The following is a 57,131-nucleotide window of genomic DNA, read 5'->3' on the forward strand; positions in this document are numbered from 1 at the left end:
TCGTCCTGACCCTGATCCGGCGGTCGCTGCAACGGGCCATCCGTGGCCCGGTGCAGCTCAATCGGCATCCATGCCGATTGCCCACCGGATCAGCGCCAGGACTCAGCCTGCACCTTGCGTCGCGTTCGCCGGTGTGGCGGCTATCGAGGCAGAAAAGCGCTGTTTTTTTTGGGGCTGCTGTGGCTTGGCTTTTTTCGAATCTGATCGCTGAGCTGAGCTGAGCTGAGCTGAGCTGATATTGATCTGAGATTATCAGTGAACATACCGGCCTCTTCGTCAGCAAACGGAACGCCGCCCGGCTGGCTCTCACGTGAATCGCGTTCAGGTGAGGTCAGACGGGCGGCGTTGTTTGTTGCGCTGAGGGTCAGGCTGCTACGAATTGCTCGGCGTAGTGGCAGGCCACCTGGCGGTTGTCGACGAGACGCAATGCGGGTTCGTCTGTTGAGCAACGCTCGGTTGCGTATGGGCAGCGCTTGTGGAAGGCACAGCCGCTTGGCGGATTGAGCGGGTTGGGCAGCTCACCGACGATCTTGATCTTCGGCTTGAGCGGGTCCGGGTGGATGGTCGGGGTCGCCGACAGCAACGCCTGGGTGTAAGGGTGCAGAGGACGGTTGTAGATTTCCTCTTTCGGGCCCATTTCCGCAGGCCGCCCCAGGTACATGACCAACACCGTATCGGCGACGTGACGCACCACCGACAGGTTGTGGGAAATGAACACGTAGGCGGTGTTGAATTCCTGCTGCAGGTCCATGAACAGGTTCAGCACCTGAGCCTGAATCGACACGTCCAGCGCCGATGTCGGCTCATCCGCCACCAGTACCTTTGGCTGCAGCATCATGGCCCGGGCCAGTGCGATACGCTGGCGCTGACCACCGGAGAACATGTGCGGGTAACGCTGATAGTGCTCGGGGCGCAAACCGACCTGGGCCATCATTGCCTGGACTTTTTCGCGACGCTCGGCAGCCGACAGTCTGGTATTGATCAACAGCGGCTCGCCCAACTGATCGCCGACCTTCTGGCGCGGGTTCAGCGAAGCGTAAGGGCTCTGGAACACCATCTGCACGTCCTTGCGCAATTGCTTGCGTTCGGCCTTGCTCGCTCCGGTGACTTCCTGGCCAGCGATCTTCAGCGAGCCGGATGACGGTTCTTCGATCAGTGTCAGCGCGCGGGCCAGTGTGGACTTGCCACAGCCGGACTCGCCAACCACTGCCAGGGTTTTACCGGCTTCCAGTTCAAACGACACCCCGTTAAGGGCGCGCACCAGTGCCGTGCCCTTGAACAGGCCGCGGGACACTTCGTAATGACGGGTAAGGTCGCGGGCGGTCAGTACAACACTCATTACGCCACCTCCTGATTCAATGGGTAGAAACAACGCGCCAGGCTATGGGCTTTCGGGTCCAGGGCGGGGCGTTCAGTCCGGCAGTTGTCACGCACGTACGGGCAGCGCGGCGAGAGCAGGCATCCTTGCGGGCGGTCGTAGCGGCCCGGCACCATGCCCGGCAGGGTCGCCAGACGCTCGGCGCCCATGCTGTGCTCGGGAATGGCAGCCAGCAGGGCTTCGCTGTAAGGGTGAGCCGGGACCTCGAACAGCCCCGGTACCTGACCGACTTCAACAGCCTGACCTGCATACATCACGCAAACCCGCTGCGCGGTTTCGGCAACAACGGCAAGGTCGTGAGTGATCAGCACCAGCGCCATGTCCTGCTCTTTCTGCAGGCTCAGCAGCAGCTCCATGATCTGCGCCTGAATGGTGACATCCAGTGCAGTGGTCGGCTCGTCGGCGATCAACAGTTTCGGTTCGCCGGCAATCGCCATGGCAATTGCCACGCGCTGGCTCATGCCGCCGGACAACTGGTGCGGGTAAGCGTTGAGGCGCGCAGCAGCCCCCGGGATTTCAACTTTTTCCAGCAGCTCCAGCGCACGCTGGCGCGCGGCCTTGCCCGACATGCCCAGATGCTGACGCAGGACCTCCTCGATCTGGAAGCCCACGGTGTAGCTGGGGTTGAGTGCGGTCATCGGGTCCTGAAACACCATCGCCAGGTCCTTGCCGATGATACGACGACGCTGACGGGCGTTGAGTTTGAGCAAGTCCTTGCCATCGAATTCCAGCGCGTCGGCGGTGATGATGCCGGGTGAATCGATCAACCCCATCAGCGCCATCATGGTCACGGATTTACCGGAGCCTGATTCGCCAACGATGGCCAGAACTTCGCCTTTGTCGACGCTCAGGGAAAGACCGTCGACGACGGGCACAGCCTTGGCATCGCCGAAGCGAACGTTGAGATTCTTGATTTGCAAAAGTGACATACGAATCTCCTCAGGCGGCATTCTTGAGTTTCGGGTCCAGCGCATCGCGCAGACCGTCGCCCATCAGGTTGATTGCCAGCACGCTGAGCAAAATGGTCAGACCAGGCAGGCTCACGACCCACCAGGCGCGTTCGATGTAGTCGCGGGCCGAGGCGAGCATGGTGCCCCACTCAGGCGTCGGCGGTTGTACGCCAAGACCCAGGAAGCCCAGTGCTGCAGCATCGAGAATCGCCGAGGAGAAACTCAGGGTCGCCTGAACAATCAGCGGCGCCATGCAGTTGGGTAGCACGGTGATGAACATCAGGCGTGGCAGTGTTGCGCCGGCCAGACGTGCAGCGGTCACGTAGTCACGGTTCAACTCGCCCATCACCGCAGCGCGGGTCAGACGAACATAGGACGGCAGCGACACGATCGCGATGGCGATCACGGTGTTGATCAGGCCAGGGCCGAGAATGGCGACGATGGCCACGGCCAGCAACAGCGACGGCAGGGCAAGCATGATGTCCATCAGGCGCATCACCGATGGGCCCAGAACACGCGGGAAGAAACCCGCCAGCAGGCCGAGCAGGATGCCGGGAATCAACGACATCACCACCGAGGCCAGGCCGATCAGCAGCGACAGGCGCGAGCCCTGGATCAGACGCGAGAGCAGATCGCGCCCCAATTCGTCGGTGCCGAGGATGAACTGCCATTGCCCGCCTTTGAGCCAGACCGGTGGGGTCAGCAGGAAGTCGCGGTATTGCTCGCTTGGATCATGCGGTGCAACCCATGGGGCGAACAGGGCGCAGAACACGATCAGGATCATGAACATCAGGCCGGCAACGGCGCCTTTGTTTTTCGAGAACGCTTGCCAGAATTCTTTGTACGGGGACGGGTAAAGCAGGCTTTGATCGACTGCTACCGCTGGAGTAGGTGTGCTCATATCGATGATCTCAGCGCTGGTGTCGGATGCGTGGGTTGGCAAAGCCGTAGAGGATGTCCACCACGAAGTTGACCAGGATCACCAGGCAGGCGATCAGCAGAATGCCGTTTTGCACGACCGGATAATCACGGGCACCGATGGCTTCGATCAGCCACTTGCCGATACCTGGCCAGGAGAAGATCGTTTCGGTCAGTACCGCACCGGCGAGCAACGTGCCGACCTGCAGACCGAAAACGGTCAACACAGGGATCAGCGCGTTGCGCAGGCCGTGAACAAACACCACGCGAGCAGGCGACAGACCCTTGGCCCGAGCCGTACGCACGTAGTCTTCACGCAGCACTTCAAGCATCGAGGAGCGCGTCATCCGGGCGATCACCGCCAACGGAATGGTGCCCAGCACGATGGCCGGAAGGATGAGGTGGTGCAGCGCATCCAGAAACGCACCGGGTTCATCGCTGAGCAACGTGTCGATCAGCATGAAGCCTGTCACCGGCGGGATGTCATACAGCAGGTCGATCCGCCCGGACACGGGCGTCCAGCCCAGCGATACCGAGAAGAACATGATGAGAATCAGGCCCCACCAGAAAATCGGCATCGAGTAGCCAGCCAGAGAAATCCCCATGACCCCATGGTCGAACAGGGACCCTCGTTTGAGTGCCGCGATGACCCCGGCGAGCAAGCCTAGAACGCCAGCGAAGATCAGCGCTGCCAGCGACAACTCCAGGGTTGCCGGGAACAGCGAGGTGAATTCGGTCCAGACGCTGGTACGGGTACGCAACGATTCACCGAGGTCGCCCTGGGCGAGTTTGCCGATGTAATCGATGTACTGCGCATACAGCGGTTTGTTCAAGCCAAGGCGTTCCATGGCCTGGGCGTGCATTTCCGGGTCGACCCGGCGCTCGCCCATCATGACTTCGACAGGGTCGCCAGGGATCAGGCGAATCAGGGCGAACGTCAGCAGGGTGATGCCGAAGAAGGTAGGGATCAGTAATCCCACCCGGCGGGCAATAAAACTAAACATCTCGTGGTGTACCTCATCAGCCGGTCAGGCATACCGCCCTTGCTCTTGTGGAGCGCGGGCGGTGGTTTTTTCTACTTCACCCCGGTCGTGGTGAAGTTGTTATTGGTCAGCGGGCTGATATGAAAGCCTTCGACATTTTTACGCATTGCAACGAAAAGCTTCGGGTAAGCCAGAGTGATCCATGGCTGCTCCTGATTGAACACTTGCTGAGCCTGCTTATAGAGGGCGGCACGTTCGGTCGGTTCGGTAATTTCCCGAGCCTTTGTGATCGCCTCTTCAAACGCCTTGTTGCACCAACGGGCATAGTTCTCGCCATTCTTCGCTGCATCGCAGCTCAGGTTGGGGGTCAGGAAGTTGTCCGGGTCGCCATTGTCGCCAGCCCATCCTGCAAAAACCATGTCATGTTCGCCGTTCTTGGCGCGTTTGAGCATTTCGCCCCATTCCATGATGCGAATGTCTATCTTGATGCCCACTTTGGCCAGGTCCGACTGGAGCATCTGTGCGCCCACCATCGGATTGGGGTTGGTCACCGCGCCACCATTGCGGGCAAACAGGGTGAACACCTGGCCGTCTGGAACGCCAGCGTCTTTGAGCAGGGCCCGGGCTTTTTCCGGATCGTACGCAGGGCTTCGGCTGTCGGTGTCGTAGCCAATCATGGTCGGTGGGTACGGACCCACGCCCTCGGTGGCCTTGCCCTCGCCAAACAGAGCCCTGATGTAGGACTTCTTGTCGAAAGCCAGGTTGATCGCTTGCCGCACTCGCGCGTCGCTCAGGTATCTGTGCGACGTGTTGATCGCGACATAGCTGGTCATCATGGCTTCCATCTCGTCGATCTTGAGATTGGGGTCAGCCTTGATGTTGGCAATATCGTCAGGTTTTGGATAAAGCGCAACCTGACATTCGTTCGCCTTGAGCTTTTGCAGGCGTGTGTTGTTGTCCAGCGTGATCGCAAAAATCAGCGTTTCACTGGGCACTTTGCCCTTCCAGTAATCCGGGTTGGCTTTATAGCGGACCTGAGCATCCTTGGCATAGCGGGTCAGGATGAACGGCCCTGTGCCAATCGGTTTGCTGTTGAATTCGGCGGTCTTTTTGCTCTTCAGCAACTGATCGGCGTACTCGGCCGAGTAGATCGAGGTGAACGGCATGGCCAGATCACGCAGGAATGGCGACTCTGGGCGAGCGAGGATGAATTTTACCGTATGGTCGTCGACTTTTTCGACGCTTTTAATAAGGTCTTGAAAACCCATGCTTTCGAAATAAGGGTAACCGACCAGCGAAAGTGAATGCCACGGATGCTTGGGGTCGAGCTGGCGCTGGAAGCTCCAGACCACGTCATCGGCATTCATGTCACGGGTAGGTTTGAAATAGTCGGTGGTCTGGAACTTGACCCCCTGGCGCAGCTTGAAGGTGTAAGTCAGGCCGTCCTCGCTGATGTCCCAGCTTTCGGCCAGGCCTGGCACGGTGTCGGTGGTGCCGGGCGTGAAGGCAACCAGACGTTCGAGAATGGTTTCTGCCGAGGCATCTGCCGTGACAGCGGTCGTGTACTGCACGATGTCGAAGCCTTCAGGGCTGGCCTCTGTGCAGACTACCAGCGGCTTGGCCGAGACAGTTGCAGCAGCGCTTAACAGCGCAATGGCGATCGAAGCGCGGAGCGATAGCAGTTTCAATGGAAGTCTCCTTTATGCAGTGCAAAGGGCCAACTGACGCAAGGTCAGCCGGCCCTTCAAGACCATTTACAGAATGTTGAACGGAATGGTGGTCACCAGACGGAACTCATTGATGTTGCCGTCAGCCTGATTTTCGCTGGCGCGGTGCGTGGTGTAGGTCGCGCGGATAGCGGTTGCCTTGAGCGGGCCGGACTGTACAGAGTACGACGTGCCGATGCCGTACTCGTAATGCGTTTCGCCGTCCATTGCCAGCACGTCGGTGTAGCCGGTGCCTTTGTAATGGGTACCGTCGATGTCCCAGCCGCGAGCCTGATAGATGTTGAATTTCAGGCCAGGCACGCCGTATTCGGCCATGTTCAGCACGTAAGCGATCTGCAGGGACTTCTCGTTCGGGCCGTTGAAGTCCGAGAGCAGGGAGTTGGCCAGGAAGATGGCGTTGGTGTCGTGCGCGTAGTCGAAGTACTCGTTACCGGCGACTTCCTGGTAGGCAATGCTCACGCTGTGGGCGTTGTGCGTACCGGTGAAGGACAGGCTGTAGGTATCGTTGTCGATAGCGCCCAGCTTGCTTTGACCGGCATCCTTGGTCTTGTAGTAGTTCAGGTTGCTGCTCAGTGCGAAGACTTTGCTGTCACCCATTTCATGGGTGAAACCGAAGTAGTACTGGTGCCAGAAGTCTTCCAGGTTCGACGCGTAGAAGCTGGTGGTCAGGCTTTCGAACGGCTTGTAGTCAGCACCGAACATGTCCAGACGATCTGCGGTCTGGCTGCGGTCGCCGTATTCGGAGCGGAACTTGTCCAGGCTCTGTTCCATACGTGGCGAGACGCGATCGAAGCTGCCGCCCTGCAGGGACAGGTTGTTGAACTCGTCGCTCTTGACTGCAAAACCCTGGAAGCTGGAAGGCAGTGCGCGGTTGCCGATGAACGCGATGACCGGCGTGTTGACCGACTGGCGACCCATGGTCAGCGTGGTGTTGGAAACACGGGCCTTGACGTTGCCCAGACCCATTTTGCTCCACTGGCCGACGGCGTCACCGTCGCTGTCTGCCAGCGTACGGTTCGAGCTGCCAGCGAAGTCACCGGTGTCACGGTCCAGCGCAATGGCGTTGTACAGGGCCAGTTCGGTGGAGAAGCCTACGACGCCCTGAGTGAAGCCCGAGGTGTAGTTGACGATGGTGCCCTGTTGCCAGTTGATACGGCGTGGGGTCTGCTTTCTGACGCCGTCTTCCGTGTAGGAGAACGTGCTGTCGCGACGGCGCAGTTCGTTGGCGTACCAGTTACGGGTGGTGCCCGTCAGGTGTTGATCTTCAATGAAGCCATTGGCTTCGGCCTGTGCATTCTTGCTGTTCAGCTCGGTTGGCACGAAGGCCTGGCTGGTAGGCTCTGCCTGAGCCATCAAGCCGAACGAGGAGAGGGACAACGCCAGTAATGCAGTGCTGGTTGTTTTCACGATCTACAGCTCCCTTGGTACTTTTATAAACGCCAGTTTTTTGAGTTCTGGCTTTAGTGATGCGGGGTCTTAAACCCGCTTTGCTATTTGTTTCGGGCGCAGGCGACACCGCTCGCCGCCAGTCGGGCGGCGAGCGATGCAGCTGTTTTTAAAGTTATTCGGCGACGCTGACGCCTGAGAAGTTGTTGCGGCCAAATGGACTTACATGGAAACCTTCAACTTCGGCGCGCAGCGGCTGATTGACCGTAGAGTGCGCGATCGGAGTAATCGGGACCTGTTCCTTGAGGTAGCGTTGCGCCTGTTTGTACAGGTCGGTCCGCTGCGCTCTATCAGTGGTGGCGATGGCAGCCTTGATCAACTGATCGTACTTTTCATCGCACCACATCGAGTAGTTGTTGCCACCAATGGCCGCGCAACTGTAGAGCGTGCCGAGCCAGTTATCCGGGTCACCGTTGTCACCGGTCCAGCCAATGAGCGAGATGTCATGTTCGCCATTCTTGGTGCGCTTGAGGTACTCGCCCCATTCATAACTGACAATCTTGACCTTGATGCCGACCTTCGCCCAGTCGGACTGAAGCATTTCGGCCATCAACTTGGCGTTGGGGTTGTAAGGACGCTGTACCGGCATGGCCCACAGGGTCAGTTCGGTGCCTTCTTTGATGCCGGCATCGCGCAGCATCTTGCTGGCTTTTTCCGGGTCGTAGGCAGCGTCCTTGATGGTGTCGTCGTAAGACCACTGGGTCGGCGGCATCGCGTTTACGGCCAGTTGACCTGCACCCTGGTAAACCGCGTTGATAATGGCCTTCTTGTTGACGGCCATGTCCAGCGCCTGACGCACTTGCAGATTGCCCAAGGGCTCATGCCGCACGTTGTAGGAGATGTAACCCAGGTTGAAGCCCGGACGCTCCATGACCTTCAACTGCTTGTCGGCCCGAAGTGCTTCCAGGTCGGCGGGGCGCGGATTGAGGGTGACCTGGCACTCGTTCTTGCGCAGCTTCTGCATACGCACCGAGGCGTCGGTGTTGATGGCGAAAATCAGCTGGTCGATCTTCACTCGCTCAGGTGCCCAGTATTCCTTGTTGCCGCGATAGCGGATCTGCGAGTCTTTCTGGTACCGCTGAAACACAAAAGGACCGGTGCCAATCGGCTGCTGATTGATGTCACGCACGTCGCCACTGGCCATCAACTGTTCAGCGTACTCGGCAGACAGAATCCCGGCGAAGTTCATCGCGATGTTCTGAACGAACGCAGCGTCTACTGTGTTCAGCGTGAAAACGACAGTCATGGGATCGGTCTTCTCGACCGACTTGATCTTCTTGTTCAGCCCCATCCCTGTGAAATAAGGGAATTCGGTCGGGTAAGCGACACGAAACGGATGATCAGTCTTGAGCATGCGGTTGAACGTGAACAACACGTCATCAGCGTTGAAGTCACGGGTGGGCTTGAAGGTTTTGCTGGTGTGGAATTTCACGCCTTCGCGAAGATGGAAGGTGTAGACCAGCCCGTCAGGCGAGACGTCCCAGGACGTGGCCAACCCCGGTACGACCGTGGTGTCGCCTTGCTTGAACTCGGTGAGGCGGTTGTAGATCGGCTCTGAGGCGTCGTTGTCAGTGGCCGATGTGTATTGGGCGCTGTCGAAGCCTGCCGGGCTTGCTTCAGAACAGAACACCAGGTTGCTCGCCGCATGGGCCAGCGGCGTCAATGCAAACAGCCCAAGGCTGAGGCATGACGCGATCGCGAGGTTTTTACGCATGATGATCCCTATCCTTCAAAGGACGAGCACTCAGGCTCGATAACTACCAGGCCTCGAGGCGATAACCTGAACAACACGCTCAACAGCACGCACGCAGTAAACCAGTTGATGGCTCACTGCCTGTTTCAGTGCCTCTCGACGGTAAGTCGGTAAAGGCATGCGGTAAATAGGCCCGAAGGCTGCAGAGCATGTAGGAAAAAGCCATTAACCAAGTAGGCAAGTGCTTCTAGTGGCACTTGCCCAACTAGTTGCCATGGTTTTCGACTCGGTTAAAGCAGGGACTGCGCTGTAAGTGCAGCGCAGTCCAGTGCGTTTACTTCACACTGACACCGTAGAAGGAGTTCAAGCCGAACGGGCTGATCCTGAAGTCCTGTACGCTGGTGCGCATGGGTTGATAGACGGTCGAGTGCGCGATAGGCGTCATCGGCACGGCGTCCTTGAGGAGGTGCTGAGCCTGCTTGTACAACTCAATGCGCTTGGCCTGATCAGGTGTTGCCTTGGCCTGCTTGATCACAGCGTCGTACGGCTTGTCACACCATTTGGAGAAGTTGTTGCCGCTGATGGCATCACAACCAAACAGGGTGCCGAGCCAGTTGTCCGGGTCACCGTTGTCGCCGCTCCAGCCGATCAGCATGGCGCCGTTTTCACCGGTTTTGGAGCGCTTGATGTACTCGCCCCACTCGTAGCTGACGATCTTGGCGTTGATACCGATTTTCTTCCAGTCAGACTGGAGCATTTCAGCCATCAACTTGGCGTTGGGGTTGTAAGGACGCTGCACCGGCATCGCCCAGAGGGTGATCTCGGTACCTTCCTTGATGCCGGCTTCCTTGAGCAGCGCGCGGGCTTTCTCAGGGTCGTACTTGGCATCCTTGATGGTGTCATCGTAGGACCACTGGGTTGGCGGCATGGCGTTGACCGCCAGCTGGCCTGCGCCCTGGTAGACCGAGTCGATGATCTGTTGCTTGTTGACGGCCATGTCCAGTGCCTGACGCACTTTCAGTTGTGCCATCGGGTTTGGACGGTCTTCACCCTTGATCTGGTCCATCACGTTATAAGCGATGTAACCCAGGTTGAAACCAGCCTGATGAGGCATCTGCAGGTTCTTGTCCGCCTTCAACGGCTCCAGGTCGGCCGGACGTGGGTAGGCCGTGATCTGGCATTCGTTTTTCTTGAGCTTCTGCATGCGCACCGATGCGTCGGTGGTGATTGCGAAGATCAGGTTGTCGATCTTTACGTCTTCAGGCTTCCAGTAGTCCTTGTTGCCGGTGAACCGGATGTTGGAATCTTTCTGGTAGCTCTTGAACACGAACGGGCCAGTGCCGATCGGCTTCTGGTTGATGTCGGCAGGACGGCCTTCCTTGAGCAGTTGCGCCGCGTACTCGGCCGACTGGATCGAGGCGAAGCTCATGGCCAGGTTCTGGATGAACGCAGCGTCAACAGTGTTCAACACGAACTTGACGGTGTAGTCGTCAACCTTCTCGACCTTGGCGATGTTCTTGTCCATGCCCATGTCGGTGAAATAAGGGAATTCGGTTGGCGCCGCTTTGCGGAACGGCATGTCGCTGTCGATCATGCGGTTGAACGTGAACAGCACGTCATCGGCATTGAAGTCGCGGGATGGCTTGAAGTACGGCGTGGTGTGGAACTTGACGCCCTTGCGCAGATGGAAGGTGTACGTCAGTACGTCTTCGGAAACGTCCCAGCTGGTTGCCAGACCTGGCTGGACGGCAGTGCCGCCGCGTTCGAACTGGGCCAGACGGTTGAACATGGTTTCTGCCGAAGCGTCGAAATCCGTGCCGGTAGTGTACTGGGCCGGGTCAAAACCCGCCGGGCTGCCCTCGGAGCAGAACACCAGGTTCGATGCAGCGTGGGCGAAGGGTGCACTGGCGAGCAGGGTGGCGCCGACTAGAAACGGAATGACCGCGTTTTTGAGCATGGTGGCCTCAGTTGTTGTCATTTTTTGATAAGAGGGACCGACCTCGTGAGCCGATCCATCCGATACTTATGCAGGGGCCATACCCAAAGCAAGACGTTGACGCCAAAGAAGCAACAAAGAGTGGCACGATCGTACAGGAATGTCGCGAAAGTGTAATTTTCTACACATTTGATCGTTTGCGCGACGTATTTTGAAACATTTAGCGCACTGTTTTGGCGCAACCAGATGTGAGAAATGCACCCGGTTGGCGCCTTAGTGTTACCTCAGTTGCTCAGACTGACACCGTAGAACGGCGTCAACCCGAATGGACTGATCTTGAAGTCCTGTACTTCCTTGCGCATTGGCTGGAACACTTTGGAGTTGGCAATCGGCGTGATCGGGACCTGCGCCTTGAGGATGTGCTGGGCTTGCTGGTAAAGCTTTATGCGCTCGTCGCGGTTGGTAGTGACCTTGGCCTGTTGCACCAGCTTGTCGTACGCGGGGTCACACCATTTGGCGTAGTTGCTGCCTTTGACCGCTGCACAACTGTAGAGCACGCCGAGCCAGTTATCCGGGTCACCGTTGTCGCCGGTCCAGCCGTAGATCATTGCATCGTGTTCGCCTGCCTTGGCACGCTTGATGTACTCGCCCCATTCATAGCTGACGATATTGGCCTTGATGCCGATCTTGTCCCAGTCAGCCTGAATCATCTGCGCCGACATGCGAGCGTTCGGGTTCGAGGCGCGTTGCACGGTCATGGCCCAAAGGTCGATCTTTGTGCCAGGCGCTACACCGGCTTCCTTGAGCAACTGCCTGGCTTTGGTCAGATCGTGGGGCGCGTCCTTGATGGTCGGGTCGTAGCTCCATTGGCCTGGCGGCATGGCGTTTTCAGCCAGTTGCCCGGCGCTCTGGTAGACAGCCTTGATGATGGCGGGCTTGTCGATGGCCATGTCCAGTGCTTGCCGTACCTTGAGTTGGTCCAGCGGAGCGTGCGTGACGTTGTAGGCCAGGAAGCCCAGGTTGAAGCCCGGCTGGCTGAGCACCTTGAGCTTCGGGTCTTTCTGCATGTCTTCGATGTCTTGTGGGCGAGGGTAGCCACTGACCTGGCACTCGCCCGCCTTGAGCTTCTGCAAACGCACCGCCGCATCGCTGGTGATCGAGAAGATCAGGTTGTCGATCTTCACATCTTCGGGCTTCCAGTATTCGGTGTTACCGACATAGCGAATCTGGGAGTCCTTCTGGTAACGCTTGAAGACGAACGGCCCGGTGCCGATCGGCTTCTGGTTCAGCTCCTGCGCCTTGCCTTCTTTCATCAATTGATCAGCGTATTCAGCTGACTGAATGGACGCAAAGCTCATGGCGAGGTTCTGGACGAACGCGGCATCAATGTTGTTCAGCGTGAACTTGACGGTTGTTGCGTCGACCTTGTCGATGCGCTTGATCGTCGTGTTGAGCCCCATGTCGGTGAAGTAAGGTGACTCCGAAGGGTAGGCCTTGCGGAATGGATGATTCGGGTCAAGCAAGCGATTGAAGGTGAACAGCACGTCGTCTGCGTTGAACGTACGGGTAGGCGTGAAATAGTCCGTGGTGTGGAACTTCACACCTTCGCGCAGATGGAAAGTGTAGGTCAGACCGTCCGGGGAAACGTCCCAGCTCGTCGCCAACCCAGGCTCCACTTCGGTGCCGCCACGCTTGAACTGGGTCAGGCGGTTGAACACGGTTTCGGCTGACGCATCGAAGTCGGTGCCGCTGGTGTACTGACTTGGATCGAACCCGGCCGGACTTGCTTCAGAACAATAGACCAGCGTGCTGGCAGCCTGTGCCAGGGGCGCGCAGGCCAGCAGTGCAGTACTCAGGAGCAGCGGTTTGAAGATCGTCTGTTTCATGTAGCCCTCGCGAAGTGCGGCAATGACCGTGCCTGAATATCGATGAAAGATAGACAACGGATAGTGCCGCACATGCGAGTGTCGGGACAAACTTCTTACTTGCCGGTGATTTTGTTCCACAGGTCGGACAGCGAGTTACTCTCCTGAAAAATCTTCAAGAAGCTCACGCTTTCACCCTCGAACTGACGTAACGCTTTTTGAGCCTCTTGCTGCAGGTGCGCATGACCCAGATCCAGATCACTTTTGACCGTCGCTCTCTTGACGGACCCGGGATTCAGGTTTGCCCATTCATCCACCAGCGAATCCTGCCAGATACTGCCCATGGGATGGGTCATGTATTGAGTTGCAACCTGGGCTGCGTTGCCAGCATTTTCCTTGCCTGCCCACTGGCTGGCGATGGCCTGGCCTACTTTGAGCACCGCTGTTCGCGCCAGAAGCGCCGCCAGATCATGCAGAGGATGCTCTGCATGATCCTTGGCCAGTTGTGAGTGGGATGGATCGGTCGAGCCACTGGTGTTCGGGTCATCGCCCAGGCCGGTCTGTACGTCGCCCACGCTGTTACCAAGAAAGGTGGTCAGGCCTTGCATCACAGTGCCAATCGCATGACTGGCGATTCTTCCCGGCGTACCGATGTACCAGTAGAACTTCTCGACCTGTTCGGCAAAAGGCAGGTTGGCCCATTCATCGCGGGTGGCCAGAAACGCTTCGTGAGCATCGTAGAGCTGCGGATCGGGATATTCGCTGAGCAGGATCTGAATGATCTGGTCGCGCTGATAACGCTTGCCGGCTTCGGTCGCTTCAAAGGGTCTCTGCTCGGCAGAGAACAGGATTTTGCCCAGGGGCGCAGCGAGGCTGGCAATGATATCGCTGCCACTGAACATGCCGGTGACCAAAGGCAGCCGATGTTTGCAGTCGGCTTCGGAGGTCCAGGGCAGTACCTTGGTATGGCCCAGCCTGATCAGGCTGAGCTCGACGAAATTGGAGTGAGCAAAAAAATCTTCAAGAATGTGCAGCGCCGATCCCAGTGCCCGCAGCCCGTCGGTGGATTCACGACCAGCCTGTACCGCGACATTCAGTTGTTGAGTCATGACGTCGACAGAGCGTTGAATGTAGCGCTTCATGGACGTATCGGAGTCGACTTCCAGTATCGGATCGCCCGGCAGAACCCATGGTTCAAAGTCAGCGTCGCGTTCCCTGGCATTGGCAGGTTGCGGGTTGATGGCCTTGGGATTGTCGATGTGCTCGGTGGCGCGGTAGACCCCGAGTCGTTTGGGGGTGACCTCAAAGCTCGGTCGGTCTGCCTTCATCAGGTCGATGAATTCATCCACGGCAAGCACGTCGACGATTTTGGTCAGTGCTTCGCGAGACAACATGTCCGGGAAGTTCTTGGGCATAGTGGTGGCGCGGACGATCTTGGGGTCGAGCAGCTGCGAGTAATCGCGCAGCCAGTTGCCAAAATAGATGGCGCGTCGCTCATGCTTCGAAAAACCGGCCTGTTCAAGGACGGCTTCGATCGAGCTGTGGGTGGCCTTGTGTTCGTCACCGTGACCGGCTTCGAAGGGTGCTGGCTTGGGTAGCGGTTCTGGCGTAATGACAGGATTCATCCGTGATTCCTTGATAAAGAGACGCGTAAAGGCTCGTCGAATGTTCGCTCGGCAGTACGCAGGAGTATGTGCGGTTGATACAGGGGCGATTTTACGGACGGGGAGTTTTCAGGGAATCAGGCATCCCGCCAAGGGCTGTAAGGCTCAGCCGAAGGTGGCGAGAAGATCGTCGTGCAGGGCGTGGGAAAGTGGCGGCAACGTCTGTTGCCGCCTGAACAATCAAGGGATGGCGACTTCGATCACGCCGTCAGCCGCAACGCTGACCTGGCTGGTGCCTGCTTCAACGTCAGGGGTAGGCATAGCGTCTTCACGCGACGACTTCATCATCATGACTGGCGCGCGCAAATAAGGCTGTGGATAGCCCGAGGTGTTGAGGTTCAGGTTGACCAGTTTGTAGCCGGTCCCGCCAAGCGCCTCGGTGACCAGTTGTGCACGGGCCTTGAATGCCGTCACTGCATCCTTGAGCAAGGTGTCTTCGCTGGTCTTGCGGGTCGATGGGGAAATCGAGAAATCCATCCCGCCCATCTTCAGATCGGTGAGCAATTCGCCGGTCAACTTCGACAGCACAGCAAAGTCGGGGCTTTCCAGGCGCAATTCAGCGCGTTCACGCCAACCGGTGATCTTCCCGCCCTTGTCGTCGTAGATCGGGTAGCTGTTGCGGTTGCCCTGACGGATCTTGACCTCTTTGACCTGGCGCGCCTGACCCAGCGCCTTGTTCATGGTCTCGGTGACCTGCGCTGCCAGCTTGGCCGGGTCGCTGTCCTGCGCTTCGGTGTACAGCGTGACGAGCATCAGGTCGCGCTGGACCTCTTGATTGACCTCGGCACGCAGTGAAATCTGGTTGTAGCGGGCTTCTTCAGCCATGGCCGGTAAACTGGACAGGGCAGCGGCAGCCAGCGCGAAAAGCGTGACAGCAGGACGAAGAGTGGACATGAGAACTCCTTGTTATGGAACGGCCTCCAACACGTGTCGGGCGGCACAAAGCTATCAGACTCTGGTCGCTGATTCTGGTTCCTGAGTCGCCTTGCGTCGGCGGCCTTTCTGGATATGCGGCGTGTTGACGCACTTTTCCAGTTTTGCCTCCTGCTTGGTTATACTCGTTTCGATCCGCCTGGAGCGCTCATCAGGAGAGCTCATGCTCGCCCCCGTTCAAATGCTTTCCGCCACACGCCAGAACCTGTGGCGTCTGACATTCATCCGTATACTGGTGCTGGCTGCTCAAGCGGGCTCGGTCGGGATCGCCTGGTTGTTCGACTTCCTGCCGCTGCCGTGGCTGCAGTTGTCGATCACGCTGGGGTGCTCGCTGATTCTGTGTCTGCTGACCGTCATCCGCCTGCGCACCTCGTTGCCGTTGACCGAGCTGGAATACGCCCTGCAACTGGCGCTAGACCTGCTGATTCACAGCGCCCTGCTGTATTACTCGGGCGGTTCGACCAACCCGTTCGTCTCCTACTATCTGGTGCCGCTGACGATTGCCGCCGCCACTCTGCCGTGGCGTTATTCGTTGATGCTGTCCGGCTTTGCCCTGGCGCTGTACACGTTTCTGATGGTGAAGTCCTACCCACTGGAAACTTACCCCATTGCCCGGGAAAACATGCAGGTCTATGGCATGTGGCTAAGCTTTGTACTGGCTGCCGGAGTCATCACGTTCTTTGCGGCGAAGATGGCCGAGGAGCTGCGTCGTCAGGAGCAACTGCGCGCGGTTCGTCGGGAAGAGGGCCTGCGTGATCAGCAGTTGCTCGCCGTCGCGACTCAGGCTGCAGGCGCTGCGCATGAATTGGGCACGCCGCTGGCAACCATGAGCGTATTGCTCAAGGAGATGCGTCAGGATCACAGCGATCCGGAATTGCAGGACGATCTGTCGGTTCTCCAGGAACAGGTCAAACAGTGCAAATTGACGCTGCAGCAACTGGTGCGTGCCGCAGAGGCCAATCGGCGCATGGCGGTGGAGTATCAGACCGCCAGCCGCTGGATGGATGAATCGCTCAATCGCTGGCACCTGATGCGACCCGAGGTGAGTTACCGGTTCACGCAGTTGGGCAAAGGTGAAGTGCCCATGCTGTCACCACCACCGGACCTGACTCAGGCGTTGCTCAACCTGCTTAATAATGCCGCCGATGCGTGTCCTGATGGCCTTGAAGTCAACCTGAACTGGGACAGTGCAGAAATCTGCATCAGTATCCGGGATCACGGTGCTGGCGTGCCGCTGGCCATCGCCGAGCAGATTGGCAAACCGTTTTTCACTACCAAGGGCAAAGGTTTCGGCCTGGGTCTGTTTCTGAGCAAGGCCAGTGTTACCCGTGCGGGTGGCTCGGTGAAGCTCTACAGTCATGAAGAGGGCGGCACGCTCACCGAGCTGCGCCTGCCCCGTGATACACGAGGAGAAGAAGCATGAGTGACGAAGACATCCAGGTCGACGGCGAAGAGCTGCCGCATCTGTTGCTGGTCGATGACGACGCCACGTTTACCCGCGTCATGGCACGCGCCATGAGCCGTCGTGGTTTTCGGGTGAGCACCGCAGGTTCGGCCGAAGAGGGTCTGGCGCTGGCGCAGCAGGATATTCCCGAGTACGCCGCGCTGGACCTCAAGATGGAGGGCGATTCCGGTCTGGTGCTGCTGCCCAAACTGCTGGAAATGGACCCGGAAATACGTGTGGTGATTCTCACCGGCTATTCGAGCATTGCCACTGCGGTAGAGGCGATCAAGCGTGGCGCCTGTAACTACCTGTGCAAACCGGCGGACGCTGACGACGTGCTGGCAGCGCTGTTGTCCGAGCATGCTGATCTCGACACGCTGGTCCCGGAAAACCCGATGTCGGTGGACCGCTTGCAGTGGGAGCACATCCAGCGTGTGCTGACCGAGCACGAAGGCAACATCTCGGCCACCGCGCGTGCGCTGGGCATGCATCGCAGAACCTTGCAGCGGAAATTGCAGAAGCGCCCTGTTCGTCGCTGATGAAGCTTTCTTCATCCTGAGCGTCCAGGCCGTTTTTTGCTTCATTGTGTTCAGGCATCGTACTTTTAGAGACAGCGAGCCTGAATAAAATGAATCGCAATGCTGAGTATTCTGCCGTCAACGACACCGTCAAAGGTGCGTTTTTCTCCCGGGTCTGGAAGCTGATAACGCCCTATTGGCGCAGTGAAGAAAAGACCATGGCCTGGGTGTTGCTGGTGTCGGTCATCGCCTTGTCGCTGTTCAGTGTACAAGTGTCAGTACTCTTCAACAGCTGGTACCGGGACTTTTACAACGCCTTGCAGAACAAGGACCTCGGTGCCTTTACCCATCTGATTCTGTACTTCAGTGGCATTGCTGCCATTGCCATCCTGGCCGCCGTTTATCGGCTCTATCTGACGCAACTGCTCACGATTCGCTGGCGGCGCTGGTTGACCGAGCAGCACTTCGCCCGCTGGCTGGCCCACAAGAATTACTACCACCTGGAGCAGGGCGGCTACACGGACAACCCTGACCAGCGCCTGTCCGAAGATCTCAATGAGTTCACCACCAGCACGCTGAGCCTTGGGTTGGGCCTTATGAGCTCCGTGGTCAGCCTGGTCTCGTTCTCGGTCATTCTGTGGGGAGTTTCCGGAAGCATCGAGCTGTTCGGTATCACGATCCCCGGTTACATGTTCTGGGCCGCCATGCTCTATGCGGTGGTGGGCAGCTTTCTGACCCACTGGATCGGGCGCCGTCTGATTCCGTTGAACAACCAGCAGGAGCGCTATGAAGCCGACATGCGTTTTGCGTTGGTACGTGTGCGCGAGAACGCTGAAAGCATCGCCTTGTCCGAGGGCGAGAAAAATGAAAACCAGCGCCTGAGCGGGCGCTTCTCGATGATCTGGAACAACGTACTGACCTCGATGAAGGTGCAGAAACGACTGACTTTCTTCACGTCGGGCTATTCGCAGATCGCGCTGATCTTTCCTTTTATAGTCGCAGCGCCACGCTATTTTGCTGGCAAGATCGAATTGGGTGATCTGATGCAGATCAACTCGGCGTTCGGCAACGTGCAGGAAAATTTCAGCTGGTTCATCAGCGCCTACGGCACCCTGGCATCGTGGCGGGCGACCTGCGATCGTCTGTTGAGCTTCCGTCAGGCGATGTCCGACCATGAGGCGCGGCCGTCCGTCATTGAAACAGTTCAGTCGGGAGATGCATTGGACCTGCATAATCTGGGGCTCACCCTGGCGGGCGGGCGACGGTTACTGCTGGGCGCCAACCTGCATATCGCCGCCGGTGAGAAAGTCATGCTCAGCGGGCGCTCGGGCAGCGGGAAGAGTTCGCTGCTCAGAGCGCTGGGTGGGCTGTGGCGGCAGGGCGAGGGTCGTATCCGTCTGCCGGTCGGGCAATCACTGTTTCTGCCTCAGCGCCCGTATCTACCGATTGGCACGTTGCGCGAGGCCATGAGTTATCCACAGCCTGCCGATCAATACCCGGCCGCGCGCTTTGCCGATGTGCTGGTCAAATGCCGCCTGGAACATTTGGTGCCGCGCCTGGACGAAAGCAATCACTGGCAACGTCTGCTTTCTCCCGGCGAGCAGCAACGCGTGGCCTTTGCCCGGGCGCTGTTACTGGCACCTCGCTGGCTCTATATGGATGAAGCAACGTCTGCGATGGACGAGGAAGACGAGACTGCGATGCATGAGGCGATCTTCACGGAGCTGCCTGATCTGACCTTGCTGAGCGTCGGTCATCGCAGCAGCCTCAAGCGTTTTCATGACCGTCACGTGCACGTTGTCGACTCGCAACTGATCGAAAGGCGCATGCCCGAGCCGGTTTGAACAAGGCTTTACAGGGGTAGGGTGCTTTTTCAGGATGTGATCATACAACCGCTGAGCTATGATTAGCGCTTGTTTAACTGTCCAGAGATTGACGTTGGATATGGAAAATCAAAGCGCTCCGCCCCGCGCCCGTAGAAAACACCGTAGCCTCGCGCAGGAGCTGGTGACTGAACTGTCCGAGCGAATTCGCAGCGGCCAGCTCAAGCGTGGCGATAAATTGCCCACCGAATCCGCGATCATGGAAGAGCAGGGCGTCAGCCGGACCGTCGTTCGCGAAGCCATTTCGCGCCTGCAGGCTTCCGGTCTGGTTGAAACTCGGCACGGTATCGGCACCTTCGTGCTGGACACGCCAAGCCCGAGCGGCTTCCGGATCGACCCTGCGACTATTGTCACCCTGCGTGACGTACTGGCGATTCTTGAGTTGCGGATCAGCCTGGAAGTCGAATCGGCTGGCCTTGCGGCCCAGCGTCGCTCGCCGGAGGAGCTGGCAGCCATGCGTGCGGCACTCGATGCCTTGAGTGAAAGCGCGGCACACGCCAGCGACGCAGTGGCTTCAGACTTCCAGTTTCATTTGCAGATTGCCCTGTCGACCGGTAACCGCTACTTCACCGACATCATGACGCACCTGGGCACCAGCATCATTCCGCGCACGCGCCTGAACTCGGCACGTCTGGCGCATGATGATCAGCAGCATTACATGGACCGGCTGAGCCGCGAGCACGAAGAAATCTACGAGGCCATCGCCCGTCAGGATTCGGATGCCGCCCGTGCTGCCATGCGGCTGCATTTGACCAACAGTCGTGAACGCCTGCGCCATGCGCATGAAGAGGCAGAGTCGCAGCGGGCCTGAAGCCTTTGATGCCGATCTGCTTCAGCGCCGTACGCACTCGACATTGAGTACATTAGCGTCTTCCTCCGCAGATGAAGACGCCAGACTGCTTGATTCAAGGTTCACAAGCGTAGCGCTCAGGCGGTTATCGTATAACCGTATCGACCGTTGATCTTCTTCAAAGCCCCCGGCCGTGCAGGCCATTACTGTCTTTTATCGTCTTCCCTGTGAAAAACCCGAAAATCTCTGTTGAGTGATTTTATTTTCAATTGTACGATGACTTACGACATCGGCACTGCCCCGGTGATCCATTCACAATTTATGTCCCACAGGGTGTTCGAATAATGAATCCACAAGAACTGAAGTCCATCCTCTCTTCCGGTCTGCTGTCTTTCCCGGTTACCGATTTCAATGCCCAGGGCGACTTCCATCGTGCTGGTTACATCAAGCGTCTTGAGTGGCTGGCCCCTTACGGCGCAAGCGCTCTGTTCGCAGCAGGCGGCACAGGTGAGTTCTTCTCCCTGGCAGCCAGCGAATATTCCGAAATTATCAAGACGGCCGTTGATACCTGCGAGACCAGCGTCCCTATCCTGGCTGGCGTAGGCGGTCCTACCCGTCAGGCCATCGAATACGCTCAAGAAGCCGAGCGTCTGGGTGCCAAAGGCCTGTTGCTGCTGCCGCATTACCTGACTGAAGCCAGCCAGGACGGTGTTGCTGCCCACGTTGAAGCCGTCTGCAAGTCGGTCAAGATCGGTGTGGTTGTCTACAACCGTAACGTCTGCCGCCTGACGCCAACTCTGCTGGAGCAACTGGCCGAGCGTTGCCCGAACCTGATCGGTTACAAGGACGGCCTGGGCGATATCGAACTGATGGTTTCGATCCGCCGTCGTCTGGGTGATCGCTTCTCGTACCTGGGTGGTCTGCCGACTGCTGAAGTCTACGCTGCTGCCTACAAGGCGCTGGGCGTACCGGTCTACTCGTCAGCGGTGTTCAACTTCGTACCGAAAATGGCGATGGATTTCTACCACGCCATTGCCCGTGACGATCACGAGGCTGTCGGCAAATACATCGATGACTTCTTCCTGCCTTACCTGGAAATTCGTAACCGTAAAGCCGGTTATGCGGTCAGCATCGTCAAGGCTGGCGCGAAAATCGCCGGTTACGACGCCGGTCCGGTTCGCGCTCCATTGACTGACCTGACCCCGGAAGAATGCGACATGCTCGCTGCGCTCATGGACAAGCAAGGCAAGCAGTAACACCCCCCTACCCAGAACCGCTGAGCGATCAGCGGTTTTGTCGTTGGAACGTACGACCCGTACAGGTAGAGATGTCGTCGCTGCGACACTTCTAAGGGGCCTGTAACGCTGCACCCAAAAACAGTTTTACCCGCGTAAAAAAATAACTAGTGGGAGTTTTATTGATGCAAAAGTCCAAGCCGACGCACGTCCGCTATTTGATCCTGCTGATGCTGTTTTTGGTCACCACTATCAACTATGCCGACCGCGCTACCATCGCAATTGCTGGTTCCAGCATCCAGAAAGACCTCGGCATCAGTGCCGTAACCCTGGGTTATATTTTCTCCGCATTTGGCTGGGCTTACGTGGCCGGGCAAATTCCTGGTGGCTGGCTGCTTGACCGTTTCGGGTCGAAGAAAGTCTATGCCGCAAGTATTTTCACGTGGTCACTGTTCACTTTGCTGCAAGGCTATGTGGGCGAGTTCGGTATCTCCACCGCCATTGTTGCGCTGTTCATGCTGCGCTTTCTGGTGGGTCTGGCCGAAGCACCTTCGTTTCCTGGCAACGCGCGCATTGTGGCTGCCTGGTTCCCTACCGCTGAACGCGGTACGGCCTCGGCTATCTTCAACTCCGCGCAATACTTTGCCACCGTGCTGTTCGCACCGCTGATGGGCTGGATCGTTTACACCTACGGCTGGCAGCATGTGTTTGTGGTGATGGGCGCCATCGGTATCGTGTTCTCCGCGATCTGGATGAAAGTCATCTACAGCCCGCGCAATCACCCGATGATCAATGAGGCAGAGTACGACCACATCGCCAGCAATGGTGGCCTGGTCGACCTGGATCAGGACAAGGTCAAAGGCAAGGACAAGGAAAAACCTGCCAGCAGCGGACCGAAGTGGGACTACATTCGTCAGTTGCTGACCAACCGCATGATGCTCGGTATCTACCTGAGCCAATACTGCATCAACGGCATCACCTACTTCTTCCTGACCTGGTTCCCGGTGTATCTGGTCCAGGAACGCGGCATGACCATTCTCAAGGCCGGTATCATCGCGTCCTTGCCAGCCATTTGCGGTTTTATCGGCGGTGTATTGGGCGGGGTGATCTCCGACTACCTGCTGCGCAAGGGCCACTCGCTGACCTTCGCTCGCAAGGCACCGATCATTGGCGGCCTGCTGCTGTCGACGTCCATCGTGACCTGCAACTACGTTGACATCGAATGGGTGGTCGTAGGCTTCATGGCCCTGGCGTTCTTCGGTAAAGGCGTGGGCGCGCTGGGCTGGGCAGTCATGTCCGACGTGTCGCCCAAGCAGATCGCCGGCCTGAGCGGTGGCTTGTTCAACACCTTCGGTAACATTGCATCGATCACCACTCCGATCGTGATTGGTTACATCATCAGCAGCACCGGCTCGTTCAAGTGGGCACTGGTGTTCGTGGGCGCCAACGCGCTGCTGGCGGTAATCAGTTACATTTTCATCGTGGGTGAAATCAAGCGTGTGGAATTGATAGAGCCGCCTGCCAAGGGGCCATTGCTGGACGACCAAGCCAGCGACCTTTCCGAAGCAAAATCCTGAGGAAACCGTGATGAACCTGATTCAACATGCCGACTCTCCGCGTTACATCCGGCTGCATCCGCTGGACAACGTGGTGGTCGTAGTCAACGACCAGGGTGTGCCAGCCGGAACCGAATTCGATAACGGTCTGGTCACTGTCGATAACGTACCGCAGAGCCACAAGGTCAGCACCGTTGACCTGGCTGCCGGTGAGGCCGTGATTCGTTACGGCCACACGATCGGTTATGCGTTGCAGCCGATACCACGTGGCAGTTGGGTCAGGGAAGACCAGTTGCGCATGCCGTCAGCGCCTGCGCTGGACAGCCTGCCGATGTCTGATGCCGTGCCGGAGAAGCAGGCGCCGCTGGAGGGTTACACCTTCGAAGGCTATCGCAATGCCGACGGCACGGTAGGCACTCGCAACATTCTGGGGATCACTACCACCGTGCAGTGCGTGACCGGCGTGCTCGACTTTGCCGTCAAGCGCATCCGCGACGAACTGCTGCCCAAATACCCGAATGTTGATGACGTGGTGGCCCTCACCCACAGCTACGGCTGCGGTGTGGCCATTACCGCCACCGACGCTTACATCCCGATCCGCACGGTGCGTAACCTGGCGCGCAACCCGAATCTGGGTGGCGAGGCGCTGGTGATCAGTCTGGGCTGCGAGAAGTTGCAGGCCGATCAGGTCATGCACGAAGGCGACAGCTCGGTCGACCTGAGCGAGCCTTGGTTGTACCGGCTTCAGGATTCAAGCCACGGCTTCAATGAAATGGTCGAGCAGATCATGGAACTGGCCGAGGTGCGCCTGAAGAAGCTCGACCTGCGTCGTCGTGAAACGGTTCCGGCATCCGAGCTGATCCTCGGCATGCAGTGTGGCGGCAGTGACGCGTTCTCCGGCATCACCGCCAACCCCGCGCTGGGCTTTGCCTCCGACCTGCTGTTGCGCGCAGGCGCTACGGTGATGTTCTCGGAAGTGACTGAAGTGCGCGATGCCATCTACTTGCTGACCTCGCGTGCGCAGGACCAGGACGTGGCGAAGGCGCTGGTGCGTGAAATGGACTGGTACGACCGTTACCTGGCCAAGGGCGAGGCAGATCGCAGCGCCAACACCACGCCGGGCAACAAGAAGGGCGGGTTGTCGAACATTGTCGAGAAGTCCCTCGGGTCCATCGTCAAGTCTGGCAACAGCGCCATCAATGGCGTACTCGGCCCAGGTGAGCGTGTCAGCAGAAAAGGCCTGATCTTCTGCGCCACACCTGCCAGCGATTTTGTCTGTGGGACGTTGCAACTGGCCGCCGGCATGAACCTGCACGTGTTCACGACCGGTCGCGGTACACCGTACGGCCTGGCCATGTCACCGGTGGTGAAGGTGTCGACGCGGACCGAACTCGCTCAGCGCTGGCCTGACCTGATAGACATCGACGCGGGGCGCATTGCGACCGGACGCGCCACCATCGAAGACCTGGGTTGGGAGCTGTTCCACTTCTATCTGGACGTGGCCAGCGGCAAGAAAAAGACCTGGACCGAGCACTACCGTCTTCACAACGACATCACCCTGTTCAACCCGGCGCCTATCACCTGATATCGCCATGTCATCTGTGTCGTAGCGGTCAGGTGGTACTCGACCTGTCCGCGACGACACTGCCTTTCTCGCTTTGCCCTACTGTCGAGACCTTTGCGTAATCACGGCGCGCCCGCGTCCTGCTCACGATGCCGTTCATTGCCCTCGGCGGCCAAAACGTTTGATTTCCCTGATTCTCTGAACTTTAAGCGGCTCTGACGCCTCTTTAGAGTATGGGCAGCCGGTCTGGTTGCCTTCGTTGAATGTGCAGGAGATTTCAAATGCCTTGGATATCGGAAAACCACTTATGGCTGTTTACGGCCCTTACTGCTCTGGTCGTGATTTCGGATATATGGGCGATCATGCGGGTGCGCAAAAGCGTGACTGACTCCAACAACAAGTTGATGTGGTTCATTGTGATTGTCGCTGTCCCTGTTCTGGGCGTTCTTGCGCTGATAGTGGCGGGACCGCGCCATGTCGACACGCCTGCCAAGCCGGACCAGCAAAGCACCAAATACTGACGCCCGCTTCACAGGCTCTTGCAAGCGCCTCGATCAGGCGCTCATCTCAAGAGTACTTCGCCGAATGGTGAGGGTAGTCGACCAGTCGCGCGCCAATGACCATTTCGCTGATCCAGTTTGTCAGCATCGAGCTATAGACGCTTTGGCTGATATCACTGCTCAGCGCATGGTCGGCGCCGTCAACCAGGCGATAGGTCAATGAGTGGGCCTGCTCGAACGCGCTGCGATAGCTCATCACCGTGGCATGTGGCACATAGTCGTCCTGCTCTGACTCGATCAGCAGCACATCCCCCTTGAATTCCTTGCACGCGCCCAGCGCCCGGTTATCCGCCGCGGTCACGGCCGAACGTCGGTAGTGTGCAAGCTTGTCGCGGTCCAGTTCCTGTTTGGGCATCTCCCAATCGGCGTCCCAGTAAAGGGCTGGCACCCGCAACGCCATCCATTTGATCGGGCGCATCGAACTCAGAATCGTCGCCAGATACCCTCCGTAGCTGGTGCCGATGACGGCTATCGCTTCCGGGTCTACAGACGGGTGGCTGACCAGACGGTCATAGGCGGCCAACAGATCGGCCAGGCTCTGTTCCCTCGACACCTTGCCACGCAGCCCTTCAGTGCGCTCATGACCGCGCATATCGAACGTCAGGCACACGCAGCCCAGGCCAGTGATGTTCTTGGCACGGGCCAGATCGCGGCGCTGGCTGCCGCCCCAGCCATGCACGAAGAGAATGCCGGGAAATTTCTCACACGGCGTGACGATGGTTCCGGAGATGGATTCGTCGTTGACCTGTATCTCGATGGTTTCACTGCTGACGCTCATGAGGTCCGACCTGTATGAATTTGGTGATAAAGCCCACTTGAGGGTCATCGCCCTCGTACAACACCTGAGCGCCGGCAGGGAGCGACGTCTTGCCATAGACTTCATGGGTCGTGACTTCGACCTGTTGCAGTTCAGGGTTAGCAGCAAAGCGCAGCAACGCTTCGATTTCCGCCGGGCTGGCCCCGCCAATACGCCACGATTGTTCAAGTACGCCGGAGCAGCGCTGGCCGCGTGAGTTGGTGCCCTGTGCAATGTCGTAGTTGCGCCTGGACGCGATGAAGCCGGGAAAGCAGGCAAACGCGGCCTTTTCGTAGGCAAGCGCCTGCTGCACGGCTTGTCGCACCGCATCGTCCAGATCCAGCTGCAGCAATGCCTCGTACTCGCCGCGGACCAGGTGCAGGTGTGAGCCGCCGTAAACGGTCTCGCCCTGGTTATCCGTGGTCAGGCTCTGAGTGCCGTAATAGCTGGCGAGCGTGCCTGCTACCCGTACTTGCCCGACACTGTAGGTGACCACGTCCTGCAGGTTCTCTTCCAGCACCAGACCATATTCGTTGACCTCATCAATGTCCTGCAGCGATACGGCCTCTTGCAGGGCTTCGAGCGAGCTGACCACCACCTGACCGCGACCCGCTGTCGCCAGTACCGGTTTTACCCGCACGGGGCCGTCGGCGAGCATCCGCTCCCCGGCCTGCAAGGCATCTGCCTTGTTGAAGGCAGTAAACCCTGCCAATACGGCGTCGGCTGCCTGACGATGAAAGTCCTCCGACCAGCCGGGCGTTCTGGACGTGGCATCGTCGGGGAGGGCATGAGACAACGCTTTGGTGGCCATGAAGGGCTCGGCAATCAGCCCGCCGAACAGATCATCTTCGGATTGGATATCAAGCTGGCGCGGATGGTCTTTGCCAACCAGTGTGTCGGATGGCACGTAGTAAATGCCCGGGCCTTGATGAATGGCACTGTCGTGCAGCCCGGCGAACTCGGCGCCAAGCAGCGTGGCCAGCTTTTCTGCCAATGCTTGATGGGTCACCACCTCGTGAGTGGCGAGGGTCTTGTGAGTGGGCAGCAGAACAACATAAGTCTTGCGTGTTCTTGTCCCGGTCATGGGCAAGCTCCTTTATGTGGCTTTTTTCAACGCAGTGATCAACTCCTCTTTGCTCATGGTCGAGCGTCCGGCGATCTTCAGCCCACGCGCACGCTGCATCAGGTCCACCTTGGTCTGCGATTCCAGCGACTGATCGTTGCGGGGCTTGCCTTGTCTCGTCGCCAAAGCCTTGTCGGCCGAGTCTTTGCGCGCGGCTGATTTGTCGGAAGCCGGGGTTTTGGTTCCGGAACCTCCCTTGCGTTCACCGCCACCGGATTGCTTGTTCACGGTTGCCCAGGCGCGTGCTTCTGCCTGGCCTTTGGAAACGCCTTTTTCTTCATAGCCTTGCTCGATGTGCTCGGCCTTGCGCTTTTGCTTGTCGGTGTATTTGTCTTTGTTGGGGGTAGGCATGAGGGATCTCCCGTCGATGATGAAGCCGACCTGGCGGCGCTGCAGCCGCGCAGTGCATGCGGCTCAAGCCAATCGCAGCAACGCCGATAGCGTGATGAACCGGTCATGAGATGTGGAAACACATCCGCGCGGCGGAGTTCATCAAGAAGGATGAGTGGCGCAGTGGCAAAAACTCGAAACTCTGCAATTCTTCTGCAATGGATGAATGTTTATATGCTCGTCACACCGACCCTAAAGGAGAACGCTCATGTCGATCATTACCAAGTGGGCCATGCAGGCCGTTGTACTGTTTTTGCTGGCCTGGGCGGCAATCGTGACGGCTAACTGGAGCCATGACATTGTCAGTGGCACAGGCAATGACCGTCTCGCCGAGTTGAATACGGGCGCGCTGAACAGCTCGACCGTTCTGGAAACCAGAGATGTAACGACAAAAGCACCGCAGCAGTAACCGCGCAGCTGCGCAAACATCGCCTGATGCCGGACGATGAAGTTACTTTTTTACAGGCAAAAAAATGGCCCACAACGGGGTGGGCCAAATGGGATTCATCAAAGGAGTGGTTGTAATTTACCCAGCCTGACGTGAAGAAGATGTGAAATGGATGTCACGGAAATGAGAATTGATTTCGGATTGTTGTAAAGAATTTCGGGGCCGTCCACCACTCACAAAAACGCCGTTGTCAGAGCAACGGCGTTGGTTGTGTCAGCGTGGCGACAGACGAATGGCTCAGTTGGCCATCGCGCTGGCGGTTCTTTCCGGGGCGGCGTGAAGTGTCGACAGCGGAAGCGAGTGGGGTGCATCGATTCGGGATTTCATGCGATCGGCGAATTCTTTGGCTTCCTGCCAGTTCCGGCATGTGACCGGATAATCGTCCAGCTTCACGACCCAATGGGCCCCATAAACACCTTCTTCTATTCGGATAAGCATCGTTGGCATCTCCTGTGAGCAAGGATGAATCTGTGCCGGTCATCGGCGCAAAAGCAGACCGACAAAATCCTGCGCCGAAAACCCGCGTTGATCCACAAAAAATTGCGATTCCTGATGAACGCAAGCTTCACCGTGGGCGAGACTGACGCAACGATGTGACAGATTGATGCTTGAAGGTGGTCAGAACGCCAGTTTGAAGCCGATCGCACCCAGCATGATCGCCAGAAACGGTCGCAGCAGATCGTCCGAAACGCGTCCGGCCATGTGGCTGCCCAGATAAATGCCGGGCAGCGAACCCATGAGCAGCCAGCCCAACAGCTCCCAGTTCATGTTACCCATGCTGGCGTGGCCGAGGCCCGCCACCAGAGTCAGCGGCACAGCATGGGCAATTTCGGTGCCTACCAGACGGCGAGTGGGTAGCAGCGGATAAAGGATGAACAACGCCACAGTGCCCAGCGCGCCTGCGCCGATGGAGGTCAATGCCACCATGGTGCCGAGGATCAGACCTGTAATAACGGTCAGTACCGTCAGGCTGGTGCCGCTGAAAAAAGAATGTCCATCCCCGCGACCATGCGCGAAGGCCAGCAGCTTCTTCTTGAACAACACGGCCAGTGCCGTCAACAGCAGCACGTAACCCAGAGCCTGTTTGATGATGGCGTTCAGCGCTTCGGGTGCTGCGTGCAAAGTGCTCAAAAACCACAGCGTCAGCAATACCGCAGGCACACTGCCCAGGGTCAGCAGGCCAGTGATTTTCCAGTCGATGTTGTCGTTTTTTCTGTGAACCAGCACACCACCGGATTTGGTGATCGCTGCATAAAGGAGGTCAGTGCCGACAGCAGTCGCCGGATTGATGCCGAACCACAACAGGATCGGCGTCATCAGCGAGCCGCCACCGACCCCAGTCATGCCTACGATAAACCCGACCACCAGACCTGCTACGACAAAACCCAGACCGCCCGCTTCCATATCCAACCCTGTCAAACTCATGCATCAGGCAAAAAAGTGGCGGGCAGCATAGCGATTTATGACGCGGCTCGTTATGAAGTTATGATCTAACGTTATAACCGTTGTTCTCGGGCAGACGACGCCATCGCTGCTTCAGCAGCACTTTGCAGGCGACGTTTCGGGCCAAGCCAATCGACCAGCGTATCGGCTTCCATCGGCTTGGCGATCAGGTAGCCCTGGCCTTCGTCGCAGCCCCATTGCTTGACCAGACGGCGGATGTCATCGGTTTCGATGCCCTCGGCGACAACGCAGTAACCGAGCTTTTTGGCCAGGCCAATCAATGCTTTCACCAAACGCTGGTCGGTTTCATCGAAGGCCAGATTGCGGATCAGCGACTGATCGAGCTTGACCGTGGTAGCGGGCAGTTGGCGCAGGTAATTCCAGTTGCTGTAACCCGTGCCGAAATCGTCTATCGCGACATCCATGCCCATCTCGCGCATACGCTCAAGCTGGCGGCGCACTTCGGCTGGGTTCTGCATCAACGCGCTTTCGGTAAATTCCAGCTCGAAACGGGTCGGGTCGATATCGTGCTGGTTCAGCAGGCTGATCATGCGGTCGGTAAAGGCTGGACCGGTCAGGTCTTCCGGGGTCACGTTGATGGCAATACGAAAATCGAAGCCTTGTTGTTGCCAGCTCGCGGCTTGCTCTATCGCGGTTTTCAACACCCACAGGCTGAGCGGCCGCATCAGGGCTGTTTTCTCTGCCAAGGGAACGAACTCGGCAGGGCCGATAGCTCCCAAAACAGGATGATTCCAGCGCAGCAGGGCTTCGACAGAGGTGCACACGCCCGAGGCCAGATCAATGCGTGGCTGATAGACAAGGCGCAACTGATCCTGGGCATGCACGGCATTGGTCAGCGAGCTGAGCAGTTTGAAAGCGCGCTGTTGAGCTGCGTCGGATTCGGCCTCGTAAAGTGCCCAGCCTACATTGCGTTCACGCGCTGTATCCGCCGCGCTGATGACCCGGCGCATCCAGTCCTGCTCACCGCTGGCGTCGCTGCTCAGAGCTGCAACGCCAATGCCCACCTGCATCTGCACCGGGATGCCGCGACATTCCACGGGGGTTTCAAAGTTCTTGATAATGGCTCGACACACGGCTTCATAAGTAATGTCGGCCGTCAGCAGAAAGCCGAAACGGTTAGGGCTGACCTTGTACAGCGTGCAGTCTGACGGCAGCAGGGCTTGCAGCCGTTTTTTAATGGCGGTGACCATGTCTTGCGAAAAACTGTAGCCGAGTGCTTTGACGATGCTGTTGAGAAACTCGGGCGTGATCATGTCGACTGCTATCAGGCGATAGTCCTGGCCCGAGGCGACGGCCTGATTAATGTCTTCCTCAAGGCGCGAGCGGTTGTACAAACCGCTCGGCTGATCGACGAAGCAGCTGAGCCGCAGGTCAACGATCCGCTTCATGACCAGCGAGGCAAAACGTTTAAGCATCGAGGACTGATGCGCGCTCATCGGGCCCCGCGGCTGAGTGTCGATCACACAGAGGCTGCCCAGCGCGATGCCATCTTCAGTAACTAGCGGAGCGCCCGCGTAATAACGAATCCCCGGATGGCCGGTGACCAGGCCATTGTCCTTGAAGCGCTCATCGAGCGTGGCGTCCGTTACCTCGAACGCCTCTTCTGACAGGATGGTATAGGCGCAAAACGAGACGTCGCGCGGGGTCTCCTGCGCTTCCAGACCGACCCGGGCACGGAACCACTGACGGTGTTCGTCGACGATGGAAATCAATGCGATAGGCGTGTTGAAAAACTCGGCAGCCATGGCCACGATTTCTTCGAAGACGTCATCGGGGGTGTTATCGAGTACGCACAGCTCCGTGATGCGCAACAGGCGTTGCGTTTCATTCAGAGGGATAGGGGCGCCAGTACTCATGGGGATCTCAACAGAAACGGGTGATGACTATATGACATCACGAAACGCACTTTAGCAGCCGAAAATTTTTGACCATAGCCCCCTGACGCTTGAGTAATCCCCCTTTTTGCCTTTCCTGACGTCGATGGGGTTGGTGAATTCCCTTTGTTTACATGGCCTCTGAGCGATTTTACGTTTGTTGCGACGCATGTTGCCGTTCGTCGTCCGCTTCATGAAATATGCGACTAGAGCGCAAGAGACCCTCGTTTGAATTATTTCTTAGTTGGTAAGGCACTCGTAAGCAATCCAGTAGCCATTCCAGCGTAAAACGGGATTAGGGCGTTTTGCGGCTCTGTATCCCGATGAAAGAGTGCATCTGTGACTTTTTGCGCGGTCAGCGGATTGCTAAGGTTCTTTTCCCTGACACTGACCTGATCGAGCTTTCCATGGACATGAGCGCAATCCCGTTTGGCATAACCGACTGGACCACCATAGAACCGACAGAGCATACGGGGGATAGCGGCACCGCAATCTGGCGGACCTGCCAGTTCGGCTCGGTTCGGGTCCGAATGGTCGATTACAGCGCTGGCTATCTGGCGGATCACTGGTGTTCGAAAGGGCACATCCTGCTGTGCCTGGAGGGAGAATTGATCACCGAACTCGACGACGGTCGCCGATTCGTCCTGACCCCGGGCATGAGCTATCAAGTGGCGGACAACGCCGAAGCGCACAGGTCGTCAACCGCATTGGGAGCACGATTGTTCATTGTTGACTGATTTGAATGGGCAGAGTAACCAGCTTAACGGCGCGGACTGTTTCATTTTCATCCGCTGTCCGGGCAGGTAAAGTGTCGCTCCCCTGGAATTGGATCCCGGGTTGTTACCATGGAGTTACTCAGTGAAGTACATCAGTAAAGTTGCCGCTACCGCAGTGTTCGGTCTGATTCTGGCGGGCTGCACCGGCGCCCCGATCAAATCGCCACATTACGACAGCAGCCAATACACGGTTCTGGGTCACAGTGAAGCAAGCGCTACCGGCCTGATGCTGTTTGGTGTGATCCCTATCCGCCAGAACAGCCGTTTCGTTCGTGCTCAGAACGCCGCCATCCAGGCCAAGGGCGGTGACGCGATGATCAACACCGAGATTCAGGAAAAGTGGTTCTGGGCATGGGTCCTGAGTGGCTACACCACCAGGATCTCGGGCGACGTGATGAAGTTGAAAACGCCTCAGCAGTAACACCACTGTCCGAGAGCGCCTGAGCGAGCCCGGTTTTCCGGGCTCGTTTGTGTCCGGGGTTGCAACTTTTCGGTGCCGTTGCCCATGCATCGGTCGAGAGTGCAGGCTTGTACTCGGTCGATACACTGCAATGAACTATATTTGCCCTTCAATGCGTACCACCGCTCAGGAGGACAGGGATGGATTTCCAGATCAGACTCGCCTGCGAGGCAGACGCCGACGCGATCAGCAGAGTAATTTTGTCTGCGCTACACACCAGCAATGCTCAGGATTATTCGCCCAGCGTCATTGAGCGGGTGAAGCTGAGTTTCAGTCCGACTGCTCTGAAAGCGCTAATGTCTGATCGCCACGTGTTCGTTGCCGAGCGGGAGGGCGAGATTGTCGGCACTGCGAGTCTGGAGGGAGGTGCTGTGCGCTCAGTGTTTGTCGAGCCGGCGTGGCATCATCAAGGCATTGGCCGCCAGTTGATGGCGCAGATCGATCACGTTGCGCGTAGCGCGGGCGTTGATGTGCTGATCGTGCCTTCATCGCTGACAGCGCAGGGCTTTTACACCGCGCTGGGGTTCAAGGTGGTTCGCGAACAACAGGAAGGCGAGGAGCGCACGCTGATCATGGAGCGTGAGCTGCGCCGCTGATTGTCAGGCTTCCTGCAGCGCAGCCGTTTGCATTTCCTGAAGCTGATAATGCGCATACAGCGTGCTGGCAATCAGCGTGCAGAACACTTTCAACGTTTCGACGGTATCGCTACCGTCCAGTTGCGCAGGCAAAATGTCGAGACCGCAGAGTGTGCCGAAGAAGTCGCCGTTGGGGAAAATGATCGGGAACGAGAAGTAACTCTTGAACTTGTAGAGTTTGGGAATCGCGTGCTCGGCGTAAACGGCGTCAGTGCTCACGTTATTGATCAGGATAGGCTGGCGATGTTGGCGCAGTTCGTTACACAGCGTCGTCTCCAGTTTAAGTTGCTGACCGGCCTCGACCCCGAACTGGACTTCGTCGTACACCGCGCAGGCGGTCCAGCTGCTTTCGGTCACTTTGGCAATGGCCGCAAACCTCAGTCCCGTCAGGCGTGTTACCAGCCTCAGAAGACTGGAGGTAGCCTCGATTTCACTGATCACGGCCAGTTCAGTTGAAGTCAATGTAGTGTTCAAATGCGTCACCCTGATGTTAATCCACCGGGACAGCCCCGACCTCGCGTCGGGAGCGGCCAGCCCTGTGCAGGGAGTGATCGTGCCATACCTGAAGCGGTGTGACATGAAATATTCTGAGCGTTCACAATTGCGCCAAAGGTTACTGATCCCTTGCCTTCATACAGATACCCCTGTGGATGCCCGGTTTTGCGGCCTCGCGATGTGGCTTTCGCGATGTGCAGCTCTTTTTACAGTTAACTGATGAAGGGCTGTCTACTTTGCTGCCGCCCTCGCCAAATGATTATTGATCCCAACTAACGCGCAAGCCGGATACTTGTTTAAAAGACGTAGCTCCTGCGCGTTTGAATACGGCTGTGATCCAACTGAATAGGTGTTCGATAAATAAAGTGACGATGCGTCATGCAAGAAAAAGCACTTGGCAAGACCCTGATGATGCGGAATTTTCCGGTATCAGAGCCTTATCAAGTGCAGCAGGGGTCGCTGCAACGCAGCGCCTTGTCAGGTTCTGAAGCGCAGCACCAGATCATTGAGGTTGACCGCCAGCAGCGACAGCTCATTGCTGGCCAGCAGTGTCTGACGCGTGCCTTCGCCACTTTGAACGGCCAGATCGCGAATACTGATCAGGCTTCGGTCCACGTCGCGCGCCACGTGTGCCTGTTCCTCGGATGCCGTTGCGATCTGCTGGTTACGGTCGTTGATTTCAAGCACCGAATCGGTGATCTGCCGGAGTGATTGCCCAGCGTCTTCAGCGGTTTTACGGGTGCTGTGAACTTGCGCAGTGCTTTTTTGCATGGACTCCACGGTGGCGGACGACCCGTTTTGAATCGCAGAAATCATCTGCTCGATTTCCTGGGTGGACGTCTGGGTGCGGTGCGCCAGTGCACGCACTTCGTCAGCCACGACGGCAAACCCTCGACCCTGTTCACCGGCGCGCGCTGCCTCGATGGCTGCGTTCAGCGCCAGCAGATTGGTTTGCTCGGCAATGGCCCGGATGACGCTCAGCACCTTGCTGATATCCTGCGCCTGAGTGGCCAGCGCCAATACTTGCGCAGACGACCCTTCGACCAGACCTGTCAGGCTTTGCATGGCTGTAAGCGTTTCCGATACCCGTTTGTTGCCCTGGTCTGCGGCAACACTGGACTGTTGTGCCGCCTGAGAAGTCGACGTTGCATTGCGGGCGACCTCTTCAACGGCAGCGCTCATCTGATTGACCGCTGTAGCAGCCTGTTCGATCTCGCTGTTCTGTTGCTGCAAGGTGCGGTCAGCGCTTTCGGTGATCGATGTCATCTCGACCGCGGCGGTGCTCAACTGCGTGGAGGCGCCGGATATTTCCTGGATCGTGCTGCGCAGTTTTGCCGACATCAGGTTCAATGCCTGCATGAGTCGTGACGCTTCGTCCGAACCTGTGACCTGCAACTGCTGGGTAAGATCACCGGCTGCGATGTCTTCCGCCAGTTTCAGGGACGTGCTGATGGGCTCGACAATACTGCGGGTCAAGGCAATGGCCAGAAAAATCGTCAACAGCGACGCAACGATAACCACGGTCATCAATACATTGACGCTGTGGTCATAAACGGCGGATGCATCTGCGCCGGACTGGTCGGCTTCCTGTCCATTCTGTTTGCGAAGTACGGTCAGTTTTTCCTGATAGGCGCCGGCCCGTTTGACCTGTTCAGAGTTGGCAAAGGCGACGGCTTTTTCGTGATCGGAAGTGTCGAGTGCGATCACCTCTTTGACACCATCGATGTAGTCACGCATTTTATTGCCCGCGTCTTCGAACTGAGCTTTGTCCTCTTCGCCGGAGATCAGGGTTTTTCGATAGGTGTCGCTGTTTGACTGAAGCGCTTCGATGGCCTCGCGCGTTTTGCTCAGAGCGGTGCTGTGGGCCTCGGGATCACTGCTGGCGAGCATCCGGATGCTTTCAAGACGTGCATGCAACAAGGCAATCTGAATATCGTCGATGATCTCAATGCTGGGCAGCGCGTTTTGGGCGATGTTCTGCTCTGCTTTGCGGAGATGGCCCATTTGCACATAAGAAAACGCACCCAGACCGATCAGCAGGACGGTGATGATGCCGAAGCAAAGGGACGCTCTGCGCGAAATATTTAACGTTCTAAGATTCATTCCTGCCTCCGGCAGCAAAACATAGAAGCGGCAAACACGCCGTCCAATAACTGTTTTTCTGCTGAAGTTGTCCTGGCTTTAATAAATAAGCATGAACATTTTTTCATGTCGGTGTTAACTATCGTTACGGGAAGTAGCTCGCTTTGCTGGCGCCAAAAAACGGTGATAAGTTATTTTTATAAGCTAGTAGTTTTTATCTATGGCTTAACGTTTTTCAGTTCGCTGGGTTAACTGCTCTACTTAAGCTTTTTGCTCTAAGAAGCGCTGTTTTATCAAAACCCTGGCGGTCAGGACGGCTCGGTTTCTTCGTGGCGTCGAGGGGCGTGCACTGACCCGGTCGTCTCGTCCAGAAAGCTCGCCACTTTGCCCATACACGCCATGCGTTCTTCTACATGCGGCATGTGGCTGGATTCTTCGAAGAGCGACCATTCGACGTTCGGTATGTTTTCCAGGTACGGCTTGACCACCAGCGGAGTGGCTTCGTCGTAGCGACCAGAGATCACCAGCGCAGGCACTTCAATGGCAGACAGGCGGTCGACGATCGTCCAGTCTTTCATGGTGCCGATAACGTGAAATTCGGTAGGTCCGTTCATGGAGTGGTAAACGGTGGGGTCGGCATCGATCTGGTCGAAGGTGCGCTTCACCTCGGCCGGCCAGGGCGTGACGCGGCAGACATGGCGGTCATAGAACAGCCTGGATGCGGCAACGTAGTCAGGATGGTCAAGCGTGCCTGCCTGTTCATGCTTCAACAGGGTGCCTTGTACCGCTTGTGGAAGCAGGCCTCTGAGTCGATTGGCCTCGCTGACCCACGTGTGCATGTCGGCCGGCGAGTTGGCGACGATCAACGCCTTCAGGCCTGACGGGCGCAATACGGCGTGTTCGGACGCCAGCATGCCGCCCCAGGATTGGCCGAGCAGGGCATAGTTATCGGCGATACCCAAGTGCACCAGCAGGTTGTCCAGTTCGGCCAGAAACAGGTTCACGGTCCAGAAGTCGGCGCCCTTGTGCGGCAAGTGTGTCGAGCGGCCATTGCCCAATTGATCGTAGTGGATGACCGCACGACCGGTGTGCGCAACATCCTTGAACGCGTCCACGTAGTCGTGGGTACAGCCGGGACCGCCGTGCAGTATGACCAAAGGCGTGAGCGGACCTTTCAGGTCGCCCGTGATGCGATACCAGGTCTGGTATTGATCGAAGGGCGCGAAGCCCTCCTGAGTATTGATGTAGGCCATGTCGTAGGTCCCTCCGTTGAAATGTCGGGATACCTTAGCGCGGCGTTATGCGTTTCATAACTGGGGTAATAGATAGGTTTTGTGGACACGCTCAGGTGCCGACCTCTCTAGTTGTCGAGCAGACGGTAATGCACGGCACGCACGACAGCTTGTACGCGATTCTTCGCGCCGAGCTTTTGCATGGCCGAATTGAGATGCAGGGTCACGGTCGCAACCGAGCGATTGAGCTGATGAGCGATTTCCTTGGCGGTCAGGCCTTCGGCGGACCAGCAGAGGCATTCACGCTCACGGCGAGTGAGCTTGATGGTCGAGCAGGACCGCACGCTCTGGTCGAACAGGGGGTAGGCGACCTCCTGGAACGCATGCGCCAGCAGACCGAAATCGGCAAGGCCCTGCCGTGCGTCTTCCAGGGCTGTGTCGCTGTTGTCCAGGCGCAGGCCTGTAAGTGTTGCAAATCCACCCTTCGGCATATGAATGGGAACCGTCAACCCACAGGTCATGTGCGAATCCTGCAGATAGCGCACCACAGGCTTGTGGAAATCCTTGATCACGGTTTGCAGCACGGTTTGCGCTTTAGGCTGATAAGACCATACGAACGGCGAAACGCTATTGACCGCCAGCTGCTGAACCGGATCGATCTGGTAATACCCCTGGCGGCACCAGAGTGTGTGCCAATCGGCAGGCGTATTGCGCAATGTCAGCAGCGTAGGGGTGATCAGTGCACCATCATGGGACACCGGCACCGGGCTGTAATCGTAAACCACCGCATCGAAGCCTAGCCCCGTAGCCAGCAGCAGTGCGCAGTCCATTTGCTGATCCAGCGTGGCCGCGGACTGTAGACGTGTATTGTAATCCGACAATCTCACTTGCATCGCATGACCTCCTTTGTCAGTTGAAACAGCGTAGACCACTATAGTCATGATGTGCAGCAAGGATAGTGCCATCGCGTAGGCTCGCAACCGGTACGCTGCCCAAAACCTATAAGAAATGCTAGATGTCTGGCCTGGCACTGCACGGTAGGGTAATTGCCATGAGCCGGGCACCGGACAGGGGATGTGTGATGTGGCGTGAAATTGATCCGGATGAGCGTTATGTAATCGAAGTGGATGGCCACGAAGTGGTCGCCTACAGTTTTGGTGCCGGGGACGACGTATTGTTGCTCCTCAATGGCGGTCCGGGCCTGCCTTGCGACTATTTGCGCGATGCTCACAGTTGGCTCAAAAACGAGGGGCTGCGGGTTGTTGCGTTCGATCAGCTCGGCACCGGCGCCTCGTCACGTCCCACCGATCCGGCCCTGTGGGACATCAGCCGTTATGTGCGTGAAGTCGAAACCGTACGCCAGACCTTGAACCTTCAACGCGTGCACCTGCTTGGGCATTCGTGGGGCGGCTGGCTGGCAATCGAATACGCCATCCACCATCCAGAAGTGATCAAGACACTTATCCTGGAGAACACAGTTGGGGACATGCCTCATCTGGCGCTGGAACTGAACCGCTTGCGCGGCGCGCTGGGCAGCGAAACGGTCGCCATGATGCAGCGTCACGAGGCGTGCGGCACGCTTGATCATCCTGCCTATCAGGCGGCCATCACATTGCTCAACTATCGTCACGTCTGTCGTCTGGACGAATGGCCTGCGCCGGTTCAGCGCTCCTTGAATGACTGGAACATGGGACCGTACATGACCATGCAAGGCCCGAACGAGTTTCTGTACACCGGTAACCTGAAAGACTGGAATCGTCTGGCTGAAATGGCCGCCTTTGAAATGCCTGTGCTGATTACCACCGGACAGCACGACGAGTTGACGCCAGCCTGCGCCATGCGCATGAAAAACGCATTGAAGAGTGCCGAACTGCACGTGTTTCCAAACAGCAGCCACATGCCGTTTTATGAAGAACCGGCTGCGTACTTTCCTGCGCTGTTGAATTTCCTGCAGCCGCACCGGGGCGCACGATGAATCTGGGGCGTTTTCGATTCGTTCTCCAGCGTCCTCTGCAGCTTCTCCCCGTGTTGTTCGGCATCAGTCTGGTGACATTCCTTCTGGTGCGCTCGATCCCGGGTGATCCTGCCCGCATTCTGCTCGGTGCGCGCAGCACGCCTGAAGCCCTGGCCAACATCCGCGCCCAGTAAGGCCTCGATCAACCGATGTGGATGCAATACGTCTACTTCATGAAGAACCTGATGCAGGGCGATATGGGCAAGTCGCTGCTGTACAAGATCGACGTACTCAAGCTGATCAGCACCCGTATCGAGCCCACGCTGTTTCTGGTGCTCGGCAGCGTTTTGCTGGCGTTGCTGATTGCCGTGCCGCTGGCAACCATCGCCGCGCGCAACAAAGGCAGTTGGGCTGATAACCTGATCCGCGTGTTCACCACCAGCGGGCTGGGCATGCCAGCATTCTGGCTCGGGATCATGCTGATCCTGCTGTTCAGCGTCCAGTTGGGCTGGTTTCCAGTGTCGGGTTACGGCGATGGCTGGCTGGACAAGATTCACCATATGGTGCTGCCGTGCCTGACCATCGCGCTGGCGCTGTCTGCGGTACTGATTCGAAACCTGCGCGCCAGCATGCTCATGGAGCTGCAGGCCGATCACGTGACCGCGGCTCGCGCCCGGGGTGTCAGCGAAGGCGCGCTGTTTCGCCGGCATGTGCTGCCCAACTCTCTGGTGCCCTCGATCAATTTGCTGGCGGTGAACATTGGTTGGCTGATCAGCGGCACGGTGGTGATCGAAAGTCTGTTCGCGATCCCCGGTATCGGGCAACTGCTGGTACGCGGAATTTTCAGCCGTGACTACATGGTGGTGCAGGGCGTGGCCATGGTGTTGGCCTGCGCCACAGTGCTGGTCAACTTTATCGCAGACGTCGCGACGGTCGCGATCGATCCACGGGTGAAAATCAAATGACCGCCGTCCACAGCCTGTCTCCCGTGCGTTCACGCCTGCGTCTGCGCTTGCGCAACGGTCGCCTGGCCATGCTGCTGGGCGGTTCGCTGCTGGGCATGTGGCTGGTCCTGGCGGTCTTCGCGCCCTGGCTGGCACCTTACGACCCGATCTATCAGAACACCGACATGCGCTTGATGGCGCCGCATCTGGCGCACCCGTTCGGCACGGACAATTTTGGTCGTGACATCTTGTCCCGCGTTATCTGGGCGGCGCGCGTCGACTTGCAGATCTGCGTTCTGGGCGTGGTCTTCCCGTTCATCATCGGCACCTTTATCGGGGCGTTGTCGGGTTACATCGGGGGCCGTTTCGACAACGTGTGCATGCGCGTGATCGACATCGTTCTGGCGTTCCCGTTTCTGGTCCTGATGCTGGCGATCATCGCCATTCTCGGGCCGGGGCTGACCAGCTTTTACATCGCCATGGCGCTGGTGGGCTGGGTGTCCTACGCGCGCTTGATCCGCTCGCAGATTCTGGTCCTCAAGGAGAGCGAGTTTGCCCTGGCCGCCAAGAGTCTGGGGTTTGGTCATCTGCGTATTCTGTTTCGACACCTGTTGCCCAATGCGATGTTTGGCTCTGTGGTGTTCTCCATGTCCGACGCGGTACTGGTGCTGCTCAACGGTGCTTCGATCAGCTACCTGGGGCTGGGCGTGCAACCACCTATGGCGGAGTGGGGCACGATGGTTGCTGAAGGTCAGGCCTTCCTGACTTCAGCGTGGTGGATCTGCATGTTTCCGGGCCTTGCCATTGTCACCCTGGCCATGGGGTTCAGCCTGCTGGCTGACGGAGTGGCTGAAAAAATGGGAGAACGGCGATGAGTGCGCCTGTATTGAAAGTCTCTGAAATGAGCGTGATCGCCAACAACCGTGGTCATGAAGTCACACTGGTGGATCGGCTGTCGTTTGAGCTGCGCCAGGGCGAGATTCTCGGATTGGTCGGTGAAAGTGGTTCGGGCAAGACCATGGCTTGCCGTGCCCTGATGCGCCTCATGCCATCGCCAGACCTGAAAGTACAAGGTGGGTCCGTGCTGCTGGATGACGTCGATCTGCTCAAGCTCGACAGCAACGCCATGCGCGCCATGCGTGGACGCCGTATCGGGATGATCTTTCAAAACCCCAGCAGCCACCTTGACCCGTTGATGCGCATCGGCGAGCAGATCGGTGAAGGGTTTCGTCTGCATCAGGGCGCGTCGAAACGCGAAGCGCGGGCGCTGTCGATTGATCTGTTGCGACAGGTCGGCATACCCGATCCAGCGTCGCGTGTGGATAACTATCCCCACGAGTTTTCCGGCGGCATGCGTCAACGCGCAATGATTGCCGTGGCGCTGGGTTGCGGGCCACAAGTGCTGATTGCCGACGAGCCGACCACCGCACTGGACGTCACGGTGCAGGCGCAGATCCTGCGACTGTTGCTGGATCTGCGTGATCGTCATGGCCTGTCCCTGATCATGATCACTCACGACCTCGGCGTGGTTGCGCAAACCTGTGACTCCATCGCGGTGATGTACGCCGGGCGCTTGTGCGAGCACGGCAGCAAGCGCGACGTGCTGGCCCATGCACGACATCCCTACACCCGTGGCCTGATCGACTGTCAGCCGGCAAGCAGCGCGGGCAAGTCGCTGTTACGCACGATCCCCGGCCAGCCACCGTTGCTGAATGCGCTGCCCAACGGCTGTCGGTTTCAGTCACGTTGCACGCACGCGGGCCAAGGTTGCGCGGACGTGTTGCCCGTCATGAAATCAATCGGCACTGCTCACGCGGTGGCCTGTCATCACCCGTTGTCGGTCATCCAGAGCGTGGCGTCATGAGCGGCCCGGTGTTGCTGAGTGTCAATGACCTGGTCGTTCGCTTTCCGGCGCCGGGCACCGGCCTGTTCGGCCTGAAAAAGCAGTGGGTGCAGGCCGTAAACGGGGTTTCTCTGACGCTGTCTGCGGGAGAGACGCTGGGGCTGGTGGGGGAATCAGGCAGCGGTAAAAGCACGCTGGGCCGCGCGATTCTGCGGCTGAACGACCTGACTTCCGGGCAGATCGTGTTCGACGATGTCGACGTCGCACAAGGCAGCAGCATCAACCTGCAACGTCTGCGCAGTGAGACGGCGATGGTCTTTCAGGACCCGTTCTGTTCGCTCAACCCGCGCATGACGGTAGGCGCTACCCTTGCCGAAGTCCTGAAGGTGCAGCGCAAGGTCGCCACGCAGGACATCCCTGCCCGTGTGCTTGAATTGCTGGACATGGTCGGCCTGCGTCCAGAGTTCGCCGAGCGCAAGCCTGGCGCCCTGAGCGGCGGTCAATGTCAGCGTGTCGGCATCGCCAGGGCGCTGGCCATCGAACCGCGATTGATCATTGCAGACGAATGCGTTGCCGCGCTGGATGTGTCGATTCAAGGGCAAATCATCAACCTGCTGCTGGAACTGCGCGAGCGCATGAACCTGGCGATTCTGTTCATTGCCCATGACTTGGCCATTGTGCGTCGGCTCTGTGATCGGGTTGCGGTCATGTACCTCGGCAAAATCGTTGAAGAGGGGCCGGTCGAGGACGTTTTTCTCCGACCACGTCACCCTTACACCGCCGCGTTGATTCAGGCGATACCGGAAATCGATCCGGACCGTCCGCTGCCCGGCGAACCCTTGCAGGGTGAGCCGCCGAGCCCTTTGCATTTGCCGTCGGGCTGCGCGTTTCATCCACGCTGCCGTTTTGCCCAGCCCTTGTGTTCAAGCAGTCCGCCGCCGACACGTTACGTCGGTGCCCAGCGTTATGACTGCGTGCTTGAAGAACCTGTTTTCTGATCCAGCCACACCTTGATGCCGTCCCCACACCGGAGTTCGTGAATATGAATGCTCGACCTATGAAGTTGCTGACCGTCGCCATGCTGGCGGCCTGTTCTCTGGCTGCGGGCGTGGCGGAAGCTGCTGGCGTGCTGACCATCGGTCGCCGTGAGGACGGCACCACCTTCGACCCGATCAAGAGCGCGCAGAACGTCGATAACTGGGTATTCTCGAACGTTTACGACGTGCTTATCCGCGTCGATGACAAAGGCACCAAACTGCTGCCGGGGTTGGCCGAGAGCTGGACCATCTCGCCAGACGGCCTGACGTACACCTTCAAGATTCGCTCTGCCAGGTTCTCTGATGGCACCGACCTGACCGCCAGCGATGCGGTGTTCAGCCTGCTGCGTATTCGCGATGACAAGGGCTCGTTGTGGAGTGACTCCTACAAGATCATCGACAAGGCCACCGCGCCGGATCCGCGCACGCTGGTGGTCACCCTGAAAAATCCGTCTGCCTCGTTCCTCTCGCAATTGGCGCTGCCAAACGTGTCGATCCTGTCCGAAAAGGCCATGAAAAGCCTCGGTGCCGAAGCCTACGGTGAAAAGCCGGTCGGGTCGGGCGCCTTCACAGTCAAGGAGTGGCGTCGCGGTGACCGGGTGATTCTGGAGAAAAACCCGGACTTCTGGGAAGCCTCGAAAGTCAGCCTGGACGGCGTTCAGTGGATCTCCGTGCCGGATGATAATGTGCGCATGCTCCAGGTCCAGAAAGGCGAGCTGGACGCGGCGATCTTCGTACCGTTCTCGCGCGTCGAAAACCTGAAGAAAGACCCGAATCTGGTCGTCCACCTCGACCCGTCCACGCGTGAAGATCACCTGCTGCTGAACCACGAGCACGGGGCGCTGGCCAAACCGCAAGTGCGTGAGGCTCTGGACATGGCCATCGACAAGAAATCGCTGGTTGAAGCGGCCACCTTCGGGTTGGGCACCGTTGCGTATTCCTATATTCCCAAGGGCGCGCTCTACCACTACGCAGACAACCTGCAACGCCCCTACGACCCGGTCAAAGCCAAAAAAATGCTGGCCGATGCGGGCGCTTCAGACCTGAAACTTAACTACGTGGTCAATGCAGGCAATGAGGTCGACGAACAGATCGCCGTCATGCTGCAACAACAACTGGCAAAGGTCGGTGTGACCACCACACTGCAAAAAGTCGACCCCAGCCAGAGCTGGCAAATGCTGATCGACGGCGACTACGACATCTCCGTGATGTACTGGACCAATGACATTCTCGATCCGGACCAGAAGACCACATTCGTGTTGGGCCACGACACTAACAACAACTACATGACCCGTTACAAGAACGACAAGGTCAAGGACCTGGTCGCTGCCGCACGCGTAGAAATGGACCCGAAAAAGCGCGAGCAGATGTACATCGACCTGCAGAAAATGGCCAAAGCGGACGTCAACTGGATCGACCTTTACTACAGCCCGTATATCAACGTGTCGCGCAAGAACATCGAGCACTTCGGCCAGAACCCTCTGGGCCGATTCACGCTTGAAGAGACCGTCAAGAAGTAGAAAAACCCTGTGAAAACTGCGCTGTCACTCGAGTGGCAGCGCAGCAGGGCAGGTTGGGAGTATCAGCGCCGGTGCGGCCCTGTCATTTTGACTCGATCTGAAACTTGATCTTGTCAGACGGCCACCAGGACCAGGAGGGCGGAGGCTGATAACAGCCAGGCTGGTTTGGCGGCGTCGCGTCACATCTTACGTTGTAGCCTTTGCTGCCTTTTTCGGTACCACCTTCCCCTGTGCCTCGCTCGCTATAGGCGGCACAACCGGACGCCAACGTCAAAATCAGCAGCATTACCGTGTGTTTCATGACAGCCTCCATGCAATAAGCCCACATTTTAAGCAGAGCGCTCGCCATGTGTGGGAGTTTGTTTGCCTGAAGGTTTTTGGGCTGTCATTTCCTGACGGATGGCTCCGATGATCTGCGGTGGCTGATCGAACCGTCTTTACCGGGGCTTCCGTCAGCACCCTGTGCAGCATTCGTACCCGACGAACCGCCTGCGCCTCCAGCACCCCCTTTGCCCGGCGTATCGCCATTGCCGCCAGCACCACCCTGGCCGCCATTACTGCCACCGGCGCCACCACTTCCGCCAGCACCACCGTTTCCGGCCAGTTGGCTGAACCCTGATGACGCTGCAATAGTGAGGGCAGGGAAGTGCGTGCCAAATGGATGTTGAGTGGCATACGCCGACGCACAAGACAGGCATGCTGCGCTCAATACCCAGATACGGGTTGAGGTTTTCATGTTCACTCTCCGTTTGCGTGAATACGATGTGGCCGGGATGTCCACTCTTGCCGTCGCGCTGCAAGCATCAAGGCCATTCGGCTTGAAGCCTAGCCATTCGACAAGGGTGCTTCAAAGACAAAACCTGTCGATTCACTGAATGAATGAGTTGTTCAGGGTTGTGACTTGTTCGCAGCCAGATTGCAACTTCAGGAGCACGCCATCTATAAGAATGGACTGCGTCGAGTTTACGTGGCAGCGTTGAAGCTAATAAATTGACGTCAAGCGGACGTGCTTATATAAAAATGGGGCCACTGTAGACAGTCTACTGTTCGTGAGCCTGACATGAAGTCTCTATCGTCTCAGGTGCGGCTAAGCATAAAGGCCTGAATCGGGCTGGCGCAGGCTGGGCTTGAAGCATGCATGAGCGCTCTGTCTCGGGCTGCCGCGCTGCATTCGCAAAAAGCACGGCGCTTTCGGTTTCAACAATCCTTCGGCCTTTTATTCGCCTCCGACAGGAATAAAAGCTCTAAACAGGGAAGATGAAACAAACATCAAAACTGCATTCGCCGTGTAAAGCTACAACTCAGCCGTGATCGACTCACGTAAACTCGGAACTTCCAGTATCGGGTGAAACTTTATGACGGCACATACTCCTACGCTTTTTGCCTGTGTCGCTTTAGTGGCGACCATCATGGCGTTTTGTTTGATTCTGGTCGGCCAGTTCAATCGGCGTGACGGGCTGCTCACTATCGGCGTTGGTCTGCTGGCGCATGCGCTGGCTTATGTGGGTTATACCTTCTACGGTCATGCGCCATTGTGGTTCACCTACGGGGCTGCCAATACCTTGTTGTCCGTGGCGCTGGCGTTTTATGGGGCCAGCCTGTTCCGGATTATCGAGTTGCCGGTGCCGTGGGTGAAGGTATTTGCGCCTTCTGCATTGATGCTGATATTGATGACCAGCCTGATCAATACGCTGGAGCCAAGGATGCTCGCTTCGGCCACGGTATTGATGGTGCAGTGCGCGTTGATCATCTACTGGACCCGCCGGCATATCCCTGCGCTGGGCCGCGCACGCATGCTGTTGATCATCGGTGCTGCAATCAGCCTTATCGGCCTGGGCATGCGCGTGGTTGCCGTGCTCGGCGGCGGCGCTGCGGAGATGCGCTACGACGTCAGCAACCTCAAACAGACCATCTCGGTCGCCATCGGCACGTTCACCGCCATGATGATCTCACTTGGCCTGGTGCTGCTGTCCAAAGAGCGCAGCGAAGCAATGCTTCAGCACCTGGCACTGCGTGATGTGCTGACCGGCATTCTCAACCGGCGCGCGATCCTCGAACAGTTCTCCAAAGAACTGAAACGCTCGCGCCGAGACGGGGCCAGCATCGCTGTGGCCATGATCGACATCGACCACTTCAAACAGATCAACGACGTGCACGGCCACCTTGCTGGCGACGATGTGCTTTGCCACTGCGTCAGGCACCTCACCCAGCGGCTTCGCCAGTCCGACTGCATCGGTCGCTACGGCGGCGAGGAATTCCTCCTGCTTTTGCCAAGCACCAGCCCCGAAGGCGCCCTGACTGTCCTCGACGAACTCCGCACCTCTCTGGCCGAAACACCGGCAAGATACGGCGAAACAAACATCCCGCTGCGCATCAGCATCGGCGTGTGCTGCCTGGTCCCGACCGAAGACGACACACCCGCCAGCCTGCTCGCCAGGGCAGATGCCGCGTTGTACGAGGCCAAGGGGCTGGGGCGTAACAATGTGCGGTTTGCGCAGGTGGATGTGGCGCAGCAGGAGAGGGCGGTGAGTGTTGTGTAGCGTGCGTTGAATGGGAAAACCCGTTCGACGCAAAGCACTACCGGCACAGAAGCAGTCAGCATCGCCTACCCATCATTGCGCTTCAAACAAGGCGCAATGACCGACGACTGATCTGCGCATGCTACGTGTCTTTCTGTTGCAGACTCTGGCGGCTGCCAGCGCTCAGCCCGTCGATCACAAGGTCCATTAATCTGGCGAGGCGTGGACGCCAGTCGCTTTTGGAGTCGATCTGCCATACTCCAGCGATGGAAAGAAAGAAGTCGTCTTTGGTCACCCCGCTACGAATTGTACCGGCCTCATCATTCGCTTTCAGAAGTGATTCGACTGCTCCCTGAATGGGCGCATAGCCAGACTTGCCGGGGAACTCTCGCGTAGCGGCGGCTTGTCGTATCGCCGTCGCAAGCCCCGCCTTGGTCATGGCGTATTCAGCGAGGCAGTTCATCCACTCCCGCAGCGCTTCCTTGGGCGGCCTGGTCGCAAGCAGCTCTTCTGCCAACGAAGCAACTTGCAGCATCTCGAACTGGTAGACCTCGAATACCAGGTCCTCCCGGTTCGCAAAGTGGCGATAAAACGTGCCTTGGCCAACACCGGCTTTCTTCGCAATCGCACTCAGCGCAACCGCAGGGTCGAGGGTCAGCTCTGCCACCGCGACTTTCAGAATGCGCTCCCGGTTCTTCTTGGCGTCAGAACGCATCGCCAATTCGTCATTCATGAATAAAGTTTTTCCTTCGCCAGATTGCAAATCGGACAGCTGTCCGGTAGATTTTTCCAGTGGACAGTTGTCCGCTTGCGTAATATCACTGGAGTTTACTATGAACGGCACTGGTAACACGATTCTGGTCACGGGCAGCACCTCGGGGATCGGCCTGGGTCTGGCGCTTCGGCTCCACAACGCGGGCAACACCGTCATCATCGCGGGCCGTCGTCAGGCCCTGCTGGACAAAATCGTGTCCGAGCATCCAGGCATCGAAGCCATCCTGCTGGACGTCGCCGATCCGCTTTCCATCCAACGCTGCAGCGAAGCGCTTGCGGCTAGCCATCCGGACCTTAATGTCCTGATAAACAACGCAGGCATCATGCAGTGGGAAGACCTGACTGACCCTGAAAGCCTGAGCATCGCCGAAAACCTCGTCACCACGAACCTGCTCGGCACCCTCCGCATGGTCTATGCATTTCTGCCGCAATTGCTCAAGCAACCCAGTGCAACCATCATGAACGTGAGTTCGAGTTTGGGCTTCGTTCCGCTTCCCGCGACTGCCACCTACAGTGCAACCAAAGCGGCCGTCCATTCATTCACCCAAAGCCTGCGCGTGCAACTGGCCGACTCCCCGATCGAGGTGATCGAACTGGCACCGCCTGGCGTGCGCACCGACTTGCTTCGTATGGAGAACAATGACCACGCCATGCCTCTTGATGAGTTCCTGAACGAAATATTCGAGCTCCTTGGAAGCACCCCAACCCCACAAGAACTCATTGTCGAGCGCGCCAAGCCATTCAGGTTTGCCGAAGCCAACGGTTCTCATGGTGAGTTGTTGAAAATGCTCGCGGCGGTCAAACCACCCGCCGTGTGAAAGAGCACCGTCGTCTTCCAGAAATCGCCCCATGATTCGCCATACGGTATTGAGCACACGCGATCAGGTTTTTCGAGCGTCGTCTGGTTGACCCTTGAGTGGTTCAGCCAGCGGCCAAGCGCCTGAACGAGAGAGATGGCCAGGCCGCCCGGGTCTGGCAGTGTGAAAGCGGTCGACCTCTGCGATACTTCATCAGCTCCGGTCTGAACTGATGCAGGCCAATCGCAAATCAACGTGCCGTCTGGAAAATCATGAAAACAAAAAGCCTGTTGTTGTCGTGCCTGGTCTGCTTGCTGGCAGCCTTTCAGGCGAACGCCGCCGACCAGTCCTGCGCGCAAGCCATCGGTGACAAACGCTCGGCGATGCTGGTTAAACAATGCCTCAACGTATCGCCCGCCACCCGACCGCCTTGCAAAGCCGCCAACAGCTGCGAAATGATCAACAGCGAAGTCGAGCGCGGCTGCGAACTGTTAGCCGGTGACGCCAATGCTCCAGGCTACTGCACCTTCGCACTCGCAAAACCCGAGACCTTCCAGGGCGCGCTGATTGCCGGTAACGGAACAGACGACTACACCATCACCGTCCTGCTCAACGATGGTCGCCGATTCACCGCCTGGTGCGATGGCCAATGCGACGCGTGGTTTGTCGCCGAAGACGAAGGCGAAGCCACCTTGCGGCCTGAAATGGTCGGCAAAACCGTGAAAGTGACCGTAGCGAACGAGCCCAACAACGACAGAATCGCCGGGCCCTCTGAAGACGAGATGCTGATCTTTGTGAAGAAGGCTGAGCTAGTCAAATAAACGCTGAGGAAAGCCCGTGCAAGCTGCCGAAAACCGCATTCGGCAGCACCTCATCGTTCAACCAATGGATCTGCGTTACGGCAGATTCGCCAACCGTTCCTCAACCGCATCATCAAAAATGATGTACAGCGCCTCAGCATCGGCCGCCCGCAACTTGCGCGTGCTTTCCAGCCCCTGAATCACCTCAATCTGAACCGCCCGCTCAGCCTCCAGACCCTCACGCGTGCTGGCCGCATTCAGCGCACGCAGCAAGTCACTCATCTCGTCGCGGACGGGTTTTTGGAGACGTAGTTGATCGATTTTTTCTTGAGGCATGGGAGAGGGGTACCTGGGTTGAGCTGGCCTTTGAGGGTGTGATGGTATCCCGGTTTGGTGGGTAAGGTTTTTTTTTGGGCGTTTTGGAGGTGTTGGGCGAGGGTTTGCGTCAAGTCATCAGCAGGCAGCGTATTCAAGCAGGCAGGAAATGTCCTTGATGCTTCATTAAAGGCTGACCTCAAGAGGCGCAAGCTCCTTGAATCAGGGAAGCAGTAGCCTGCTTCCCGGTTCTGGACGTTGGTCTGGTGTCTACCCCACTTTGAAAAAAGCAACTTTTTCGGTCAACCGCTCGGCCAACTGCGCCAACTCTTTGCTGGCCGTGGCCACTTCCGCCGAGCCAGTTGCGGAGTGAACGGTGGAGCTGTGGATGCGACTGATGTTCTGCGCGACCTCTTCGGCCACATCACTCTGCTGGAGTGAAGCGCTTGCGATCTGTGCATTCATCTTGTTGATCGCGCCGACCTGCTGGCTGATCTCCAGCAGTGCGCTCTGGGCGTGACGCGTTTGCGTTACGGTACGGCCCGCCAGTTCACAACTGTTGCGCATGCTGTGCGCAGCGGTTTCGGTGCCGCTCTGCAGCCCGCTGATCATGTCGCGAATTTCCTGGGTCGAGAGCTGCGTGCGATTGGCCAGCGAGCGAACCTCATCGGCCACAACCGCAAAGCCTCGGCCATGTTCACCCGCGCGTGCGGCTTCGATCGCAGCATTCAGGGCCAACAGGTTGGTTTGCGAAGCGATGGAGTTGATCACCTCAATGACGCTTTCGATCTGCTCGCTGTCTTTGGACACTTGCTCCACAGTGCTCGTGGTTTCCGCCAGGGTTGTCGCCAGTTGCTCTATCGCTTTTGTTGAATCTACAACCAAGTGGTTACTGCGTTCAACCTCAGTGTCCGCAAGGCTGGTGGCACCCGCCGCCTGAGACGCGTAACCGGACACCTCGTTGACGGTTGCGGCCATTTGCTTGATAGCGGTCGCAACCTGATCGGCCTCCTGCGTCTGCAGGCTGATCTGCTTATTATTGGTGGCAGACGTAGCCAGCAACCGCGTCGACGAATGATTGACCTCTTGAGCAGCAATACGCACTTGGGTAACGGTGTCAGCCAAGCGGCCAAGTGCCGTTTTCAAGATGCCCATCACGCTGTTCGGGTAATCGGTCGTGATGGTTTGCTGCAAATCGCCATCCGCCAACCGTTGGATAGCCCGTGCAACCTCAGTAGGCTCAGCGCCCAGCGTAGATTTGACGAAACGAATGATGATGATCGCCAGGATAATACTCAGCAGCAGAGCCACACCCGTTGCCACCAGCATCAAGCCACGAAACTGGCTCGCGGTAGTTTGCACCGCGTCCAGTCGCTCCCTGATCGAGGCCTCCTCATGGTCGATCAACGCGTTGATGCGCTTGAGCCATTCACTGTAATCACCCGACGTCTTCTTCAAAAGCAACGCCTGTGCCCCAGCAATATCGCCGCTACGACGCAGATCAATGACTGACTTGGTAGACGCCAGTGTCTGCTGCTCGATGCTCTTGATATCGCTCAGCAGCTTCTGCTCCTGTGCACTGACAAGGTGCCCTGCATACAGCTTGTCCATCGGCGTGGCCGAGTCGACGTACGCCTTTTCAAGGCTGACGATATCCGCCAGATGCGTCTGCAAATCCCGATCGTTGTCCACCAGCACCGCATCGCGCAGAGAGATGGCGCGGTTATGCACACTGCCCCGAAAATTGATCGCATAACGCTGCACCTTCGCAGCATTGTTGCTGACGTCTTCCAGAGTCGAGTCGATGAAATCCACCCGCTGCATCCCGATTGCAGTAATCAATATGAGCAGCGACACAACAGCCGCGAAGCCGAGGCCTATACGCGTAGCGAGGGAGACGGAGTCTTTCATTGGGTACTCGGGAATGCCCCAGTGGGGGCTGGCCTGGAGGGTGTCAAAATGATATCACTTTTAGTGGCGTCGGGTTATTGGCGCAGACCTGTGGTATCGGTGGGGAGGGGGATGTGTTGATGCTGGCCTTCAGGCAATCGTTGATAAGCTGCTCAGCTGGGAGTATTTCAGCTGGTTCGGGCTGGTAGCCGAAGACTTTGGTTAGAGTTCGGCCTCAAGCGGTTGTACAACGTCTCTGGCATGGTGTCGGAGTCGCCAGACAAGCTTATGATTCCTATTTGCTGCCCCATCAGCCGGCGCGGTATTCGCTAATTCCAGGCACAAAAAAGACGTCTGTAGAACGCCTTTTTCGTTGAGTTGATGGGCCGGGGTAATCTGAAACAAGTCGGTATCTATCTGTTTTGGCTAGTAAATAATTGTTTGGTCAACTTGCTTGGAATACCAGTTGGAACGCTGCGTGGTCTGGATTCCGATGGACGGTGCTTTTTGAGCTCCGCCCTCCAAAACTAATCGGGGCTGAATCTATCAAGCCAATGGTCGAGCTGTTGATTGTTGCCCCTGCGCTCGCAGGTACAGGGGCTCCTAGCAAACGATACCGTCAATGATTGCTGTGTTGGCTAAGCCGACTCTCGAAGTATTGCGCAGTCTCTTTGTCGGTGCAGTACAGGTAGCAACCCTTCATTCCGCGTGTCATCAGGGTTCGGTATGTATTCTTGATGATCAGGTCAGTTTCATTCTTCGCGAGGGTAGGTTGCTCTTTCATCATTTTTTTCCAGCCGCGAATCGATTTATCGTGCTTGTCGCGCTCATCCGGGGATGTCACTACCTTACCGTCACGTACGACTAGGTCTGGCCCGATGATCACCCCGATGTAGTCGACTTCCAAACCTTGGCAGGTATGAATGCAGCCAACCTGCTCGATGGAGTTCTCAGCGATGATCCATAGGCTGCCATCCTGATCCAGGTTCCATTGGCGTTTGTAGTCACCAATGACGATATCAGCAGCGGCGGGGTCTTTCTTGCTCAACCAAGGCCAACAATAGCCCGCGACCACACGAGCTTTGTTTCCGTGGTTTTTCTCGTTGATTGCTTCATGCATCGCCTGAGGTGAGTCGAACACCTTAAACTCGTACTCTTGAGCCTCAAGCATCGGATTTGCCGTCGAGCGAATGCCTAGCGTGTCATCCAGCCATGCCAGGTAACCGTCAGAACCACTGCAGCGAAACTGCGAAGACAGCACGTGTTCTTCAACCACAGCACCCTTGGCTTTTGCAAAGGCGCGTATCGCCTGCTTGCTGCCGATATCGCTTAAGGTTACACGCTGGTCTTCATCAATGAAGAAAATTGAGCATTTCGCTGAGTCAATCAGCTCTTTGATTTGGTTCTCCCCAAGGTTTCCGTAAAGCCCGCTTTTCTCATTCAGCCGGTGAGCTTCGTCCACGATAAGCGCATCGAATGTGTTGGGCTCCGTGTCGATGAATGCCCCAGACCCTGAAAAGAAATTCGAGAAATGGCTGCGCTTGATGGTGCCAACCAGTTTGCTTTCGTAGACCTTGCGTGGGGCAGCATTCTTGGAGACGTATTTGCTCATCAGCTTCAATTCGGTGAGCTTCACCAGCAGATTGATAGCCAGAACAGTTTTCCCGGTGCCCGGTCCACCTTCGATGATCACCACCTTGGGGGCTTGGTCCGAGGCCTCGCTTGCCGCCGCCAGCGCCGACTCAAAAATTGCTTTCTGATCGTCAATCAATACGAACTCGGGTTTGCCTTTCATCAACCCCCCGAGCGCTTCGGCTAGTGCCTTGGAGGGGCGAATTTTTCCTTCGGACAGCTCGTAAAGAATCTCTTTGTTGTCGCCATGACTTATATGCTTTTTCAGAAAGCTTCTGAGTTTACTGAGCTCTTCCGGGCCTTTCAGAAACAGCGGAGCCTTGCTGATGTGGGGCTCGTAGTGAGCAGAATCTATGACGCCGTCGCTGACGTAGTTATGGAGGTAGGCACACGGACGGATTTCGATGCTTTTGTCATACACCGCCTCGTTGAAGCCTTCCAACAGCGCTGCATATGACCACACCTGATAGGACGGGTGAATGGTCTCAATGAGGCCACCACCCAATGCCGTTTTGACGATGGCATCCTTGGTTGTGGCGTTGGCCTTACTCCATTGCTTCAGCTCGATCAGTACGGCCTTTTTTGCCTGGTTTTCGTCGCGACCGGTGAGTAGAAAGTCGATTCGCTTCGACGACTGCGGAATGTGCAATTCAATGGCCAGGCCTGCATCGCTCGGCAGGCCCTCGTCTCTAAGGACCTTGGCCATGTACGTCAGGGATCCTTGCCACGACCTGATTTCCGAGGTGCCAACGTTCTTGCCGGTAGCTTCCTTGTAATGCCTGAGGATCACCTCCTCAATGTCATCGTTATCGTTGTCTTTGAGAAATTGCTGTTTGGTCGCAGCGTAAACGATCACGGGTTGTCCTTAGATGCGCGTTGGTCAGAGTCGGTCGTACTTTTTGCTGTTGCTTTTGGCTTTATCTACGGGGTACTTCTGGCCGTTCGAGGCGAGTTTCCGTGTCACCGCTTCGTTGAGATCAACGCCGAGTAAGCTGCTCAGGCGAACCAGGTACATCAGTACGTCCGCCAGTTCATCCTTGACGGCTTGGCCGATTTCGGGATCTGTTGCAGCTGAGATCGAATCGGCATCGCTCATCCATTGGAAAATCTCGCACAGCTCGCCTACCTCGCCAGTGAGCGCCAAGATGAGATTTTTTGGGGAGTGGAACTACTGCCAGTCGCGATCATCTGCGAAACGCTGAAGGGATGCGGCAAGCTTCACTACGTCAACCAGTGGCGCGGATGAGCTGTCTGAGTCACTCACAGGGCTATCTCTTGGGTATCAGTGGGGGCAAAAAATGTGTAGGAAATCCGGCCTTGGATTGTAAGAGTTTTCGTTGTTTGCGCGGGTTTTTTTGTGTTTTTCTCTCACACCCTGTCTGCTGGCCGAATTGCTTGCCAGCGTTCGCTATATCCTTTGAGCGTGGCGAAGTGGGCCGGCTACAAACAGGTCTTCCAGTGCCGGTCGGCGGGCGTAACGGCTGCGTGCGATCCAAATCACTCAGTAATTTGTATACGAAAAGAAGGGAGTATCACTCGCCGTTACCGCGCGTTATTCGAGATAGTGACCGGATCGTGCGCGTCGCCCGCATGAGGCCCCCATCACATCTTGCATAGCCATCATCCTGCCATCATGCCGCCCATACGATTGTAGGAAAGGTCTAACCTCACCTTCATCACCAACTATCTAGATAAGAACATAAGCCTGAATTAAAGGGATTTAACATGCTGCAAAATTTGAAGATCGCTCTCCTCACCAAAGAACAAAACGTATGGTTTATACGTGCAGAAAAAGGGAAATATGCTAAGCACTTTCGTGCAGGAGGTGTAATCGCAATCGAGCACTTGGAAAGAGCTTATGGCGGAAACATTCCCAATGAGTTACCCACTGAAGAATTTCTTAAAGCACAATTATTAACCAACGAAAAATACAGTGAATTCCGCGATAATACAGACGGAAAAGAGAGCCGCAAACTCAATAGATCCGGATTCAATGTCCTAAGTCAAATCAGACGATTTGCGAATGAAATCAAGTGCGGAGATCTCATTGTTACGCGAAATGAAAAGGATGATGGTTATAGTTTCGGAATTTGCAGCGAAACTATTCCGTATATCGATCAGGTGCCCATTCGTGTACCAATCACAAAAAAAGATGGTACACCAGGATTTGAGCGTTCCTCCTTAAATTATAAACTGAGAAAGCGCGTAATCTGGGGGCCCTCAATCTCTCGATCTGAGCTACCAGGCGCAGTTAGAAAAGCTACAAGTGGCCAACAAACAGTTACGTCCTTAAACAATCACAAGGAAAAAATCTTTCACCTGATTTATCCATTTTTCACAGATGGCGAGTCACTATTTTTTTCAAACAAAATAAAAACCAGTCATCGTGTAAATGCGCTCGCTGTGGGCAAGCTCTTTCAAAATGTCGCACTAATCAAAAGCCTTAGCGAGACGCTTCTTAGCGAAGAGTTTTCCGATTTAAGTCAATTAACGCAATTAATCGAAAGCGCAATACTTTTGGGGAAGAGTGACATAGTCACCTGCCAAGCTGAATTTATGTCTCCAGGCGATATGTGGTGCAGAATACCACTCATTGGCGACGCCCTGACAAATCAAATTTTTGCTTGCGTCTTGTCTTGCCTATTACTTACTGGGCAAGTAAAGGCTGAGGAGATAGCAAGCCTGACTAACAATGAGGCAGTACCGACACTAACTGTAAAGAAAGATAAAGGCGACATATTTACCGATAGATACAAAACCCCAACTGTATCCCAGAAGCTAAAATCAATTGCAAAGGCTGCTGGTTCTCAAGCTGAAAGTATTGAAAGTATTGAAAGTATTGAAAGTCAAGATCACTCAATCACTGAGGTCAAGAAGAGTCTAAATCTAAGCATTACAAAAGTAGATACTGAAAAGCTCGAAGGCTTCGAGTTCGGCATCAACGTGTTGGAGATAGGAAAATCCCATGAAAATCGTTGAGCCAATTAGTAGTGCCCTGCTAATAACTGGATGTGTCTATGCCGCTGGCACAAGCCAAAATAGTGCATTCATGCGAGAGTTCGGCATTAATCCAGAATTCAGCCAGCCAGCAATCGACAAGATATTATACGATGGCGGCCTTATCACATTTGAGATTTTTTATGACCATTTAAGGTTGATGTCGCTATTAACTTTTATCATAATTGTTTTTTTGACCGCCACATGGGCTACAGCAAAATTTATGAGCCCAGGTTCAGCGATAGCGAATGCTCCGAGCCACTTCAATCAAATAAAAAGCGCGCTGCAGTACACTCCAGTTGGTCTGCTACTATTACTCTATATAATATTTCTATGTTTTTCATCATACCAGAAGTCGCAGGAAGTCGGGATAAAGCTTTCAGAGACGTTTATGGAGAGTTGCCACTGGGTGATTTTAAAAGACAAGGAAAATACTACCAAGGCTTGCGCCTTCAGAAAGGATAAAGACTCCATCTGGTACTACAATATCAAAGATGGAAATTTAAATATAAACTCCAAGTTGTTGACGGAGCTAGGTCAAGTCACATATTTGGAGCCTCAGAAAAACTCGATCACTTCAGAGCCCCTTAAAGACAATAAAGACGGATTGTAAATTTCTTTAAAATTTTGAGTGCATCTATAACTATAGATGCACAAAAATCTGTTTTTATAAGGATGATAGGGATATCTCAAAACTGAAACTGCCATCCTCGCATCACCTTCAATTATTCTTCCTTAAACACAGTACCTAGCAGACCGCCCCCACTCATTTCGTAGTCACATAATTGATTTTTCCGCCGGAGGTGGGTTTTTAGGTGCCTCCGCAAGTACATGTGTGAACACAGCTGAGACGGAACTCGATTACTCTCCAGCCAGGATCGCTAACTCCCATGAGTTATTTCGGAACACCTTGAAATTCACACGGGAAGGCGAGTATGTCTGCCGCGTGTTTATAAGAACGGAGCTATCACCTTCTGATCCCGAGACGCTGGCCAAAAACAGCTAGCGGGGTGCGTCGATAACACTCAGGGCAATGCATTGTGTTTAATCCGCAGACTGAATCGCCCCCACTTTCGTAGACTCTTCGATTGACCGCTTTCGGCCGTTTTTAGTCTACCGCCACCGGCAGCTATCGGGGAAGCGGTCACGTCATGAGCCTCTACTTTTGGCCGATTTCTACTCACCGTGAAGGTGAACGAGCCCCATGAAAGACAGGACACCGTTTCCCCCTTACGATAAGGGATAGGCAAACGGTTATGTTTATGACTAACAGCAACGATAAGAGTGGGGA

Annotated in this window: 48 protein-coding genes and 4 pseudogenes; 25 read left to right on the forward strand and 27 right to left on the reverse strand. The window is 56.8% G+C overall.

The features are described from left to right. Positions 1-211 (forward strand): annotated as a pseudogene (locus tag KDX37_RS23770) (hypothetical protein); the annotation flags it as partial. A 153-nt stretch (positions 212-364) separates the two neighbouring features. Here the strand turns inward: KDX37_RS23770 and KDX37_RS23775 are convergent. The 11 genes from KDX37_RS23775 to KDX37_RS23825 form a co-directional block, all read right to left on the reverse strand. After that, positions 365-1,339, reverse strand: coding sequence for a peptide ABC transporter ATP-binding protein (locus KDX37_RS23775; RefSeq protein ID WP_231655467.1), 975 nt, complete (start codon positions 1,337-1,339; stop codon positions 365-367). Further along, a complete protein-coding gene (locus KDX37_RS23780; RefSeq protein WP_231655468.1) occupies positions 1,339-2,307 on the reverse strand; it encodes an ABC transporter ATP-binding protein in 969 nt (322 codons plus the stop codon). Before KDX37_RS23780 ends, KDX37_RS23775 begins: the two co-directional genes overlap by 1 nt. A gap of 10 nt (positions 2,308-2,317) precedes the next feature. Beyond that, complete coding sequence (locus KDX37_RS23785) at positions 2,318-3,229, reverse strand: ABC transporter permease subunit (RefSeq protein WP_231655469.1); 912 nt, start codon at positions 3,227-3,229, stop codon at positions 2,318-2,320. 10 nt (positions 3,230-3,239) lie between these two features. Further along, positions 3,240-4,250 carry an ABC transporter permease subunit gene (locus KDX37_RS23790; protein ID WP_231655470.1) on the reverse strand — a complete coding sequence of 337 codons (1,011 nt, stop codon included), beginning with the start codon at positions 4,248-4,250 and terminating at the stop codon, positions 3,240-3,242. Positions 4,251-4,321: 71 nt separating this feature from the next. Continuing rightward, positions 4,322-5,917: an ABC transporter substrate-binding protein gene (locus tag KDX37_RS23795; RefSeq protein ID WP_231655471.1), complete on the reverse strand. Its 1,596-nt coding sequence runs from the start codon at positions 5,915-5,917 to the stop codon at positions 4,322-4,324. Positions 5,918-5,983: 66 nt separating this feature from the next. Continuing rightward, positions 5,984-7,363, reverse strand: a complete 1,380-nt coding sequence (locus KDX37_RS23800; protein WP_231655472.1) for an OprD family porin — start codon at positions 7,361-7,363, stop codon at positions 5,984-5,986. 154 nt (positions 7,364-7,517) lie between these two features. After that, positions 7,518-9,116, reverse strand: coding sequence for an ABC transporter substrate-binding protein (locus KDX37_RS23805; RefSeq protein WP_231655473.1), 1,599 nt, complete (start codon positions 9,114-9,116; stop codon positions 7,518-7,520). A 313-nt stretch (positions 9,117-9,429) separates the two neighbouring features. Then, positions 9,430-11,052, reverse strand: coding sequence for an ABC transporter substrate-binding protein (locus KDX37_RS23810; protein WP_231655474.1), 1,623 nt, complete (start codon positions 11,050-11,052; stop codon positions 9,430-9,432). A 263-nt stretch (positions 11,053-11,315) separates the two neighbouring features. Further along, positions 11,316-12,917: an ABC transporter substrate-binding protein gene (locus KDX37_RS23815; protein ID WP_231655475.1), complete on the reverse strand. Its 1,602-nt coding sequence runs from the start codon at positions 12,915-12,917 to the stop codon at positions 11,316-11,318. A 95-nt stretch (positions 12,918-13,012) separates the two neighbouring features. After that, positions 13,013-14,521 carry an HET-C-related protein gene (locus KDX37_RS23820; protein WP_231655476.1) on the reverse strand — a complete coding sequence of 503 codons (1,509 nt, stop codon included), beginning with the start codon at positions 14,519-14,521 and terminating at the stop codon, positions 13,013-13,015. A gap of 219 nt (positions 14,522-14,740) precedes the next feature. Next, complete coding sequence (locus KDX37_RS23825) at positions 14,741-15,454, reverse strand: SIMPL domain-containing protein (protein ID WP_231655477.1); 714 nt, start codon at positions 15,452-15,454, stop codon at positions 14,741-14,743. Positions 15,455-15,656: 202 nt separating this feature from the next. On the opposite strand from KDX37_RS23825, the gene KDX37_RS23830 reads away from it, so the two are divergent. The 8 genes from KDX37_RS23830 to KDX37_RS23865 all read left to right on the forward strand — a co-directional run bounded on the left by KDX37_RS23830 (position 15,657) and on the right by KDX37_RS23865 (position 25,004). Then, positions 15,657-16,916 carry an ATP-binding protein gene (locus KDX37_RS23830; RefSeq protein ID WP_231655478.1) on the forward strand — a complete coding sequence of 420 codons (1,260 nt, stop codon included), beginning with the start codon at positions 15,657-15,659 and terminating at the stop codon, positions 16,914-16,916. Continuing rightward, complete coding sequence (locus tag KDX37_RS23835; RefSeq protein WP_231655479.1) at positions 16,913-17,476, forward strand: response regulator transcription factor; 564 nt, start codon at positions 16,913-16,915, stop codon at positions 17,474-17,476. Before KDX37_RS23830 ends, KDX37_RS23835 begins: the two co-directional genes overlap by 4 nt. Before the next feature lie 89 nt (positions 17,477-17,565). Continuing rightward, positions 17,566-19,299, forward strand: a complete 1,734-nt coding sequence (locus KDX37_RS23840) for an ABC transporter ATP-binding protein/permease (protein WP_231655480.1) — start codon at positions 17,566-17,568, stop codon at positions 19,297-19,299. A 100-nt stretch (positions 19,300-19,399) separates the two neighbouring features. Beyond that, on the forward strand, positions 19,400-20,149 hold the full coding sequence (locus KDX37_RS23845) for a FadR/GntR family transcriptional regulator (RefSeq protein ID WP_231655481.1): 750 nt from the start codon (positions 19,400-19,402) through the stop codon (positions 20,147-20,149). Between the two features lie 323 nt (positions 20,150-20,472). Beyond that, a complete protein-coding gene (kdgD, locus tag KDX37_RS23850) occupies positions 20,473-21,384 on the forward strand; it encodes a 5-dehydro-4-deoxyglucarate dehydratase (RefSeq protein ID WP_231655482.1) in 912 nt (303 codons plus the stop codon). Positions 21,385-21,548: 164 nt separating this feature from the next. Further along, positions 21,549-22,940, forward strand: coding sequence for an MFS transporter (locus KDX37_RS23855; RefSeq protein WP_231655483.1), 1,392 nt, complete (start codon positions 21,549-21,551; stop codon positions 22,938-22,940). A gap of 10 nt (positions 22,941-22,950) precedes the next feature. Beyond that, positions 22,951-24,504 carry a galactarate dehydratase gene (gene garD / locus KDX37_RS23860; protein ID WP_231655484.1) on the forward strand — a complete coding sequence of 518 codons (1,554 nt, stop codon included), beginning with the start codon at positions 22,951-22,953 and terminating at the stop codon, positions 24,502-24,504. A gap of 260 nt (positions 24,505-24,764) precedes the next feature. Next, the gene (locus KDX37_RS23865; RefSeq protein ID WP_231655485.1) at positions 24,765-25,004 is read left to right on the forward strand and encodes a PLD nuclease N-terminal domain-containing protein; all 240 of its coding nucleotides are present in this window, start codon (positions 24,765-24,767) and stop codon (positions 25,002-25,004) included. Positions 25,005-25,050: 46 nt separating this feature from the next. Here KDX37_RS23865 and KDX37_RS23870 read toward each other — a convergent pair whose 3' ends face one another. From KDX37_RS23870 to KDX37_RS23880, 3 genes are read right to left on the reverse strand one after another with little or no spacing between them, the layout of a single operon-like run. Further along, positions 25,051-25,821, reverse strand: coding sequence for an alpha/beta hydrolase family protein (locus KDX37_RS23870; RefSeq protein ID WP_231655486.1), 771 nt, complete (start codon positions 25,819-25,821; stop codon positions 25,051-25,053). Next, complete coding sequence (locus KDX37_RS23875; RefSeq protein ID WP_231655487.1) at positions 25,805-26,923, reverse strand: DUF3182 family protein; 1,119 nt, start codon at positions 26,921-26,923, stop codon at positions 25,805-25,807. The genes KDX37_RS23870 and KDX37_RS23875 overlap by 17 nt, the downstream gene beginning before the upstream one ends. Positions 26,924-26,935: 12 nt before the next feature. Further along, positions 26,936-27,313 (reverse strand): Rho termination factor N-terminal domain-containing protein, encoded by a 378-nt coding sequence (locus tag KDX37_RS23880; protein WP_231655488.1) that lies wholly within the window; start codon positions 27,311-27,313, stop codon positions 26,936-26,938. Positions 27,314-27,560: 247 nt separating this feature from the next. Between KDX37_RS23880 and KDX37_RS23885 the strand changes: the two genes are divergently transcribed. Beyond that, positions 27,561-27,761 (forward strand): hypothetical protein, encoded by a 201-nt coding sequence (locus tag KDX37_RS23885; protein WP_231655489.1) that lies wholly within the window; start codon positions 27,561-27,563, stop codon positions 27,759-27,761. 276 nt (positions 27,762-28,037) lie between these two features. On the opposite strand, the gene KDX37_RS23890 is transcribed toward KDX37_RS23885, so the two are convergent. The 3 genes from KDX37_RS23890 to KDX37_RS23900 form a co-directional block, all read right to left on the reverse strand. Further along, a complete protein-coding gene (locus KDX37_RS23890) occupies positions 28,038-28,238 on the reverse strand; it encodes a hypothetical protein (RefSeq protein ID WP_231655490.1) in 201 nt (66 codons plus the stop codon). Positions 28,239-28,418: 180 nt separating this feature from the next. Continuing rightward, positions 28,419-29,204, reverse strand: a complete 786-nt coding sequence (locus KDX37_RS23895; RefSeq protein ID WP_231655513.1) for a sulfite exporter TauE/SafE family protein — start codon at positions 29,202-29,204, stop codon at positions 28,419-28,421. Between the two features lie 92 nt (positions 29,205-29,296). Beyond that, complete coding sequence (locus KDX37_RS23900; protein ID WP_231655491.1) at positions 29,297-31,120, reverse strand: sensor domain-containing phosphodiesterase; 1,824 nt, start codon at positions 31,118-31,120, stop codon at positions 29,297-29,299. Between the two features lie 425 nt (positions 31,121-31,545). Between KDX37_RS23900 and KDX37_RS23905 the strand changes: the two genes are divergently transcribed. The 3 genes from KDX37_RS23905 to KDX37_RS23915 all read left to right on the forward strand — a co-directional run bounded on the left by KDX37_RS23905 (position 31,546) and on the right by KDX37_RS23915 (position 32,970). Then, positions 31,546-31,875 carry a DHCW motif cupin fold protein gene (locus KDX37_RS23905; protein ID WP_231655492.1) on the forward strand — a complete coding sequence of 110 codons (330 nt, stop codon included), beginning with the start codon at positions 31,546-31,548 and terminating at the stop codon, positions 31,873-31,875. A 121-nt stretch (positions 31,876-31,996) separates the two neighbouring features. Next, entirely contained in the window at positions 31,997-32,335 is a 339-nt protein-coding gene (locus KDX37_RS23910) for a hypothetical protein (protein ID WP_231655493.1), read from the forward strand. A gap of 179 nt (positions 32,336-32,514) precedes the next feature. After that, the gene (locus KDX37_RS23915; protein WP_231655494.1) at positions 32,515-32,970 is read left to right on the forward strand and encodes a GNAT family N-acetyltransferase; all 456 of its coding nucleotides are present in this window, start codon (positions 32,515-32,517) and stop codon (positions 32,968-32,970) included. 3 nt (positions 32,971-32,973) lie between these two features. On the opposite strand, the gene KDX37_RS23920 is transcribed toward KDX37_RS23915, so the two are convergent. The 4 genes from KDX37_RS23920 to KDX37_RS23935 form a co-directional block, all read right to left on the reverse strand. Beyond that, entirely contained in the window at positions 32,974-33,483 is a 510-nt protein-coding gene (locus KDX37_RS23920; RefSeq protein ID WP_231655495.1) for a GAF domain-containing protein, read from the reverse strand. Between the two features lie 498 nt (positions 33,484-33,981). Continuing rightward, positions 33,982-35,607 (reverse strand): methyl-accepting chemotaxis protein, encoded by a 1,626-nt coding sequence (locus tag KDX37_RS23925; protein WP_231655496.1) that lies wholly within the window; start codon positions 35,605-35,607, stop codon positions 33,982-33,984. A gap of 287 nt (positions 35,608-35,894) precedes the next feature. Further along, entirely contained in the window at positions 35,895-36,839 is a 945-nt protein-coding gene (locus KDX37_RS23930) for a proline iminopeptidase-family hydrolase (protein WP_231655497.1), read from the reverse strand. A 107-nt stretch (positions 36,840-36,946) separates the two neighbouring features. Continuing rightward, positions 36,947-37,711, reverse strand: coding sequence for a LuxR family transcriptional regulator (locus KDX37_RS23935; RefSeq protein WP_231655498.1), 765 nt, complete (start codon positions 37,709-37,711; stop codon positions 36,947-36,949). A gap of 188 nt (positions 37,712-37,899) precedes the next feature. Between KDX37_RS23935 and KDX37_RS23940 the strand changes: the two genes are divergently transcribed. From KDX37_RS23940 to KDX37_RS23975, 8 genes and pseudogenes are all read left to right on the forward strand, one after another. After that, positions 37,900-38,793 carry a proline iminopeptidase-family hydrolase gene (locus KDX37_RS23940; protein WP_231655514.1) on the forward strand — a complete coding sequence of 298 codons (894 nt, stop codon included), beginning with the start codon at positions 37,900-37,902 and terminating at the stop codon, positions 38,791-38,793. Continuing rightward, positions 38,790-39,737: pseudogene (locus tag KDX37_RS23945) on the forward strand (ABC transporter permease). The gene KDX37_RS23940 and the pseudogene KDX37_RS23945 overlap by 4 nt, the downstream one beginning before the upstream one ends. Next, positions 39,734-40,591, forward strand: a complete 858-nt coding sequence (locus tag KDX37_RS23950) for an ABC transporter permease (protein WP_231655499.1) — start codon at positions 39,734-39,736, stop codon at positions 40,589-40,591. The pseudogene KDX37_RS23945 and the gene KDX37_RS23950 overlap by 4 nt, the downstream one beginning before the upstream one ends. Continuing rightward, positions 40,588-41,580: an ABC transporter ATP-binding protein gene (locus KDX37_RS23955; RefSeq protein WP_231655500.1), complete on the forward strand. Its 993-nt coding sequence runs from the start codon at positions 40,588-40,590 to the stop codon at positions 41,578-41,580. Before KDX37_RS23950 ends, KDX37_RS23955 begins: the two co-directional genes overlap by 4 nt. After that, entirely contained in the window at positions 41,577-42,557 is a 981-nt protein-coding gene (locus KDX37_RS23960) for an ABC transporter ATP-binding protein (RefSeq protein WP_231655501.1), read from the forward strand. The genes KDX37_RS23955 and KDX37_RS23960 overlap by 4 nt, the downstream gene beginning before the upstream one ends. A gap of 44 nt (positions 42,558-42,601) precedes the next feature. After that, entirely contained in the window at positions 42,602-44,116 is a 1,515-nt protein-coding gene (locus KDX37_RS23965; RefSeq protein ID WP_231655502.1) for an ABC transporter substrate-binding protein, read from the forward strand. Positions 44,117-44,534: 418 nt separating this feature from the next. Beyond that, positions 44,535-44,735: a hypothetical protein gene (locus tag KDX37_RS23970; RefSeq protein WP_231655503.1), complete on the forward strand. Its 201-nt coding sequence runs from the start codon at positions 44,535-44,537 to the stop codon at positions 44,733-44,735. A gap of 736 nt (positions 44,736-45,471) precedes the next feature. Then, positions 45,472-46,656 (forward strand): GGDEF domain-containing protein, encoded by a 1,185-nt coding sequence (locus KDX37_RS23975; RefSeq protein ID WP_231655504.1) that lies wholly within the window; start codon positions 45,472-45,474, stop codon positions 46,654-46,656. Between the two features lie 121 nt (positions 46,657-46,777). Here the strand turns inward: KDX37_RS23975 and KDX37_RS23980 are convergent, their stop codons facing one another. Continuing rightward, a complete protein-coding gene (locus KDX37_RS23980) occupies positions 46,778-47,368 on the reverse strand; it encodes a TetR/AcrR family transcriptional regulator (RefSeq protein WP_231655505.1) in 591 nt (196 codons plus the stop codon). Between the two features lie 100 nt (positions 47,369-47,468). Between KDX37_RS23980 and KDX37_RS23985 the strand changes: the two genes are divergently transcribed. Together KDX37_RS23985 and KDX37_RS23990 are read left to right on the forward strand one after the other, a co-directional pair. Beyond that, positions 47,469-48,227 (forward strand): SDR family oxidoreductase, encoded by a 759-nt coding sequence (locus tag KDX37_RS23985; protein ID WP_231655506.1) that lies wholly within the window; start codon positions 47,469-47,471, stop codon positions 48,225-48,227. A 251-nt stretch (positions 48,228-48,478) separates the two neighbouring features. After that, the gene (locus KDX37_RS23990; RefSeq protein ID WP_231655507.1) at positions 48,479-49,027 is read left to right on the forward strand and encodes a hypothetical protein; all 549 of its coding nucleotides are present in this window, start codon (positions 48,479-48,481) and stop codon (positions 49,025-49,027) included. A 75-nt stretch (positions 49,028-49,102) separates the two neighbouring features. Here KDX37_RS23990 and KDX37_RS23995 read toward each other — a convergent pair whose 3' ends face one another. From KDX37_RS23995 to KDX37_RS24010, 5 genes and pseudogenes are all read right to left on the reverse strand, one after another. Next, complete coding sequence (locus tag KDX37_RS23995) at positions 49,103-49,342, reverse strand: hypothetical protein (protein WP_231655508.1); 240 nt, start codon at positions 49,340-49,342, stop codon at positions 49,103-49,105. A 249-nt stretch (positions 49,343-49,591) separates the two neighbouring features. Further along, on the reverse strand, positions 49,592-50,650 hold the full coding sequence (locus KDX37_RS29870; protein ID WP_406646052.1) for a methyl-accepting chemotaxis protein: 1,059 nt from the start codon (positions 50,648-50,650) through the stop codon (positions 49,592-49,594). Between the two features lie 72 nt (positions 50,651-50,722). Further along, positions 50,723-51,232: pseudogene (locus tag KDX37_RS29875) on the reverse strand (MCP four helix bundle domain-containing protein); the annotation flags it as partial. A gap of 598 nt (positions 51,233-51,830) precedes the next feature. Continuing rightward, positions 51,831-53,699: a DNA/RNA helicase domain-containing protein gene (locus KDX37_RS24005; protein ID WP_231655510.1), complete on the reverse strand. Its 1,869-nt coding sequence runs from the start codon at positions 53,697-53,699 to the stop codon at positions 51,831-51,833. A 24-nt stretch (positions 53,700-53,723) separates the two neighbouring features. Continuing rightward, a pseudogene (locus tag KDX37_RS24010) lies at positions 53,724-54,107 on the reverse strand (nucleotide pyrophosphohydrolase). 461 nt (positions 54,108-54,568) lie between these two features. Here KDX37_RS24010 and KDX37_RS24015 point away from each other — a divergent pair. Both KDX37_RS24015 and KDX37_RS24020 read left to right on the forward strand, forming a co-directional pair. Then, positions 54,569-55,822: a hypothetical protein gene (locus tag KDX37_RS24015; protein ID WP_231655511.1), complete on the forward strand. Its 1,254-nt coding sequence runs from the start codon at positions 54,569-54,571 to the stop codon at positions 55,820-55,822. Then, positions 55,809-56,453, forward strand: a complete 645-nt coding sequence (locus tag KDX37_RS24020; protein WP_231655512.1) for a hypothetical protein — start codon at positions 55,809-55,811, stop codon at positions 56,451-56,453. Before KDX37_RS24015 ends, KDX37_RS24020 begins: the two co-directional genes overlap by 14 nt. Positions 56,454-57,131: the final 678 nt, after the last annotated feature.

The sequence above is a fragment of the Pseudomonas californiensis genome, assembly GCF_021147775.1.
GTDB classification, from domain to species: Bacteria; Pseudomonadota; Gammaproteobacteria; order Pseudomonadales; family Pseudomonadaceae; genus Aquipseudomonas; species Aquipseudomonas californiensis.

Coding starts and splice junctions, on each gene's coding strand:
- KDX37_RS23975 (WP_231655504.1), top strand. CDS start 45,472: ATGACGGCACATACTCCTACGCTTTTTGCCTGTGTCGCTTTAGTGGCG.
- KDX37_RS24020 (WP_231655512.1), top strand. CDS start 55,809: ATGAAAATCGTTGAGCCAATTAGTAGTGCCCTGCTAATAACTGGATGT.
- KDX37_RS23785 (WP_231655469.1), bottom strand. CDS start 3,229: ATGAGCACACCTACTCCAGCGGTAGCAGTCGATCAAAGCCTGCTTTAC.
- KDX37_RS23845 (WP_231655481.1), top strand. CDS start 19,400: ATGGAAAATCAAAGCGCTCCGCCCCGCGCCCGTAGAAAACACCGTAGC.
- KDX37_RS23965 (WP_231655502.1), top strand. CDS start 42,602: ATGAATGCTCGACCTATGAAGTTGCTGACCGTCGCCATGCTGGCGGCC.
- KDX37_RS23880 (WP_231655488.1), bottom strand. CDS start 27,313: ATGCCTACCCCCAACAAAGACAAATACACCGACAAGCAAAAGCGCAAG.
- KDX37_RS23825 (WP_231655477.1), bottom strand. CDS start 15,454: ATGTCCACTCTTCGTCCTGCTGTCACGCTTTTCGCGCTGGCTGCCGCT.
- garD (WP_231655484.1), top strand. CDS start 22,951: ATGAACCTGATTCAACATGCCGACTCTCCGCGTTACATCCGGCTGCAT.
- KDX37_RS23905 (WP_231655492.1), top strand. CDS start 31,546: ATGGACATGAGCGCAATCCCGTTTGGCATAACCGACTGGACCACCATA.
- KDX37_RS23980 (WP_231655505.1), bottom strand. CDS start 47,368: ATGAATGACGAATTGGCGATGCGTTCTGACGCCAAGAAGAACCGGGAG.
- KDX37_RS23950 (WP_231655499.1), top strand. CDS start 39,734: ATGACCGCCGTCCACAGCCTGTCTCCCGTGCGTTCACGCCTGCGTCTG.
- KDX37_RS23855 (WP_231655483.1), top strand. CDS start 21,549: ATGCAAAAGTCCAAGCCGACGCACGTCCGCTATTTGATCCTGCTGATG.
- KDX37_RS23820 (WP_231655476.1), bottom strand. CDS start 14,521: ATGAATCCTGTCATTACGCCAGAACCGCTACCCAAGCCAGCACCCTTC.
- KDX37_RS23885 (WP_231655489.1), top strand. CDS start 27,561: ATGTCGATCATTACCAAGTGGGCCATGCAGGCCGTTGTACTGTTTTTG.
- KDX37_RS23935 (WP_231655498.1), bottom strand. CDS start 37,711: ATGCAAGTGAGATTGTCGGATTACAATACACGTCTACAGTCCGCGGCC.
- KDX37_RS23840 (WP_231655480.1), top strand. CDS start 17,566: ATGAATCGCAATGCTGAGTATTCTGCCGTCAACGACACCGTCAAAGGT.
- KDX37_RS23870 (WP_231655486.1), bottom strand. CDS start 25,821: ATGAGCGTCAGCAGTGAAACCATCGAGATACAGGTCAACGACGAATCC.
- KDX37_RS23895 (WP_231655513.1), bottom strand. CDS start 29,204: ATGGAAGCGGGCGGTCTGGGTTTTGTCGTAGCAGGTCTGGTGGTCGGG.
- KDX37_RS23940 (WP_231655514.1), top strand. CDS start 37,900: ATGTGGCGTGAAATTGATCCGGATGAGCGTTATGTAATCGAAGTGGAT.
- kdgD (WP_231655482.1), top strand. CDS start 20,473: ATGAATCCACAAGAACTGAAGTCCATCCTCTCTTCCGGTCTGCTGTCT.
- KDX37_RS23955 (WP_231655500.1), top strand. CDS start 40,588: ATGAGTGCGCCTGTATTGAAAGTCTCTGAAATGAGCGTGATCGCCAAC.
- KDX37_RS23900 (WP_231655491.1), bottom strand. CDS start 31,120: ATGAGTACTGGCGCCCCTATCCCTCTGAATGAAACGCAACGCCTGTTG.
- KDX37_RS23775 (WP_231655467.1), bottom strand. CDS start 1,339: ATGAGTGTTGTACTGACCGCCCGCGACCTTACCCGTCATTACGAAGTG.
- KDX37_RS23995 (WP_231655508.1), bottom strand. CDS start 49,342: ATGCCTCAAGAAAAAATCGATCAACTACGTCTCCAAAAACCCGTCCGC.
- KDX37_RS23960 (WP_231655501.1), top strand. CDS start 41,577: ATGAGCGGCCCGGTGTTGCTGAGTGTCAATGACCTGGTCGTTCGCTTT.
- KDX37_RS23830 (WP_231655478.1), top strand. CDS start 15,657: ATGCTCGCCCCCGTTCAAATGCTTTCCGCCACACGCCAGAACCTGTGG.
- KDX37_RS23915 (WP_231655494.1), top strand. CDS start 32,515: ATGGATTTCCAGATCAGACTCGCCTGCGAGGCAGACGCCGACGCGATC.
- KDX37_RS23865 (WP_231655485.1), top strand. CDS start 24,765: ATGCCTTGGATATCGGAAAACCACTTATGGCTGTTTACGGCCCTTACT.
- KDX37_RS23875 (WP_231655487.1), bottom strand. CDS start 26,923: ATGACCGGGACAAGAACACGCAAGACTTATGTTGTTCTGCTGCCCACT.
- KDX37_RS23990 (WP_231655507.1), top strand. CDS start 48,479: ATGAAAACAAAAAGCCTGTTGTTGTCGTGCCTGGTCTGCTTGCTGGCA.
- KDX37_RS23805 (WP_231655473.1), bottom strand. CDS start 9,116: ATGCGTAAAAACCTCGCGATCGCGTCATGCCTCAGCCTTGGGCTGTTT.
- KDX37_RS23890 (WP_231655490.1), bottom strand. CDS start 28,238: ATGCTTATCCGAATAGAAGAAGGTGTTTATGGGGCCCATTGGGTCGTG.
- KDX37_RS29870 (WP_406646052.1), bottom strand. CDS start 50,650: ATGCTGGTGGCAACGGGTGTGGCTCTGCTGCTGAGTATTATCCTGGCG.
- KDX37_RS23930 (WP_231655497.1), bottom strand. CDS start 36,839: ATGGCCTACATCAATACTCAGGAGGGCTTCGCGCCCTTCGATCAATAC.
- KDX37_RS23925 (WP_231655496.1), bottom strand. CDS start 35,607: ATGAATCTTAGAACGTTAAATATTTCGCGCAGAGCGTCCCTTTGCTTC.
- KDX37_RS23815 (WP_231655475.1), bottom strand. CDS start 12,917: ATGAAACAGACGATCTTCAAACCGCTGCTCCTGAGTACTGCACTGCTG.
- KDX37_RS23790 (WP_231655470.1), bottom strand. CDS start 4,250: ATGTTTAGTTTTATTGCCCGCCGGGTGGGATTACTGATCCCTACCTTC.
- KDX37_RS23835 (WP_231655479.1), top strand. CDS start 16,913: ATGAGTGACGAAGACATCCAGGTCGACGGCGAAGAGCTGCCGCATCTG.
- KDX37_RS23985 (WP_231655506.1), top strand. CDS start 47,469: ATGAACGGCACTGGTAACACGATTCTGGTCACGGGCAGCACCTCGGGG.
- KDX37_RS23810 (WP_231655474.1), bottom strand. CDS start 11,052: ATGCTCAAAAACGCGGTCATTCCGTTTCTAGTCGGCGCCACCCTGCTC.
- KDX37_RS23780 (WP_231655468.1), bottom strand. CDS start 2,307: ATGTCACTTTTGCAAATCAAGAATCTCAACGTTCGCTTCGGCGATGCC.
- KDX37_RS24015 (WP_231655511.1), top strand. CDS start 54,569: ATGCTGCAAAATTTGAAGATCGCTCTCCTCACCAAAGAACAAAACGTA.